General features: G+C 58.2%; 54 protein-coding genes and 1 riboswitch (1 of these 55 cut by a window edge). Of the genes, 22 read left to right on the top strand and 32 right to left on the bottom strand.

What is annotated here, in order from left to right:
• Positions 1-359 carry the 5' portion of an Lrp/AsnC family transcriptional regulator gene (locus tag GOW16_RS06620; protein ID WP_170412154.1) on the bottom strand. Its footprint begins 100 nt before the window's first position, so only the first 359 of its 459 coding nucleotides appear in the window; it begins with the start codon at positions 357-359; its stop codon lies beyond the left edge, outside the window.
• Positions 356-811 (bottom strand): Lrp/AsnC family transcriptional regulator, encoded by a 456-nt coding sequence (locus tag GOW16_RS06615; RefSeq protein WP_170412151.1) that lies wholly within the window; start codon positions 809-811, stop codon positions 356-358. The genes GOW16_RS06620 and GOW16_RS06615 overlap by 4 nt, the downstream gene beginning before the upstream one ends.
• Positions 812-943: 132 nt before the next feature.
• Between GOW16_RS06615 and ilvC the strand changes: the two genes are divergently transcribed.
• Together ilvC and GOW16_RS06605 are read left to right on the top strand one after the other, a co-directional pair.
• A complete protein-coding gene (gene ilvC, locus GOW16_RS06610) occupies positions 944-1,966 on the top strand; it encodes a ketol-acid reductoisomerase (RefSeq protein WP_170412147.1) in 1,023 nt (340 codons plus the stop codon).
• Positions 1,967-2,039: 73 nt separating this feature from the next.
• Positions 2,040-2,942: a DMT family transporter gene (locus GOW16_RS06605; RefSeq protein WP_170412144.1), complete on the top strand. Its 903-nt coding sequence runs from the start codon at positions 2,040-2,042 to the stop codon at positions 2,940-2,942.
• Here GOW16_RS06605 and glmM read toward each other — a convergent pair.
• From glmM to GOW16_RS06560, 9 genes are all read right to left on the bottom strand, one after another.
• Positions 2,939-4,282 (bottom strand): phosphoglucosamine mutase, encoded by a 1,344-nt coding sequence (gene glmM, locus GOW16_RS06600; protein ID WP_170412142.1) that lies wholly within the window; start codon positions 4,280-4,282, stop codon positions 2,939-2,941. The genes GOW16_RS06605 and glmM overlap by 4 nt on opposite strands.
• A 34-nt stretch (positions 4,283-4,316) precedes the next feature.
• Positions 4,317-5,315 (bottom strand): dihydropteroate synthase, encoded by a 999-nt coding sequence (folP, locus tag GOW16_RS06595; protein WP_170412139.1) that lies wholly within the window; start codon positions 5,313-5,315, stop codon positions 4,317-4,319.
• Positions 5,312-6,232: a dihydroneopterin aldolase gene (locus GOW16_RS06590; protein WP_170412136.1), complete on the bottom strand. Its 921-nt coding sequence runs from the start codon at positions 6,230-6,232 to the stop codon at positions 5,312-5,314. The genes folP and GOW16_RS06590 overlap by 4 nt, the downstream gene beginning before the upstream one ends.
• Positions 6,233-6,335: 103 nt before the next feature.
• Positions 6,336-7,706, bottom strand: a complete 1,371-nt coding sequence (locus GOW16_RS06585) for a multicopper oxidase family protein (protein WP_170412133.1) — start codon at positions 7,704-7,706, stop codon at positions 6,336-6,338.
• A 73-nt stretch (positions 7,707-7,779) separates the two neighbouring features.
• A complete protein-coding gene (locus GOW16_RS06580; RefSeq protein WP_170412130.1) occupies positions 7,780-8,421 on the bottom strand; it encodes a cell wall hydrolase in 642 nt (213 codons plus the stop codon).
• 186 nt (positions 8,422-8,607) lie between these two features.
• Positions 8,608-11,148 (bottom strand): putative PEP-binding protein, encoded by a 2,541-nt coding sequence (locus GOW16_RS06575; RefSeq protein ID WP_170412127.1) that lies wholly within the window; start codon positions 11,146-11,148, stop codon positions 8,608-8,610.
• Between the two features lie 64 nt (positions 11,149-11,212).
• A complete protein-coding gene (gene glyS, locus GOW16_RS06570) occupies positions 11,213-13,519 on the bottom strand; it encodes a glycine--tRNA ligase subunit beta (RefSeq protein ID WP_170412124.1) in 2,307 nt (768 codons plus the stop codon).
• A 9-nt stretch (positions 13,520-13,528) separates the two neighbouring features.
• A complete protein-coding gene (gene gltS / locus GOW16_RS06565; RefSeq protein WP_170412120.1) occupies positions 13,529-14,740 on the bottom strand; it encodes a sodium/glutamate symporter in 1,212 nt (403 codons plus the stop codon).
• A 10-nt stretch (positions 14,741-14,750) separates the two neighbouring features.
• Entirely contained in the window at positions 14,751-15,275 is a 525-nt protein-coding gene (locus GOW16_RS06560) for a DUF6446 family protein (protein ID WP_170412117.1), read from the bottom strand.
• 91 nt (positions 15,276-15,366) lie between these two features.
• Between GOW16_RS06560 and GOW16_RS06555 the strand changes: the two genes are divergently transcribed.
• Entirely contained in the window at positions 15,367-15,999 is a 633-nt protein-coding gene (locus tag GOW16_RS06555) for a MarC family protein (protein ID WP_170412114.1), read from the top strand.
• A gap of 8 nt (positions 16,000-16,007) precedes the next feature.
• Here the strand turns inward: GOW16_RS06555 and GOW16_RS06550 are convergent, their stop codons facing one another.
• Positions 16,008-16,937: a glycine--tRNA ligase subunit alpha gene (locus GOW16_RS06550; protein ID WP_170412111.1), complete on the bottom strand. Its 930-nt coding sequence runs from the start codon at positions 16,935-16,937 to the stop codon at positions 16,008-16,010.
• Between the two features lie 205 nt (positions 16,938-17,142).
• Here GOW16_RS06550 and GOW16_RS06545 point away from each other — a divergent pair, with 205 nt between their 5' ends.
• A complete protein-coding gene (locus GOW16_RS06545; protein ID WP_170412108.1) occupies positions 17,143-18,876 on the top strand; it encodes a serine protease in 1,734 nt (577 codons plus the stop codon).
• A 55-nt stretch (positions 18,877-18,931) separates the two neighbouring features.
• Here GOW16_RS06545 and GOW16_RS06540 read toward each other — a convergent pair whose 3' ends face one another.
• Both GOW16_RS06540 and GOW16_RS06535 read right to left on the bottom strand, forming a co-directional pair.
• Positions 18,932-20,506: a thiamine pyrophosphate-binding protein gene (locus GOW16_RS06540; RefSeq protein ID WP_170412105.1), complete on the bottom strand. Its 1,575-nt coding sequence runs from the start codon at positions 20,504-20,506 to the stop codon at positions 18,932-18,934.
• On the bottom strand, positions 20,506-21,954 hold the full coding sequence (locus tag GOW16_RS06535) for a TrkH family potassium uptake protein (protein WP_170412102.1): 1,449 nt from the start codon (positions 21,952-21,954) through the stop codon (positions 20,506-20,508). Before GOW16_RS06535 ends, GOW16_RS06540 begins: the two co-directional genes overlap by 1 nt.
• Between GOW16_RS06535 and GOW16_RS06530 the strand changes: the two genes are divergently transcribed.
• On the top strand, positions 21,953-22,603 hold the full coding sequence (locus GOW16_RS06530; protein ID WP_170412099.1) for a hypothetical protein: 651 nt from the start codon (positions 21,953-21,955) through the stop codon (positions 22,601-22,603). The two genes, GOW16_RS06535 and GOW16_RS06530, sit on opposite strands and share 2 nt — an antisense overlap.
• 334 nt (positions 22,604-22,937) lie before the next feature.
• Here the strand turns inward: GOW16_RS06530 and folE2 are convergent, their stop codons facing one another.
• Both folE2 and metZ read right to left on the bottom strand, forming a co-directional pair.
• Positions 22,938-24,041, bottom strand: coding sequence for a GTP cyclohydrolase FolE2 (folE2, locus tag GOW16_RS06525; RefSeq protein ID WP_170412096.1), 1,104 nt, complete (start codon positions 24,039-24,041; stop codon positions 22,938-22,940).
• A 169-nt stretch (positions 24,042-24,210) separates the two neighbouring features.
• Positions 24,211-25,401, bottom strand: coding sequence for an O-succinylhomoserine sulfhydrylase (gene metZ, locus GOW16_RS06520; RefSeq protein WP_170412094.1), 1,191 nt, complete (start codon positions 25,399-25,401; stop codon positions 24,211-24,213).
• 65 nt (positions 25,402-25,466) lie between these two features.
• A riboswitch (SAM riboswitch) is annotated at positions 25,467-25,544 on the bottom strand.
• Between the two features lie 121 nt (positions 25,545-25,665).
• On the opposite strand from metZ, the gene GOW16_RS06515 reads away from it, so the two are divergent.
• Positions 25,666-26,355, top strand: a complete 690-nt coding sequence (locus GOW16_RS06515) for a glutathione S-transferase N-terminal domain-containing protein (RefSeq protein WP_170412091.1) — start codon at positions 25,666-25,668, stop codon at positions 26,353-26,355.
• Between the two features lie 132 nt (positions 26,356-26,487).
• Here the strand turns inward: GOW16_RS06515 and GOW16_RS06510 are convergent, their stop codons facing one another.
• Together GOW16_RS06510 and GOW16_RS06505 are read right to left on the bottom strand one after the other, a co-directional pair.
• Positions 26,488-27,264, bottom strand: coding sequence for a class I SAM-dependent methyltransferase (locus GOW16_RS06510; RefSeq protein ID WP_170412087.1), 777 nt, complete (start codon positions 27,262-27,264; stop codon positions 26,488-26,490).
• Positions 27,265-27,529: 265 nt separating this feature from the next.
• Positions 27,530-27,895, bottom strand: coding sequence for an OB-fold nucleic acid binding domain-containing protein (locus GOW16_RS06505; RefSeq protein WP_170412084.1), 366 nt, complete (start codon positions 27,893-27,895; stop codon positions 27,530-27,532).
• Positions 27,896-28,022: 127 nt separating this feature from the next.
• On the opposite strand from GOW16_RS06505, the gene GOW16_RS06500 reads away from it, so the two are divergent.
• Together GOW16_RS06500 and GOW16_RS06495 are read left to right on the top strand one after the other, a co-directional pair.
• Entirely contained in the window at positions 28,023-28,346 is a 324-nt protein-coding gene (locus GOW16_RS06500) for a 2Fe-2S iron-sulfur cluster-binding protein (RefSeq protein ID WP_170412082.1), read from the top strand.
• 194 nt (positions 28,347-28,540) lie between these two features.
• On the top strand, positions 28,541-29,134 hold the full coding sequence (locus GOW16_RS06495; protein WP_368039874.1) for an FG-GAP repeat domain-containing protein: 594 nt from the start codon (positions 28,541-28,543) through the stop codon (positions 29,132-29,134).
• Positions 29,135-29,215: 81 nt separating this feature from the next.
• Here GOW16_RS06495 and purD read toward each other — a convergent pair whose 3' ends face one another.
• Complete coding sequence (purD, locus tag GOW16_RS06490) at positions 29,216-30,478, bottom strand: phosphoribosylamine--glycine ligase (protein ID WP_170412079.1); 1,263 nt, start codon at positions 30,476-30,478, stop codon at positions 29,216-29,218.
• A 74-nt stretch (positions 30,479-30,552) separates the two neighbouring features.
• Here purD and xseA point away from each other — a divergent pair, with 74 nt between their 5' ends.
• Entirely contained in the window at positions 30,553-32,046 is a 1,494-nt protein-coding gene (xseA, locus tag GOW16_RS06485) for an exodeoxyribonuclease VII large subunit (protein WP_170412076.1), read from the top strand.
• A 7-nt stretch (positions 32,047-32,053) separates the two neighbouring features.
• On the opposite strand, the gene GOW16_RS06480 is transcribed toward xseA, so the two are convergent.
• The gene (locus GOW16_RS06480) at positions 32,054-32,449 is read right to left on the bottom strand and encodes a hypothetical protein (RefSeq protein WP_170412073.1); all 396 of its coding nucleotides are present in this window, start codon (positions 32,447-32,449) and stop codon (positions 32,054-32,056) included.
• Between the two features lie 133 nt (positions 32,450-32,582).
• On the opposite strand from GOW16_RS06480, the gene GOW16_RS06475 reads away from it, so the two are divergent.
• The 5 genes from GOW16_RS06475 (at position 32,583) to GOW16_RS06455 (ending at position 36,884) form a co-directional block, all read left to right on the top strand.
• Positions 32,583-33,221 carry a lysoplasmalogenase gene (locus GOW16_RS06475; RefSeq protein WP_170412069.1) on the top strand — a complete coding sequence of 213 codons (639 nt, stop codon included), beginning with the start codon at positions 32,583-32,585 and terminating at the stop codon, positions 33,219-33,221.
• 58 nt (positions 33,222-33,279) lie between these two features.
• Positions 33,280-34,443: a signal recognition particle-docking protein FtsY gene (gene ftsY, locus GOW16_RS06470; RefSeq protein WP_170412066.1), complete on the top strand. Its 1,164-nt coding sequence runs from the start codon at positions 33,280-33,282 to the stop codon at positions 34,441-34,443.
• An 87-nt stretch (positions 34,444-34,530) separates the two neighbouring features.
• The gene (locus GOW16_RS06465; RefSeq protein ID WP_170412063.1) at positions 34,531-35,433 is read left to right on the top strand and encodes an EamA family transporter; all 903 of its coding nucleotides are present in this window, start codon (positions 34,531-34,533) and stop codon (positions 35,431-35,433) included.
• Positions 35,434-35,449: 16 nt separating this feature from the next.
• Positions 35,450-36,055, top strand: coding sequence for an inner membrane-spanning protein YciB (locus tag GOW16_RS06460; RefSeq protein WP_170412060.1), 606 nt, complete (start codon positions 35,450-35,452; stop codon positions 36,053-36,055).
• Between the two features lie 160 nt (positions 36,056-36,215).
• Positions 36,216-36,884, top strand: a complete 669-nt coding sequence (locus tag GOW16_RS06455; protein WP_170412057.1) for a Crp/Fnr family transcriptional regulator — start codon at positions 36,216-36,218, stop codon at positions 36,882-36,884.
• A gap of 222 nt (positions 36,885-37,106) precedes the next feature.
• Here the strand turns inward: GOW16_RS06455 and GOW16_RS06450 are convergent, their stop codons facing one another.
• The 6 genes from GOW16_RS06450 to rpiA all read right to left on the bottom strand — a co-directional run bounded on the left by GOW16_RS06450 (position 37,107) and on the right by rpiA (position 43,436).
• Positions 37,107-38,543: a Do family serine endopeptidase gene (locus tag GOW16_RS06450; RefSeq protein WP_217354548.1), complete on the bottom strand. Its 1,437-nt coding sequence runs from the start codon at positions 38,541-38,543 to the stop codon at positions 37,107-37,109.
• Between the two features lie 186 nt (positions 38,544-38,729).
• Positions 38,730-38,924 (bottom strand): DUF2065 domain-containing protein, encoded by a 195-nt coding sequence (locus GOW16_RS06445; protein ID WP_170324515.1) that lies wholly within the window; start codon positions 38,922-38,924, stop codon positions 38,730-38,732.
• Complete coding sequence (gene hflC, locus GOW16_RS06440) at positions 38,924-39,817, bottom strand: protease modulator HflC (RefSeq protein WP_170412050.1); 894 nt, start codon at positions 39,815-39,817, stop codon at positions 38,924-38,926. Before hflC ends, GOW16_RS06445 begins: the two co-directional genes overlap by 1 nt.
• Positions 39,817-40,959: an FtsH protease activity modulator HflK gene (hflK, locus tag GOW16_RS06435; RefSeq protein WP_170412047.1), complete on the bottom strand. Its 1,143-nt coding sequence runs from the start codon at positions 40,957-40,959 to the stop codon at positions 39,817-39,819. Before hflK ends, hflC begins: the two co-directional genes overlap by 1 nt.
• A gap of 72 nt (positions 40,960-41,031) precedes the next feature.
• Positions 41,032-42,390 carry a glutathione-disulfide reductase gene (gor, locus tag GOW16_RS06430; protein WP_170412044.1) on the bottom strand — a complete coding sequence of 453 codons (1,359 nt, stop codon included), beginning with the start codon at positions 42,388-42,390 and terminating at the stop codon, positions 41,032-41,034.
• Between the two features lie 260 nt (positions 42,391-42,650).
• Positions 42,651-43,436: a ribose-5-phosphate isomerase RpiA gene (gene rpiA, locus GOW16_RS06425; RefSeq protein ID WP_170412041.1), complete on the bottom strand. Its 786-nt coding sequence runs from the start codon at positions 43,434-43,436 to the stop codon at positions 42,651-42,653.
• Between the two features lie 167 nt (positions 43,437-43,603).
• Here rpiA and GOW16_RS06420 point away from each other — a divergent pair, with 167 nt between their 5' ends.
• The 4 genes from GOW16_RS06420 to GOW16_RS06405 are packed head-to-tail and all read left to right on the top strand — an operon-like array spanning position 43,604 to position 47,069.
• Positions 43,604-44,305 carry a glutathione S-transferase family protein gene (locus tag GOW16_RS06420; RefSeq protein ID WP_170412038.1) on the top strand — a complete coding sequence of 234 codons (702 nt, stop codon included), beginning with the start codon at positions 43,604-43,606 and terminating at the stop codon, positions 44,303-44,305.
• 1 nt (position 44,306) lies between these two features.
• Positions 44,307-45,680, top strand: a complete 1,374-nt coding sequence (locus GOW16_RS06415) for an L-serine ammonia-lyase (RefSeq protein ID WP_170412035.1) — start codon at positions 44,307-44,309, stop codon at positions 45,678-45,680.
• Positions 45,681-45,704: 24 nt separating this feature from the next.
• A complete protein-coding gene (locus GOW16_RS06410) occupies positions 45,705-46,115 on the top strand; it encodes a GFA family protein (RefSeq protein ID WP_170412032.1) in 411 nt (136 codons plus the stop codon).
• A 39-nt stretch (positions 46,116-46,154) separates the two neighbouring features.
• On the top strand, positions 46,155-47,069 hold the full coding sequence (locus GOW16_RS06405; protein WP_170412029.1) for a DMT family transporter: 915 nt from the start codon (positions 46,155-46,157) through the stop codon (positions 47,067-47,069).
• Here the strand turns inward: GOW16_RS06405 and GOW16_RS06400 are convergent.
• A complete protein-coding gene (locus GOW16_RS06400; RefSeq protein ID WP_170412026.1) occupies positions 47,014-47,721 on the bottom strand; it encodes a thiamine diphosphokinase in 708 nt (235 codons plus the stop codon). The genes GOW16_RS06405 and GOW16_RS06400 overlap by 56 nt on opposite strands.
• Before the next feature lie 122 nt (positions 47,722-47,843).
• On the opposite strand from GOW16_RS06400, the gene GOW16_RS06395 reads away from it, so the two are divergent.
• Entirely contained in the window at positions 47,844-49,454 is a 1,611-nt protein-coding gene (locus tag GOW16_RS06395; protein WP_170412023.1) for a hypothetical protein, read from the top strand.
• A 77-nt stretch (positions 49,455-49,531) separates the two neighbouring features.
• On the opposite strand, the gene GOW16_RS06390 is transcribed toward GOW16_RS06395, so the two are convergent.
• The 5 genes from GOW16_RS06390 to nthA form a co-directional block, all read right to left on the bottom strand.
• Positions 49,532-49,774, bottom strand: coding sequence for a DUF2842 domain-containing protein (locus GOW16_RS06390; RefSeq protein WP_170412020.1), 243 nt, complete (start codon positions 49,772-49,774; stop codon positions 49,532-49,534).
• Entirely contained in the window at positions 49,774-51,066 is a 1,293-nt protein-coding gene (locus GOW16_RS06385) for an adenylosuccinate synthase (RefSeq protein WP_170412017.1), read from the bottom strand. The genes GOW16_RS06390 and GOW16_RS06385 overlap by 1 nt, the downstream gene beginning before the upstream one ends.
• Before the next feature lie 210 nt (positions 51,067-51,276).
• Positions 51,277-51,612: a nitrile hydratase accessory protein gene (locus tag GOW16_RS06380; RefSeq protein WP_170412013.1), complete on the bottom strand. Its 336-nt coding sequence runs from the start codon at positions 51,610-51,612 to the stop codon at positions 51,277-51,279.
• Positions 51,609-52,286: a nitrile hydratase subunit beta gene (gene nthB / locus GOW16_RS06375; protein WP_170412010.1), complete on the bottom strand. Its 678-nt coding sequence runs from the start codon at positions 52,284-52,286 to the stop codon at positions 51,609-51,611. The genes GOW16_RS06380 and nthB overlap by 4 nt, the downstream gene beginning before the upstream one ends.
• Positions 52,283-52,897 carry a nitrile hydratase subunit alpha gene (gene nthA / locus GOW16_RS06370; protein WP_170412008.1) on the bottom strand — a complete coding sequence of 205 codons (615 nt, stop codon included), beginning with the start codon at positions 52,895-52,897 and terminating at the stop codon, positions 52,283-52,285. The genes nthB and nthA overlap by 4 nt, the downstream gene beginning before the upstream one ends.
• 150 nt (positions 52,898-53,047) lie before the next feature.
• Between nthA and secG the strand changes: the two genes are divergently transcribed.
• From secG to GOW16_RS06355, 3 genes are all read left to right on the top strand, one after another.
• The gene (secG, locus tag GOW16_RS06365; protein WP_170412006.1) at positions 53,048-53,413 is read left to right on the top strand and encodes a preprotein translocase subunit SecG; all 366 of its coding nucleotides are present in this window, start codon (positions 53,048-53,050) and stop codon (positions 53,411-53,413) included.
• 159 nt (positions 53,414-53,572) lie between these two features.
• On the top strand, positions 53,573-55,216 hold the full coding sequence (locus tag GOW16_RS06360) for a CTP synthase (RefSeq protein WP_170412003.1): 1,644 nt from the start codon (positions 53,573-53,575) through the stop codon (positions 55,214-55,216).
• Positions 55,217-55,319: 103 nt separating this feature from the next.
• Positions 55,320-56,111, top strand: a complete 792-nt coding sequence (locus GOW16_RS06355; protein WP_170412000.1) for an isocitrate lyase/PEP mutase family protein — start codon at positions 55,320-55,322, stop codon at positions 56,109-56,111.
• Positions 56,112-56,170: the final 59 nt, after the last annotated feature.

Genomic DNA, 56,170 nt, shown 5'->3' with positions numbered 1-56,170 from the left:
TCAAAGTCTGGAAGGTCGCGGGCCACCACCCGCAGGCGATAGTCATACAGTCCCAGCACATGCTCAACAGTCTGGACTTCGGGAATGGCACTTACGGCGCGCTCGAAGTCCTCCAGACTGACCTGTCCCTTGCGGGCCAGTTTGACACCAAGAAACACGGTCACGCCGAATCCCAGCGCCTCGGCATTCAGGCGCAGCCGTCGACCCTTGATAATGCCCGAGGTTTCCAGCCGGCGGATTCGCCGCCAGGTTGCCGGTTGTGACAATCCCAACTTACGCCCCAATGCCCCGGCGCTCTGCGATGCATCCTGCGCCAGCGCGCACAGAATTTTTCTGTCCAGCTCATCCAAATCGGTCATACCGGCAGAACCTCTTCGCTTTTGACCCTCGCGATATGCATCAGGGCCTCGATATCCGCGATATGCGGCAGGGTCAGGATGCGGTCGCGGTAGAGTTGCTGGTAGTGAGACATATCCCTGGCAATCACTGACAGGCGCACATCCACCCTGCCCAGAAATGTCTGCAATTCGATCACCTCGGGCACCTGTCGGGCGGCCGCAGTGAATTCGTCAAATGCGCGGGACTGCGTCTTGTCCAGCGTGACCCGCAGCGAAACCTCGACTGCATAACCAAGCGCCGCCCAGTCGATCACTGCCTCCTGCCCCTGGATAATGCCAGCAGCCTGCATCTTTTCGACGCGGCGCCAACAGACGCCTTGGCTGATGCGACACCGCTCGGCCAGTTCCGCCGCTGACAGGCTTGGGTCAGCCTGAAAGTGACGCAGGATTCGACGGTCAATGTCATCAAGCATGAATTTCTCGAATTTTAGTTATTTGGCGAATTATTCTTCACCCTTTTGACAAAAATTCAAGCGAAACTCTATCGCCAATACAGTAATAGACAGGTAGAACGCTCGGCAATCAAACCAGAAAGGACCGGCGACATGCGCGTCTATTACGATCGCGATTGCGACATCAACCTGATCAAAGACAAAAAAGTAGCGATCCTGGGCTATGGCTCGCAAGGCCACGCCCATGCGCTGAACCTGCGCGACTCGGGTGCGAAGAACCTTGTCGTCGCTCTGCGTGAAGGATCCGCCTCGGCCAAAAAAGCCGAAGCCGAAGGTTTGGAAGTCATGGGCATCGCCGAAGCGGCAGCCTGGTGCGACGTCATCATGTTCACCATGCCCGACGAACTGCAGGCCGAAACCTACAAGAAATACGTACATGACAACATCAAGCCTGGCTCGGCGATTGCTTTCGCCCACGGCCTGAACGTCCACTTTGGCCTGATCGAGCCGAAAGAAGGCGTCGACGTCATCATGATGGCCCCCAAAGGCCCCGGCCACACTGTGCGCGGCGAGTATGTCAAAGGCGGCGGCGTACCTTGCCTGGTCGCAGTTGACAGCGACGCAACCGGCAAGGCGCTGGAAATCGGCCTGTCCTACTGCTCGGCCATCGGTGGCGGCCGTTCGGGCATCATCGAAACCAACTTCCGCGAAGAATGCGAAACTGACCTGTTCGGCGAGCAGGCCGTTCTGTGCGGCGGCATCGTTGAGCTGATCCGTTGCGGCTTTGAGACACTGGTCGAGGCAGGCTATGCGCCTGAAATGGCTTACTTCGAATGTCTGCACGAAACCAAGCTGATCGTTGATCTGATCTATGAAGGCGGTATCGCGAACATGGATTACTCGATCTCAAACACTGCGGAATATGGCCAGTACGTCACCGGCCCGCGCATTCTGCCTTATGAGCAGACCAAGAAGGCGATGAAAGAGACCCTGTCGGACATCCAAACCGGCAAGTTCGTGCGTGACTTCATGCTGGAAAACGCAGTTGGTCAACCGACCATCAAAGCGGCCCGTCGTCACAATGATGAGCATCAGATCGAACAGGTTGGTAAGAAACTGCGCGACATGATGCCGTGGATCTCCGCCGGTAAGCTGGTCGATCAGGAAAAGAACTGATCCCACCAAGCGAATGCGAAGGGGCGGCCCATCAGGCCGCCCTTTTTTGTCCATGCCCCAAGCCGAGACGCAGATGGTCCAGCAACCCACATCCCGCGATTGGAGCGGCGTTATCACCCTTGGTCTGATCTGGGGCGGGACCTTCATGGTCGTCGCAATGGCGCTGGAAGGGTACGGGCCAATCACCGTCGCCACTGCAAGAACAACGCTAGGCGCGGTGATGTTGCTGGGCCTGATGGCGGTCACGAACCGCAAGCTTCCCTCCGGGTCGATTGCTCTTTGGACCTCGGTCATCGTGATCGGCATCTTGTCCTCGGCCCTACCCTTTGTTCTGCTAAGCTGGGGACAGCAATACGTATCATCGGCCTTTGCTGGCTTGTCCATGGCCGCGATTCCTTTGATGGTATTGCCGCTGGCGCATTTCTTTTCGGACGAACCGCTGAACCTCAGGAAATTGGTTGGCGTGACGCTTGGTTTCTGCGGTGCCTTGGTACTGATCGGCCCCGGCCTGGCTCAATTGGGCCAAGGATCAGAACCACTAGCGCAACTGGCCTGCATCGGGGCCGCTCTGTGCTATTCCTGTGCGTCGATATTCACCCGACAATGCCCACCCATTGATCCGGTGGTACTAGCAGCTCTGACCCTGCTGGTCGGTGCAGTAATCCTGTTGCCAATCATGGTCGTAACCGAGGGCATTCCAACGTGGGAAGGCACCCGCCCAAGCATAGCCATTATCGTGTTGGGGTTGGTGCCCACGGCATTTGCCACACTGCTGCGCGTATCCGTCATTCGCAGTGCGGGATCAGTCTTTATGACGCTGGTGAATTACCAGGTTCCCATCTGGTCGATGGTTTTCGGCGCGTGGGTGCTGTCCGAGGCGTTACCGCTGCGGTTTTACATAGCACTTGCCATGATCCTGACAGGGCTGGCCATCAGCCAGTGGTTCAGCCTGCGAAAGATGCTGACTGGCCGCTAGCCGGCCACAGCTTCGACCTCGGCGACGATACCGTCGACCACTTTGGTCAGCAGCGCATCATCTTCGCATTCCGCCATGACGCGGATCAGAGGTTCCGTACCTGACTTGCGGATCAACAGGCGCCCCTGCCCGTTCAATCGTGTTTCGGCGTCGGAAATTGCGGCCTGCACACTGGCGGCCTCAAGCGGGGCTTGTCCTTTGCCATAGCGCACGTTCTTAAGCAATTGAGGTACGGTTTCGAACTGCACAGAAAGCTCCGAGGCTTTACGACCCGTATGGACCATCTCAGCCAGGAAATGGAGGCCTGCCATCAGGCCGTCACCCGTGGTGGCATAGTCGCTCATGACGATGTGGCCAGATTGCTCTCCGCCCAGATTGAACCCGCCTTCGCGCATACGTTCAACGACATAGCGGTCTCCGACACTGGTGCGTTCCAGCCGCAGACCATGGCTTTCCAGATGCCGTTCCAGACCAAGGTTCGACATGACTGTTGCGACCAGCGCACCGCCTTTCAGGCGGTCTGCCGCGGCCCAACTGGTCGCCAAAAGCGCCATTAGCTGATCGCCATCTGCAACCTGCCCGTGTTCATCAACCATGACCACACGGTCGGCATCACCGTCCAGGCAAATTCCGACGTCCGCCCCATGAGCGACAACCGTTTCCGCGGCCAATTGCGGCTTGGTCGAACCGCAATTTAGGTTGATGTTCTTACCGTTGGGTGCAATCCCCACCGGGATCACGTCGGCACCCAATTCCCACAAAACCTCAGGCGCAGTGCGGTGCGCGGCTCCATTGGCACAATCGACGACAACTTTCAGCCCATCCAGACGCAGATCGCGAGACAATGAGGATTTGACCCGCTCACCGTACCGAAAACGGGCATCATCCACGCGCCGGGCACGGCCGATATTCTGCGCCTGCGCAGGGCTGACACCCTCTTCGATCAGACGCTCGATCTCGGCTTCGGCCTGATCGGACAGCTTGTATCCATCCGGGCCAAAGAACTTGATGCCATTGTCTTCGGCCGGGTTGTGGCTGGCCGAGATCATCACGCCGACATCCGCACGCATCGAACGCGTCATCAATCCGACGGCGGGCGTAGGTACCGGACCTAACAGCAAGACGTTCATACCGGTCGAGGTCAATCCGGCTGTCAGGGCGTTTTCCACCATATAACCGGACAGGCGTGTATCCTTGCCAATCACCACCCGGTGTACGTCAGATTGATCGCGGCGGAAGTAACGGCCAGCGGCAGCCCCAATGCGCAATGCCATTTCGGCCGTGATTGGATGGGTGTTAGCGGTCCCCCGCACTCCATCTGTTCCGAACAGCTTGCGCATAATGTCACTCCGTCATTTCTTGCCTGCCTCCGCCTTACCGGACAGCAGCCCAAAGGCGCAAGGCCTGAGCGGTTTCTGCAACATCGTGTACGCGCAGAATCTGAACGCCTTGTGACAATCCGGCTAACCCGACTGCGATTGATCCTGGCGCGCGGGCGTCTTTGCGCGGCTCTTTGCCAATCTGTCCGATAATCTCTTTTCGGGACACGCCCAGCAGAATCGGGCAACCCAGGCCATGAAACAGGCTGATCCCCTGCAGTAGGGCGAGGTTATGTGCTTCGGTCTTGCCGAAACCTATGCCCGGATCAACGACGATCTGATCCCGCTCCAACCCGAGTTTTTCAAGGTTGGCCACCTGCTCGTCGAGGAAATCATAGACGTCCAGCAGTACATCATCATAGGTCGGATCATCCTGCATCGTTGCCGGATCGCCCTGCATGTGCATCACGCAGACCGGAGCACCAACTTTTGCACAAAACGGTGCCAATTGCGGATCAAAGGTAAAGCCGGTTACATCGTTGATCAGCCCCGCTCCGGCCTCCCACGCTGCTTCAGCAACGGCGGATTTACGCGTATCTATGGATATCAAAGCATCAGTGCGGGATTTGATGGCTTCGATCAGGGGGCGGGTTCGGGCGATTTCTTCATCTTCGGGTACGAAGGTCGCTCCGGGCCGGGTCGATTCCCCACCGATATCCAGAATGGTTGCATCGTGTGATACCATCTGTTCAGCCGCGGTTTGGGCCGCACTGACCGAATTGTGCACCCCACCATCCGAGAAACTGTCCGGTGTAGCATTCAGGATGCCCATAATATGCGGGCGATCCATGGCAAGACCGGCAATATTGGCGCGCGGTCGCGTCAGACGGTCCAGAGCGCCGTCGGGCACATCCTTCACGGCAATGACCTCTGGAGGCTCATGTCGAGTTAACTGTTCAACATGCGTAAACCACAGGGATTGGCCCGCAATCGACACAGCGCCTGACGGACGGTTCGGTTCATGTTGAACCAAAGGTCGATAGTACGCAGTCACAGTTGTGCCTGATCCACCGAGACCGAGCGAAGAGGTGTTTTAGGGGCATCGGGCAGCGCACCACCGATAACCAACATCTCGCTCGCCTCAAAAGTAGCCGCAAACCATGCGGCCAAAGCGACGGCGTCCGATGGTGCCGCAGACGGGCCATCAACAGCATCCAGAACGATTTTCGAGGGCGCCCAGACACAGATCTGGCCGTTTTTCATAGCCCAATCCAGCTCGGTCCGTGTTGAGACGACAACGCAACGGTGATCGCGTGCGGCCAGAACCCAAGCGTTCTGCTCGATCGCCAGCAAGTCAATTCGGCGCTGCGTCATCGCGTGGCCCGTCTGCGAAACCGGCATATCCGCCGCACCAACGCACAGGATCAGCGGGCGTTCACGGTTTTCCAACTGGTCGATCCAGCCAGTCAGATCGGGTGAGGCAATGGCTTCGTTCGACAGGAAGGCCAGGCGCGGATGCGGGCGTTCTTCTTCGACAACGTCGTGGTGAACCTTATCTTTGCCCCGTACGATCTCAACACCCAAAGCACCGGGGCCACGGTCCAGTTTTTCTATTCTGACAAAGGCTCTTACAGCTTGAGGCTCAAGCAGAATACGCTCCGCCACCCGGTCCGCGAGGGTTTCCAGCAGGTTGAGGCGTTCCGCTGCAAGCTCATAGGCGATGGCTTCGGTCACCCGGTCATAAGACAGGATGCGATCCACGTCATCGTCGATGGGATCGGTCAGGGGGCGAACCTCGACCACGATATTGAAGCAGATACGCTGGGTTGTACCCCGCTCGGCCTGAAACGCGCCAATCTCGACCTCGACGATATGGTCGCGCAGGGAAATACGATCCAGCGGCCCCCGGGTGGCGGTCGCCTCGGACCGCTCGGACGGGTGCGCAAAGGCAAGACGGATTTCAGAGCTCATACAGGCGAACCTCTTCGGGCGTTGTGGACGTGTTTGCGCAAATTAAACGATGCGCGGGCATATAACACCGCAACATGCGTCTTTCCAGCCACCGAATGCGGCGTCAGCTTACCCGGAACCAGCTCATCATGCCCGAGGCCGCGTGCCCCAGCATGTGACAATGCAGCAGCCAGTCGCCCGGATTATCCGCAACCAGCGCGATTTGTCGGGTCTCGCCCCTGTCCACCAGCACAGTATCGCGCCATGGTCCCAAACTGCCATCCGGCAGGATCAGACGGAAGTGGTGACCGTGCAGGTGCATGGCATGAGGGAAGGCAGTCTCGTTCACAAATTCGATCCGATGTATCTGCCCCAACTGCGCATCCAGAAACGGATCTTTGGGCCGTTCCGCGTATCCGTTCAACGCCCAGAACCGGCCCAGTTGCGCCAGTTCGCGGCCTGTGAGGTCCTGATCGCCAAGCTTCGCCCCCTCAAGCCATCGCATCGCACCGCCCTGCAGCGACATGCGATGCAGAGGTGCCTCTTCATACTGAAATTCAGGCATATTGTTCGAGGGCAATGGCGCAATTCCCCGCCTACGTGTGTGGGCGGTTTCGAAAACTGGAAAGCGCACCACGCCATAGCCGCCATCCCGTTCGATACTGGCGAGACCCGCGACTTCTCCGGACGAAGAGGTCACATCCACGATAAGGTCCGCCCGCTGCGCTGGCGCAAGCGGAAAGCTGTCCTCAACAGGCAGCGGTACGGCAAGCGGCATGCCATCCAAAGCCACGATCCAACCGGCCAGCCCGTCCAAAGCCAAATCAAAAATACGCGCGTTCGAAGCGTTTATCAGGCGCAGTCGCAACCGTTCTCCCGACCCAACCGAGTAAGACGGATCAAAGCCACCGTTGACGGACACGAGATTACCCAACCTTCCCGCGTGGCTCAGGTCGTGCCCATTATCGAAATCATCCACGATATGCGCCGTTTCAGGATCCAACCGCCAATCGTCCAACATCAGCGTCAGATCCTGATCAACGTCCGGCGGGCTGGCTTCTTCGACGATCAAAGGTCCGTAGAGACCCCGAGCGACCTGTTCCACAGATCTGTTGTGTGAGTGATACCAATATGTTCCGGCATCCGGCGCAACAAAGTCATAGACGAAGGATTGGCCCGGTTCGACCGCGTCCTGTGTCAATCCAGGCACGCCATCCATTGCGTTATCGATCCTTATTCCGTGCCAGTGCACGGCCGTAGGCTGAGACAGGTTGTTGACCAGATTGCGCCGAACACGCCCGCCTTGCGGCACCCGGATCTCGATCCCGGGAACGCTGCCGCCATAGGTCCAAACCGGTGTTGTTGGATAACCTTCAGGCGCAATCTGCTGCTCTGAATCCAGAGCGATCAGATCAGAACTGACCGCATGCGCCGCCCTTGGCAGCAACATCAGTGCAGTCGACGTTTGCAGAAACCGTCTGCGGGATAATATCATGGCGGACCTCCTGGCCCGCTACATAAGCCAGAAAAAGACCCGCGCCAGCAAGGTTCCAGCGCGGGTGCGTCAATCAGTTGCTCGCGGTCCGATAGTTGTGGCGGTAGAAAATGTGAACGCCGATCCGAGCGGTCTCTTTGTAGACTCGCGACCATGACGGGCGTACCGCCTTGGTGTGATAATGTGTCGCCCCTTCGGTAAGACCGACGCCAACGCCGTCGATTGCCGCGCGGGCAACCTTGGACACACGCTCATAGGCTCTTTTCTCGCGGATCACTTCCTTCTGACCGTCACAGGTATAAGTGAACTGGCATTGGTATTTCTTGCCGGTTCCCTGCTTGATCACCCCACACAGCGAATTCGGAAAGCGGCTGCTTTTGACCCGGTTCAGGATGACCTCGGCCACGGCAAACTGACCGCGAACGCTTTCGCCGCGCGCTTCAAAGTACAGCGCCTCAGCGAGGCATTTGAAGTTTTCGTCCCCAGTGGCGGATGGCAGTTGATCCAGCCAATCCTTCGAATACGAAACCTTTTGCAGCACAGGCTCTTTGCGTGGCTTGAACAAACCTAAGTAATCACGAAACTTTTGGCCGGGCAGTTCGCTCCGGGTTACAAGTTCGCGTTCAGCAGAATCGGTAGCTTCCCTCTCGGCGACGGAAACACTTGGCAGCACGGTTGCCGCCACTGTGGCAACAGCCAGAATATATCGTAGCATCAGATAACCTCGCACAGGCACATTCAGCGCCAGACCCTCCCCCGGCGGGCGCGACGAGGCTCTTACCGAATTCAAACGGCTACGTCCAGATCTCACGAAAAAGCAAGTGGAAAATCGCCGTTTCGTCAACAATATTTGACGACGGCGCTTTCTGTTCCCTACTAATTCTTGAGTGCCGCCCTCCTGTCAACCCCCAAGTTTGGACGAAATCGCCAGTTGAGCGGCAGCCAGCCGAGCGACGGGGACTCGGAAGGGGGAACAGGACACATAGTCAAACCCCAAATCCCGGCAAATGGCGATTGATTCGGGGTTACCACCATGCTCACCGCAAACCGAAAGGGTCACATCCGGTTGTGCCTGTCGGCCACGTTCAGCCCCAAGTTTAAGAAGCTCACCTACTCCATCCGGGTCCAGCACATGAAACGGATCTTCGACAAAGACACCCTGCCGCACATAGGCCGACATGAACCGGCCAGCGTCATCACGGGACAGGCCATAGGTCATCTGTGTCAGGTCGTTGGTTCCGAAACTCAGGAATGCTGTCTGCGGCGCGATCTCGTCCGCCCGTAAACAGGCCCGCGGGGTTTCGACCATCACACCCAACCGGTACTCGAACTCTTGCCCATGCTCTGCCGCAACGGACGCTGCAACCGAATCGATGCGCGCCTTGACCAGTTCAACCTCGCGCTTGGCAGATACCAGAGGAATCATCACCTCGGGCACGACCGGTGCGCCATCTTTGCTAGCCTCAAGCGTTGCTTCGAAAATCGCACGCGCCTGCATGTCATAGATTTCAGGAACCGTTACACCCAACCGGACACCTCGCAGGCCCAGCATTGGGTTATACTCGGTCATCGCCTCGACACGTCGTTCGACGTCAGAAACCGGTAGGTCCAATGCCTCGGCCAGTTCGCGCTGACCACTGCGCGTCGTCGGAAGGAACTCGTGCAGCGGTGGGTCGAACAGACGAATACAAACAGGCTGACCTTCCATAATCCGGAACAGCTGAGCAAAATCGTCACGCTGCATCGGCAACAGACGTTCCAGCACAGCAGCGCGACCGGAGGAGGTCTGCGCAAAAATCATCTCGCGCATCACGATAAGGCGGCCGGGATCAAAGAACATATGCTCGGTCCGGCACAGCCCGATTCCCTGCGCCATGAAATTCCGAGCGGTTTGTGCATCTGCGGGTGTGTCCGCATTGGCGCGGATTGCAATGTCGCGCTCATCATCGGCCCAGCCCATCAGGGTCTGGAAGCAGTCATCCAGCGCGGCCTCAAGCATGGTCGGCTGTCCAGCCAGCACCTGACCTGAGCTGCCGTCGATGGTCAACGTGTCGCCCGTTTTGAATACCCGCCCGTCCGGAGCGGACAACTGCTTTTTCTTGGTCTGAAACCGCATCTCGGACGCCCCGACGATACATGGCAGACCCAAGCCGCGACCGATCACCGCCGCGTGGCTGGTCATACCACCCTTTTCCGTCAGCACCGCCACGGCGGCATGCATGCCGCGGACATCTTCCGGAGAGGTTTCGCGTCGCACAAGGATACAGGGTTCCCCGCGCGCAGCACTGGCCTGAGCCTCGGCCGAGGTGAACACGATCTTACCGGTCGCGGCACCTGGGCTGGCAGCAATGCCGGTGGTCAAGGTGTCCCGTTCCGCATCAGGATGAACCTGACGGTGTAACAGCTCGTTCAGCGAATGCGGATCGACCCGCATCACCGCTTCTTGTGGCGGAATGATGCCATCCTCGGCCAGTCGCACGGCAATACGCATCGCGGCCCGCGCGCTGCGCTGTACGCGCACGCCGTCCAGAATATGCACGTGGCCATTTTCGATCACGAATTCGACCTGCATTTCCTCGCGCAGCTTTGTCCGCATCAAGGCCGCGTGCGCCTTGAGGTCCGCAAAAGCCTTGGGCGCGACCTCTTCCAGAGACTTTCCGCGCGGGTCCTTTTCCAGATAGAGCGCCGCGACGCCCTCCCCCAGCGCATCGCGTCCCTGGCTCTGGCTCAGATACCGACCAGTGATCTGAGGCAACCCGGTCGTCGGATCAATCAGTTGCAGTACGCCCGATCCGCATTCCCCCTGGCCGACGCCGGGGATCATCTCTTGGATCACAAGGCCCAGACCGGCATCCGCTGGCGCGCCCTTGGCCTGCCGGAGCAACCGGGCCGAGGTGCCATCCCACGCCCGCGCCATCGAACGTAGAACAGCGATCAACTGCTCGCCACGATCCTGCGGAAAGGCTTCGTCGGTTTCGTCCTCATACGCGCGTAGAGATTCCTGCAGGCCCTCGCGACCATCTGCATCAATCTCGTCAAACACATCCGGGTCCAACCGTGCAACGTGAACCGCATAGCTTTGCACAAAGCGCAGATACAGCGCAGCCGCAGCTTCAACCCCCATTGAATCCGACAGGTCGACATAACGCGCGTCATTCATGCCGATGTTCAGGATGGCTCCCGGACCGCCCCAATCGGGGTCTTCGGAACTGGGCCGAACACACAACAGCGCGGTCTGGTCGAACTGCTCCAGAACGGCCGCAATATCAGGCACCTGCCCGTCCGAGATCTGATGCACCGCATCAAAGGACAACGCGACCGTTCGGGGAACAGGCAGCTCAAGTCGTACCAGACGCTGCAAGCATTTGGCCCGGCCGCCATGGGTGTTAGCGGCAACGGGCGCTTCGGACGTGATGAGTGTGGTATGCGGATTATTCTGCACTGCGGCACCTTTTGGTTTGCACGCAGCATAAGCCCCTGCTCCAATGGCGCAAGGGCGTTCTGGGTCAGCCCTCGATGCGGCTCAGATCGGCAACACTGGAGCAGACCTGACGGATCTGGCTGAGCAGGTTCAGACGGTTACGGCGCAGGATGTCGTTGTCAGTATTGACCTGAACATCCTCAAAAAATGCATCCACCGGACCGCGCAACGCGGCCATAGCCGACATGGCGGCGGGGAAGTCCTCGGCCTTCAGGGCCAGGTCGATCTTGGCCTGCGCGGCCTCCAGCGCTCCGAACAGAGCCTTTTCGCTGTCAGTTTCCGCAAACTTGATATCGGCACCGTAGGAGTATTCGACCCCATCCTTTTCCTCGGCCTGCGTGAGGATATTGTTGGCGCGCTTGAACCCCTGCACAAGGTTTTCGCCATCCTCAGTCGCGATCACCGCGTTCAGCGCGCGGGCGCGTTTGACCAGAAGGTTGAGGTCATCACTGCCCTCCATCGCGATGCAGGCGTCGATGATGTCGTGGCGGATACCCTCATTGCGGAGGAAGGTTTTGAGGCGATCGTGGAAGAAGGAGAGGAGGTCAGTCAAACCGAAAACGTCGTACATAAACTGCTGAATAGGTACGATACGCCTGAACTGGGACAACTCTTCGCCGGTCAATCCGGTTTCTGCGAAAAGTGACTCCACTTTTGCCCGTGCGCCTGGTTCATCCAAACGGCACATCTCTGTCAGTTCAGCCCTAATTTGATCAACACGCTTCGCATCTATCTTTAGCGCTTCTGCAATATGCCGATCTTGTTCCAGCCTGTCCTTAATTTCCAATGTCGTGTTGCGATAACAGTGTGCCGCAAACCCCAGCCGAATAACTTGCTCTAACTTCAAGTCGAGGCCGTTCTCCAACACCAACCGAATGGCCCCCAACGCCGCCCGACGCAGGGCAAACGGATCTTTCGACCCGGTCGGTTTCTCATCAATGGCCCAGAAACCGGTCAGCGTGTCCAGCTTGTCGGCTAGCGCCACGGTCACTGACAAAGGCGCGGTGGGCACATCATCGGACGGGCCCAGCGGCGAGTAATGGTCCTCCGCTACGGCCGCCACGGCGGCGTCTTCACCTGCGGCTTCGATGTAGTACCGGCCCATAAGCCCCTGAAGTTCCGGGAATTCATAGACCATCTCGGAACTCAGATCGGCCTTGGCCAGACGTGCGGCTTTCTCGGCCTGGTCTGCATCTGCGCCAGTAACCGAGGCCAGTTCCCGGGCTAGCGCGGCAATACGGTCAATCCGTTCCGCCTGCGTTCCCAGCTTGTTGTGGAACGTCACATTCTCCAGCGCGCGGGTCCATTGGGCGATGTCCGATTTGGCGACGCGCAGGTCGTTCTCCCAGAAGAATTTCGCATCCGCCAGACGCGCCGACAGAACCTTTTGGTTCCCGGCCAGAATGGTCGCGCCGTTGTCCGTGGTTTCACGGTTCGCAACGGTGATGAAGCGTTCAATCCGGCCCGTTTTGGGGTTCTTCACGGAAAAGAACTTCTGATGCTCTTTCATCGAGGTTTGCAACACCTCGGGCGGCAGTTCCAGAAACTCGTCGTCGATCTGCCCCATCAGGACCACGGGCCATTCGACCAGCCCTGCAACCTCGGCCAGCAAACCTTTGTCGTCAACGACTTCCAAACCTGCTGCAAAGGCGAGGTTCTGGGCATCGTTCCAGATATGCTCAGCTCGTTCTGCGGGCGACAGGACAACGAAAGCGCGCTTCAGTTTCGCGGCGTAATCCTCGAAGGAGGAAACGGCAAAGCGACCCGGCGCCATGAAACGGTGGCCTTCGGTGGTGTCCCCGGTTTTGATGCCGTCGATTTCCATCGGCACAACTTGCGCGCCAGCCTCATCAGTTAGGATGCACAGGATCGAATGCAGAGGACGCACCCAACGCAGACCGCCACTGCCCCAGCGCATGGATTTGGGCCAAGGGAAGTTGCGGATCGTCGCCTCAAGCACTTCGGCAACGATCTCAGCCGCCGGGCGGCCAGCCTTTTCGATGGTGGCGAAATAGACCGCACCTTTGGGTGTCTCGCGCTCTTCCAACTGATCGCGGGTCAGACCTGCGCCGCGCAGGAAGCCTTCGATGGCTTTGTCGGGAGCGCCAACTTTCGGACCTTTGCGTTCTTCGCGGGTTGTGGGGCTTTCGGCCAGCAGCCCTTCGACCGCCAGTGTCAGGCGGCGAGGCGTCGTCAATGCTGCAGCAGAGGCATAAGTCAGACCGGCCTCGACCAAACCATCGGTGATCCGCTTTTTCAGGTCTTCGCCAGCGCGGGTCTGCATACGCGCGGGGATTTCCTCGGAAAACAATTCGATCAGCAGGTCGGGCATATTCGGTCCTTAGAAATTGACGATCGTCTGAATGACGATGGCATTAGCGATATCCACAAAGAATGCGGATACAAGGGGCAGTACGATAAAAGCAATAGGCGATGGGCCATATCGCTTGGTGACGGCGGTCATATTTGCGATTGCGGTCGGGGTGGCCCCCAGGGCAAACCCACCAAAACCGGCGGCAAGCACGGCAGCGCGATAATTGCTGCCCATGACCGGGAACAGAACCCAGATCACGAAAGCGATGGCGAACAGGGTTTGCGCGGACATGATGACCACGATTGCCAGGCCCAGTTCCGCGATGGTCCAAAGCTGCAAGCTCATCAGCGACATCGCCAGAAACGCGCCCAGCGAAAACTCGGAGATCAGTGCCAGCGAAGGCGTGCGGGCCACCGGCTTTGCATTTGGGGCCAGAAAATCTCGCAAATTGGCAACGACGATACCCATGATAAGGCAGGGCACGAATAGAGGCAGCTTCAGACCTGAATCGTCGATCACCTGCCACAGAATGTAACCGAACAACATGGCGATGTTCAGATACAACAGCACGCGCATGATCGTCAGGTGATCGATCTGTGTGGCCGTCTCATCGCCGTAATCCGGCAGTCCAACCGTGTGTTCTTCGTCCGGGCGTGCAGGCGACAAGCCGCGCCCTTCGATCAGATACCGGGCCACCGGTCCACCAACCAGCGCAGCCAACACCAGACCCAGCGTGGCAACTGCGACACCCAGCTCTGTCGCGCCGATCAGGCCAGTGACCTCGGCCACTTCGGGTGCCCAGGCAATCGCGGTTCCATGCCCGCCGATCAGAGAGGCGGAACCGAACAGAACTCCAGATTGCGCGGGGAATCCAAACAGCGATGCCCCGAATGCGCCAACGACGTTTTGAACCACAATAGTCGTCAATGTCAGGATCAGAAGTAAGAACAATGGCTTACCGCCGGAAATCAAATCAGAAAACCGCGCATTCAGGCCAATACCCGCAAAGAACACCACAAGCAGAAAGTCCCGTGCGTTCAGGCCGAAAGACAACTCCAGATCGAACACCAGATACAGAAGCAACACCACTATCGAGGCGAGCAAACCTCCGGTCACAGGCTCGGGGATGTTGAACTGCCGGAGCGTGGGGACCCGAGCGTTGATCTCGGCCCCAGCCAGATAGACGGCAAACCCAAGCGTCACGGTCAGAAAGTCATCGATCTGAACGATATTGGCCAAGTCTGGCTCCTCAGCTCTCGGGGCGCGGCGGGCATTCCTCGCCGATCACCGTGCCGTCATAAGCTTTTTCGCCGCAATTGTTCAGCGCATGCCAGACATAGCCTTTGCCGTCCTTGGTCACGGCAACAATACGATCAACGCCAAAGTGGATGTTCTTTGCACCCAGAAACGCCTTGGCCTCACCCGATTTCAGGGCGTCTGCCACCGCCACGGCATCAAAGCAATCGAACCATCCGGGCGCGGTCAGTGGCTCTGCGTTCTCAACCATGACATAGGTTTGCTCAATTTTCTCAAGCGTCAGATCCGTTTCAAAACAGGCCCGATAGCGGATGGGTGAGCTGTCGGCGTCAATCGCCTGAAACGCCGTGTAGGAAATCGGTGCGGGTGCCTCAGCCCCATCTGTCATCAACAAGACGTCCTGCCCGGGCTTGGCCTCAACGTCATAGTAAAAGCCGTAGATTTGCAGGTAGTACATCCCGATACCGGCCGCCGCGGCTGAGATCAGCAATACGATCGCAAGCACTTTTCCCGTCATCATCTTTTCCTTCTGCTCACGACGCCTCTTTCACGAACGGTGAAAATAGGACAAGTTCCAATTGATTACAGGCCGCAAAGAGACGTTTTAAATGGATAGCACCCTTGCCGTAGGATTCTTCGGAGCGCTTTTCGCTATTATGAATCCGATCACGAACCTGCCGGTGTTCCTCAGCGTCACGGATGGTCTGGCCCCGGCCGAGCAACGCAAGGTGGCGACAAAGACGGCGCTCTATTGCCTGATCCTCGGTGCATCCTTTGCGGCTGTGGGAAACCAGGCGCTCAGCCTGTTCGGCATCAGCGTCGATGACCTGCGTGTGGCGGGCGGTCTCGTCGTTCTGATGATCGGCCTGAACATGCTGAACGGAAAGCCCAGCACGTCGCATCACGGAACCGAGGGCGAGCGACAAGCCTACCCTGAACCCGACACGGTCGCATTTTATCCGCTGGCCTTCCCGATCCTTGTCGGACCAGGCACCATCACAACGCTGATCCTGTATGCTCACCATATCAAAAACACCGTCGATGCTGCTGTTTACGCAGGTGTTTTTCTGATCGTTCTGCTGTTGCTTTTTGTGACCTTCTGGAACGCTTCGGCGATTGCAAAGCGCCTGTCCGAGAACGCCCGCGTGATTATGAGCCGGTTCATGGGCATGATCCTGTCGGCCATCGCAATCGGTATGATCGCGGCTGGCCTCAAAGTGTTGTTGCCTGGACTGGCCTGAGCGGCGCATTAAGCCTCGAACCCGGCGGCCTCGGTCAACAGAAATGCGTCCGCGCATTGTTTCGCCAATGCTCGCACCCGCCCGATATAGGCCTGACGTTCTGTCACCGAGATCACTCCGCGCGCATCCAGCAAGTTGAACACATGGCTGGCCTTGATGCATTGATCATAAGCCGGGTGCGCCATGATGATGCGCTTGCCGGTCTTCGGGTCGTCATGCTCTTGCGCCAGAATGGTTGCGCATTCGGCCTCGGCCTCTTCGAAGTGACGCAGCAGAACTTCGGTGTTGGCCACGTCAAAGTTCCAACGGGCATATTCCTCTTCGGTTTGCTTGAAGATGTCGCCATATGTCAGAGGGCTGGGAGATTGCGGATCGTTGAAGGGCATGTCCATCACATGGTCAATGCCCAGCACATACATCGCCAGACGCTCTAACCCATACGTCAATTCGCCCGACACGGGCGCGCAATCGTGGCCGCCGACCTGCTGGAAATAGGTGAACTGGCTGACTTCCATGCCGTCACACCAGACTTCCCAACCCAATCCCCAGGCACCCAGAGTGGGGCTTTCCCAGTCATCTTCGACAAACCGGATATCATGCAGGTTCATGTCGATGCCAATCGCCTCCAGCGAACCCAAATACAGTTCTTGCAGATCTGGCGGGCTAGGTTTGATCAGGACCTGATACTGGTAGTAGTGCTGCAAACGGTTCGGGTTTTCACCATAACGCCCGTCGGTCGGACGGCGCGACGGCTGCACATAAGCCGCGGCCCAGGCTTTCGCGCCCAAAGCACGCAAGGTAGTCGCCGGGTGGAACGTACCTGCCCCAACCTCCATGTCATAGGGCTGTAGGATGGCGCAGCCTTTCGAGGCCCAATAGGTCTGAAGCCGCAAGATTATCTCTTGAAAAGAACGTGGTGCGCTGGACTGTTCGGTCATGACATTCCCTTTGGACGCCACTGCGCCCGGTTCCGTTGGGTTTTGTCCTTCCTATGCAAGGGGCCGTTGGGCGTCAACGGGCCGCAAAGCCTATGCTGTCACTGCGCGGCCACACTGGAAATTCCCCGTATTCCGGGCATGGCTTTCGGTACGTTAGTTCGCGTAGTGTCCGGCAAAGATAGAACACCGCGGACACGGGCAGACAATGACTCGCATATTCACGACAATTTTGTTTCTTTTTCTCTTCGGCGCGCGCGCTGTTTTCGCACAGCAGGACGCTGGCGTCTGGGTGCAGGTCGAAGCGCAACCATCGCTGCGCGAGGCGCAGGAACGTGCGCAGGCCTATGCCAGCACCCTGCCCGACGTAAACGGGTTTCGTTTGAACTCTGGCTGGTATGCCATTGTTATCGGGCCTTATTTGCGCAACGACGCGGAACAGGTTCTGAGTGTGTACCGGGCCGAGGGGCAGATTCCCGCGGACAGTTACATCGCGTTCTCCAGCTCATTGGGTCAGCAATTCTGGCCGGTCGGAGCAAATATTCTGGATCGTGGCGTAGTGACACCACCGGTCGAGCCACAGCCGGAGCAGCCGGTTGTGGAGCTGACCCCGCAGGCTTCGGACGAAACACGCTCTGAGGCACTACAAAACGAACGCGTACTGAGCAGACAACAACGTATGGATTTGCAGTCCGCCCTACAGGCTGCAGGATTTTACAATTCGACAATCGACGGCGCATTCGGCCAAGGCACCCGCCGGTCCATGGGCGAATGGCAACGATTCAATGGCTTTGAGGCAACCGGCGTTCTGACGACTGCGCAGCGCAAGGTGTTGATGGACGATTTTAATGCCCCGCTTCTGAGCGTGGGCTTGGAGCGTTATTCCGACCCACAGGCCGGTATCGACATGGACCTGCCGCTGGGTGTCGTCGCGTTCGACCGGTATGAGGCCCCGTTTGTTCATTTCAAAGGGACCACAGATCTGGGCGCGAAAGCCCTTTTGATCAGTCAAAATGGCGACAAGGCCACGCTGCGCGCACTTTATGAAGTTATGCAGTCGTTGGAAATCGTTCCGCTGGACGGTCCGCGTCAACTGCGTAGTGATAGCTTCATGCTGGAGGGACGCGGCAATGGGATCGTATCCCATAGTGAAGCGCGGCTGGATGACGGCCAGATCAAAGGCTTTACACTTGTCTGGCCCGAAGGTGACGACGCACGCCTTGCCAGAGTACTGGCTGCCATGCGGTCCAGTTTTGCCGCAACTGGCCCGGTGCTGGACGCGGCGGCCGGTGCCGGTGCGGAACAGCGGATTGATCTGGTGTCCGGGCTGCAGGTGCGCACACCGCGCCTGTCCCGTTCGGGCTTCTTCGCTGATGTAAGCGGCACAGTTCTGACGGTATTCGAGGCCGCTGACAGCTGTACACGCATCACATTGGATGACGACCAGGAGTTCCAGGTCGCATTGTCCGATGCCGATCTGGGTGTCGCGGTTCTGCGCCCCAAGAAGAATTTGGTGCCGGTCAACGTGGCAGAGTTCAACGTTGATGCCCCGCGTATTCAATCTGAGGTCGCGGTGTCCGGGTTCTCGTATCAGGGCGCATTGGGCGCACCCACGCTTACCTTTGGCCAAGTCGCCGATGTGCGCGGCCTGAACGGAGAAGACGGTGTGAAACGTCTGGCATTGGCAGCCCAGCCCGGCGACGCAGGCGGGCCAGTGTTTGACGGCAATGGTCAGGTTGTTGGCATGTTGCTGCCAACCCCGACCGAGGGGCGCACCCTGCCCGCGTCCGTCAGCCTTGCCGCCACGGCAAACAGCCTTAACGAAGTTCTGACCAAAGCCGGTGTATCCGGTCAGTCGGGTCAGCCCACGGCGCAGATCTCGCCCAATGAACTCAGCCGCCGCGCAAACGGAATGACCGTTCTGGTTCATTGCTGGGACTGATCCCGTTGCCAAATCGTTCAAAGCGCCGCTCATACGAGCGGCGCTTTTTCGTTGGCTAAAGGATATCCGGTGTAACCCGGATCAGCGTCGGAATCGGAGCGGCAAAAGCCGACCGAACCGCCTCCTGCATCTCGGGTAAGTTGGAGGGCGCAGACGACAACGCACCGAACGCCTCGGCAAGTTTGCAGAAATCCGGGTTCCGCGCGACAACCGCTTTTGGGGCGATCTGACTCCGAACCATACTGTCCTCAATTTCTTTGAGCTTCCCATTGTCCCAAAGGATGATCGGCAGTGACAGGCCCAACTCTACGGCTGCCCCAAGCTCTTGCATCGTATAGTGAAAACCGTAATCTCCGGCGATCACTGCTGTTGGCTTACCACGGCGCGCCACGGCCCCGCCAATTCCGGCCGGCAGCGCATAGCCAAGCGTTCCGAACCCGGTCGGGTGATGCCAATGATAGGGATAGGCCATATCCCAGACTTCTTTGGCGACATATGCGAACTGGGTCATGTCAGAATAGATCATGGTGTCGCCGGGCATGGCTTCGCGCAGTGCATCCATCACCGGTACGATGCCCGGTCGTTCCGCATCCACTTCGGCGCGCCAACGGCTGCGGGCACCGGTGACTTCTCCTGATTTCCAGCCAGTTGCAGGTTTGACATGATCAATGGCTGCCCAAAGTGCATGGGCAAAGCTTTCCCCGTCAGCCTGCAACTTGACCGCTGCGCGATGCTGATCCGACAGCACCTTCGGGTCCAGATCTATACGCACCAGATTGGCCGTGTGGCCCAATGTGTTTCGCCACAAGTCGACCTCGCCCAATTCCGCGCCCACAACAACCACAAGATCGGCCGAGGCGATGACATCGGCGCTGCCCGGTCGTGGCAACGTGGCCCCAAAGTCCAAGGCATAGCCCAACCCCGCCATTCCGCGCCCGGCATAGGTGGTGAAACATGCCGCGCCCAGTTGTGTCAGGATCTGCCGCCACAGATTCGACCGGGCGCCGCCACCCAGAACAAACAACGGGCGCTGCGCGATGTTCAGCATGGACAACACCGGCGCAACGTCCTGCGGTAGCACCTTTGTTCGCAAACCAGGCTGGTTGGGAAAGGGTGCGGGGTCCGCTTCGGCCTCAAGCTGTGCAATCGGCACCTGAATGTGCTTCGGACGTGGACGGCTAAGTTCAAATTCCTCAAAAGCACGCTCGACCAGACCGTAGGCGGCCTGCGCCGTGTTTGCCTGATGCGACCAGTCGGTTACGGTTTCAGCCGCGGCTCGCTGGTCTTTCATCTGGTGCAATTGGCCGTGCACCGCCTGCGTTTCATCCAGACAGGAGGACATCACAAGCATTGGCACAGAGTCGGTATAGGCCTGGCCCATCGGCGTCATGATGTTGCACAGTCCTGGCCCGGTGATGACATAAGCAACGCCCGGCTTACCGGTCGCACGGGCATAGCCGTCAGCCATAAACCCCGCGCCCTGCTCGTGCCGGGCCAGCACATGGGTTATTCCGGCCTCTTCGATCCCACGATACATTTCCTGATTGTGCACGCCCGGAATGCCAAAGATCACATCCACTCCGCGATCTCGCAGCATATGCGAAATCTGCGCGCCAAGGGGTCTTTTCATCAATTCCTCCAGAACTGGACAGTGAACAGAGCGTAGACGGCCAAAAGTTCAAGCCGCCCCACCAGCATACCGATCGATAGTAGCCATTTCGCGGTATCGCTGAGCCCCGCAAAGTTGCCGGCCGGCCCGATCTGATCCCCCAGCCCCGGCCCTACATTGGCCAGCGCAGTCGCCGCTCCGGACACGGCTGTTATGAAATCCAAACCTGTCAGTGCCAGCGCCCAGGCTAAAACACCCAGCGAGACTACGAAAAACATGAAAAAGCTCATGACCGAGGTCAAAACGTCCGGGCCGATCGAGCGGCCATCATATTGCGGCATAAAGACCCCATGAGGGGAGCGGATACGACGGATCTGGGTCTTGATCGACGCAAACAGCAGTTGATACCGGAAGATCTTGATGGAACAGGCGGTCGAGCCCGCGCAACCACCGATCAAACCAATCAGAAAGAACATCATGATCGCGAAACTGCCCCACCCCATGTAGTCCACGCTGGCATAACCAGTGCCCGAAATGATCGAGGTGATGTTGAACAGAGATTCCCGGACCGCCTGTTCCCAATGGTGCGGGAACACGGATGTCAGAAAGACCGCCATGATGACAACCAACACCAGAATAGTCGCCAGAAATGTCCGTATCTGGCTGTCCCGGAAAATGGACGTGGTATTGCCATTGGCAAACTGGACGTAGCGCACGAACGGCAACGCGGCGAGGATCATGAAGACCGAGGCCGCATATTCCGCCGGACCCGAAAACGTGCCGAACGACGCGTCATAATTCGAAAATCCGCCGGTTGAGATCGTCGTCAGCGCGTGCACCACCGCATCAAAAAAACCCATGCCGAGACCGGCGTAGACCAACGCGCAGACAATGGTCAGAAAGACATAGATCAGAGAAATCTGCCCAGCAATCTCTTGCGCACGCGGCAGGATTTTTCCCATGGTTTCAAATCCTTCCGAGCGGAAGATCTGCATACCCCCGACCCGAAGCTCGGGCAGGAAGACCATGGCGACGACGATGATACCGATGCCGCCCAGCCATTGCAGCAACCCGCGCCACAGCAACAAACCCTGCGGCAGGTTATCAAGACCGGAAATCACGGTCGAACCGGTCGTTGTCAGGCCCGACATCGCCTCGAAATAGGCGTCGACAAAGCGCAGCTCGGTCTCGCCGAACAGAAACGGGATGGCGCCGAAAAACGGCAACGCGACCCAGACACCTGTGGTCAGCAAAAAGGTCTGACGGATCGTCAGACCTTCGCCAACACCGTTCGAACAGCTCATCGCCAGAATGACACCGGTCAGAATCGTGATGACGCCGCTTTCCAGAAAAACGTGCCATTCACCCCGGCCTTCTATGAAGTCCGCAAGCATAGGCAGCAGCATGGTCGCCCCAAGAATGGCGACCAACAGGCCAATCACATATCCAACCGGGCGCATATCCGTCATGAGGCGCAGCGTTGGCGCGCCTGCACGACTGTGTCAAGCCGGTGTCGGGTATTACTCCTCCGTTTTACTCGCTGATACCGGCATCGCGGGTGGTTTGGACGGTGCACGTGTCCGGCGCGCCGCTGTTGTCGCTGCCTCTGCTTTTGCAGGCGCTGGTTTCTCTGTGACTGGTTTGGCGGCTGGTTTGGCGGTCGCCGGTTTCACAGCGGGTTTAACCGCCACTTTCGGTGCCTCTGCCCTGGCGGCGAACTGCGGTTTCGCCGTTGGCGCGGCTTGTGCCTTGGATGCAGCAGTTTTTGCCGCCACTGGCTTTGGTTTCGGCGCTGACGTCTTATTGACAACAGCTGGTTTGGCGGCCGTTCTTTCCGAAGCCTTGGCTGCCACCGAAGCGGTTTTGGTCGCGGTCTGCTTAGGTGATTCGACCTTGGGTTTTGCAATCGCTTTCTTACGAGCCACGGGCTTGGGCTTGGTTGCTGCGGCGGGTTTAACCCTGGCAACCGGTTTGGTCTTGGGCGCGACTTTTGCCGAAGATGCCACCGGGTTCGGAGCCGAAGCTGACGCGTGCAGGGCACTAACCGACACAAACGGCAGCTCCATCGCCGAACGGGTCAAAATCTGCATAATTTTCATCTGGTTTCTAACCGCATAGCCGGCCATTCGGATGGCTGCGGCCTGAAACTCCAGCGGTTGGGAAATTGGATTCATACGTTAGTTCTCCTCTGAAAGCGATGCAGCCTGCAAAAGAGTAAAAAGACCTGCCCGTCCCGATTGCTCGGGCGGATCAGGCAGTCACGAAGTCCTGAGCGTCGCACGTCCCAGCTTCCTTTCAGGGCGGCAGACGCACGAACAGAAGTTCGCCTGCCCCGGCTGCATTCCGCACCAGTTTAGCGTGAAAAACCATGCAAGCGCAGCACGAATTGCCGCAGTGCGGCGGAAAACCGCTTTTAGTCTAAAATTGATACTTTATTGATCCACCCTGCCCGTCACCCGACGTGGAAAAGAGTGGTGAATAGCCGTGGGTCCAGGCTGGGTGACACAAAGGTCGGACCTTCGGTCAAAACCGAAACCGCATCGTGGCTGTGAAGGCTTTCCTGATGGCTTGCGACAACACGGAAATCGCCGATATGGTGATCGGCCAGCAATTCGGCACAGAACAGGCGGGCCGCATCTTCGACAAAGATCGGATTGGCTGCATTTAGCTCAGCAAAGGCTTGTTCGTCCTCGCGTTTGACCATTACCTGCGTCTCGGTCGGAACGGCGCGGCGGCAGATGGCAATCAGATCCTCGAACCACAAACAATCCGTATCGCAATCAACCACGACAGAAATCCGCGCCACCGAGCGCTGGGAATGCGGCGTTGCCAGTTGTCCGCGGGTCGAGCGCGCGTGTTCGCTGAGCTCCAACGAACAGGGGCACGTCGAAGAATAGACGTAATCCAGATGCATGATCTTCTGGCGCACGCCGCCCTGTTCGACCAACTCCAACGCGATGTCGTAATACTGGTACCCCTCCAACCCGGATCGCAGGCTTTGCACGCGGTCGGGATAGGAGAACCGCATCTGGATGCGCGCATCAAAGCTGTCCAGATCGGTCATATAATCATTCAGCGCGGCCTCTATGACCTCAAAGCTGAACGTACGCTCGGCATGCTTGTAGAAAGACCGCATGATCCGGGACATGTTGATGCCCTTCTTTTCGGCCTCAAGACTGACGGTGCCTGTGACCGAGGTTTCAAGCGTCAGATCATCGCCGTGCTTGCGATGAAACCGGATCGGCAGGCGGAAATTCGAGATACCAACATGTTGAATCTGCTGCTTGGCACCCCGGATCAGACTGGACGGGCCATTCTGCAAATCCGGCAAGGTCGCGCGATACGCGCTATCGACTGCGAACCCTTCGGGGTATTCGCGCGACAGGGACGGATAGTTCACAGGAACAAGACCAGGAACAAGACGCGCAATTGCCGGGTCAAGCTGGCTAATCTCGGCCTCGGTCGCAGACTCGGCCCATTTGCGCAACGTTTTCAGTGCGGCTGCGGCTTGGTCGTTGTCGGGCATATCCTCAATGTCGCGGGGGTGCACGTTCATCGATCGGGTTCCTCGGTTGGTCGCCGGGCTGTATTCCTGTTCGGCTTGCTTTCCAGTGTAGCTTTATACGCTGAAAAGCACAGCCCGGATCGAAATTCGGCGAAAATCGCATGGCTTACGTCATTTTCACCTAGTTTCGCCCCGGCACGCAGTAAACAGCTTCCGCAATTTAACGTTGCGACATGTCCAGTGCCTGCTTGATGTCTGCAAGCAAATCACCGGCGTCCTCCAACCCTACGGAAAAGCGGACAAGGCCAGGTGTGATGCCCAGTTCATCCTTCTGATCATCGGTCAGACGCTGATGCGTCGTTGTAGCCGGATGTGTCGCAATCGACTTAGCGTCGCCCAGATTGTTCGAGATGACAGGGATCGTCAGCGCGTTAAGGAAGGCAAACGCCGCGTCCTTGCCGCCCTTGATATCCAGCGACAGGACCGTTCCGCCTTTACCGCCCAATTGGGTCTGCACCAACGCATTCTGCGCATGGGTTTTCAGACCCGGGTAAAGCGTCCGTTCAAGCGCCCCGTGCCCCTCAAGCGCTTCGGCAATGGTCTGTGCCGTCTCTGCCTGAGCGTTAACGCGCAACGCCATCGTTTCCAGGCCCTTCAGCATGATCCACGCGTTGAACGGGCTCAGCGCGCCGCCGGTATGTTTCAGGTAAGGCTCAACCGTTCCGCGAATGAAATCCTTGGTGCCAATGATGACACCACCCAGGGCACGCCCCTGCCCGTCGATATGCTTGGTCGCCGAATAGACGACCACATCCGCACCTTGTTCGATCGCGCGCGAGAAGACAGGCGTAGAAAAGACGTTGTCCACGATCACCACCGCACCCACCGCATGGGCCAGTTCAGCAACCGCCGAGATATCAATGACCTCAAGCGTCGGGTTCGACATGGACTCGAAGAATACCGCTTTGGTTTCAGGACGTATCGCAGCTTTCCAGGCATTCAAATCGGTGCCGTCGACAAAGGTGACATCCACGCCAAAACGGGTGAGGATATTCTCGAGAATATACAGACAGGACCCGAACAATGCCTTGGCGGAGACCACATGATCGCCTGCCTGAAGCATCGAAGTCAGCGCCGCATTCACCGCCGCCATGCCTGACGCGGTCGCGAATGCGTCTTCGCCACCTTCCAACGCGGCTATGCGCTGTTCGAACATCGAAACGGTCGGGTTGCCGTAGCGGGCATAGATGAATTCATCCGGGCCAGTCTCAATAAACCGTGCCTCGGCCTGTTCGGCCGTCTCATAGACAAAGCCCTGTGTCAGAAAGATCGCTTCGCTGACTTCGTTGTATTGGCTGCGACGGGTGCCGCCATGGACGGCTTGGGTGCGTTTGTTCCAGCTCTCGCTCATCTCATTCCTCTCGACCCTTGTCTGGCAAGGGCATCAAAAAAACCCCAGACGCGGTCAAGCGAAAGGGGCCTTTCATCCTGACCTTTTAGCGGTGTTGTTTAGCGTGGCCCGCAATCCGGTAACAAATCGCCACGTAGCTTCTGCGACGCAAATACGCCGCGCGTCCCTAGCCGTCAAGCCTGCTTGCTCCGTGTCACGCTTTCGTAACCACCTCTTGCCGATCGCGCAGAATACCGCATGATCTGGTCAACCTGAGGAGGCACCATGATCGATCTGTATTTCTGGCCCACGCCGAATGGCTGGAAGGCATCCATCGCTTTGGAAGAGATGGAGCTGCCCTTCACCACGTACCTGATCAATATCGGCAAGGGTGATCAGTTCGACCCCGAGTTTCTGAAGATCGCCCCCAACAACCGCATGCCCGCAATCGTCGACCCCGACGGCCCCGACGGCGCGCCGATCTCGGTTTTTGAGAGCGGCGCGATCCTGATGTACCTGGCCCGCAAGACTGGACGCTTTTACGGCAGCACCGAGCGTGACCGGATCGCCGTCGAGGAATGGCTGATGTGGCAGATGGGCGGCGTCGGACCTATGGCGGGTCAGGCGCATCACTTCCTGAAATACGCCCCTCAACTGGATCCGCCACAAGACCTTCCCTATCCCAAAGACCGCTACCGCACCGAAGTCGGGCGACTTTATGGCGTGCTGGATCGACGTCTGGCCGAAAACGAATACGTCGCGGGCGATTTCTATTCGATCGCAGACATGTCGATCTGGGGCTGGGCCAGCCTGTGGGAAGGCCAGCAGCAGGTGCTAGAGGATAAGCCGCACTTCACCCGATGGCTTGAAACGGTGAGCGCACGCCCGGGGGTTCAAGCCGGACGGGCGCTGCATGCAGAGTTACGTGGGGATCACCGGGATAAACAGGCGCAGGGGGTGTTGTTTAAGCAATAACAATCTACAGAACTGTCAGCGTCAACGACGTACTCCGAACCTGGCTTTATCTGGATTTCCGTTGATTTAGGATACCTAGAACCCTGACCGGACAAGGGCGTGCTGTCGGTGGAGTTAATTTTTCTTGCTGTCTCAAACTTTTTGCAACAGCCCTAAACCACACCCATCGCGGTAAACCAAATCGTCAGGCGGCGAATTCTCAACGAACCCGTTCATAGTAAAACATTGAACTCCGTTTTTCTCTGCCCATTCGTTGAGTGCTTTTTTTACGCCGCCTTCGCCGCTTGCGTCGAAGGATCTCGCAAACTCGCTTACGTCATGCAAGACGCATAGCCCTCCAACTGGCAAGACATCATACCACAGGTCTAGTTCTCTGAACGTGTGGGCATATTGATGCGACGAATCAATGAACACCAGTTGCGGCTTTCCCGTCAGGAACTGCTCGGCTTTCTCCGGTATGGCTGGGTCGGCAGAGTCTGACACCTCCAAGTGAACAAAATCGCTCAGTCCGGCTTTCTCTACCCAGCTTCGCGTGTATTCGGTCACATCAGGATCGATATCAATACTAAACAAACTATGCGGCTTGCCCATGCGCCGAAGCATGAAGCCCAACAATAGTGTTGAGTAGCCGGCATAGTGGCCGCACTGAACAATTCTTGAAACTCCGTTGCCACCAATCAATCCAAGCAGCATCGATATTCCGGGAACCGTAATCTCACCTGGGTTTTCAAATTGCTCACCACTATCGGTGTGCCATTGGTCAATTATCGACCACTCTTCGTCAGTTAAATATCCATATACTGGAGGAATATAATCTGTGTCGGCCAGTTTGTACCACCAATAGCGGTTGTGCGGCCTCTGCCGGAATTTTCGAGTCCTGGCGTCCTCCGGGTATATCTCGCTTTGCATAGTTTTCCTTCTCTAGCTTTTGGACAGTCGAAAGTGGCGTCCGCCGTTAGTCTCAACCACTCTAGGCAGGTTCAATTTGTTTGACTTTCACCGATCTAACTTTAGTTCAGGCATTGTCACAAGAGTGGGTCGGCGAAACAGGCGTTTTATTTCTTACCCTGGGTTAGGAATGATTTTTTTGCTAGAGTGTTAGGCCTGTTTTTGACACCAGATGGGTTTTGATCTTTTTGATCAAATTCGGCAGACGGAGATAATCTCATTCAGGTCAGCCCCGTACCAGCACATCCAGTAGCCCTGAGATATCCTCGACCTCTTCCGCGATCACATGGGTCACCGAATGCGCCCGCTGCATCCGGCCCGTCACCCGCAACAATCGTCCCGAGATCACTGCGCGGCGAAACTGTTCGTAGATCTTGCGCCAGACCACCACGTTCACGATGCCGGTCTCATCCTCGAGCGTGACAAAGATCACCCCCTTGGCCGTACTCGGCCTTTGTCGCAGGATCACCAGCCCCGCAACCGCCACCAGCGCGCCTTCGGGCGGATCGTCCAACCGGTTGGCGGGCAGACACGCGGGCGGCCGCGGCCAGTTCCGGTTCGTAGATACAGGGCGGGCAGGCAACACAATCATGAGAACAAAAAAAGAACATACGCAAGGAAAGTCCAGAGGCGGCGTGACAAGTCGCAAATGAGACTGGAAAGACCTAAATGCCTTCACTAAGGAAGAAATCGACAAGCGAAAGAGGAAGACGCACGCAATGGCAAAGATCACCTATGTCGAGCACGGCGGTACCGAACATACAGTCGAAGTCGCCAACGGCCTGACCGTCATGGAAGGTGCCCGTGACAACAATATCCCCGGCATCGAGGCCGATTGCGGCGGCGCCTGCGCCTGTTCGACCTGCCATGTCTACATCCACCCCGACTGGGTCGAGAAAGTTCCGGCCAAGGATGACATGGAAGAAGACATGCTGGATTTCGCTTATGAGCCCGACCCGGCCCGTTCCCGCCTGACCTGCCAGATCAAGGTCACCGACGAACTGGATGGTCTGGTCGTTCAAATGCCGGAAAAACAGATCTGATGCATCGCAAAGCGCCGCGCCTGCCCGTCCCCCTGTGGCAACAACGGGCTCGCGGCGCACTGGCAACGTTGTGTCTGTGGCTAGCAGGGATGGGCCCTGTCATAGCCAAAGAGACTGTAACAGCTGCCCGATTTACCGATCCGACCACTCGTTATGCGCATGGAGTTCTGGGGGACAACATCGAATACGGTGCGATGGAAATCGACACGTCAAACTTAACGCGCCAGACGCTCTTTGTTCAGCCGGTTTACAAGCGCTCAGTATTGACAGTACGCCTCCCTCTGGATCGCGTCTTCGAAGACCTCGCGCCCCGTCTGGCCGATGTTGACCTTGATGGAGCAAACGAAGTCATCGTCGTCGAATCCAGCGTTCTCGAAGGCGCGCAGCTGGCGATTTATAACGCTCGCGGCGAAAAGATCGCCGCCACGCCGCATATCGGCACCCGTTTCCGCTGGCTTGCTCCGGTCGGAGCCGCCGACTTGGATGGAGATGGCAATGTCGAGATCGCCTATATCGATCGCCCGCATTTGGCCAAAACCTTGCGCATCTGGCGCTTCGAACACGGCAAACTGGCTGAAATCGCCTCGCTGCCGAACCTCACAAATCATCGCATAGGCGAGGATTTCATATCTGGCGGCCTGCGTGATTGTGGCGAAAGTCCGGAATTGATCGTCGTCAACGACAACTGGACACGCATCATCAGCGTTTCATTCAAAACCGAATGGACCATCACCGATATCGGCCCGTTCACAGGAAATAAAAGCCTGAGCCGTGCCTTGCAATGCTGATCCGCACCTTCATCTGGCCAAAAATATCTTGGGGGTGAGGCCGCAGGCCGAGGGGGCAAAGCCCCCTGACCCGTCTACATTTCAAAGTGCCCGCCAGCCGATATCGCGGCGATAAAAACCTTCGGGCCAACCCACGCCTTCCACCATTTCATAGACCCGGTCGCGCGCCTCTTGCAGAGTATCCCCGCGCGCGGTCACATTCAGCACGCGCCCGCCCGCCGCTTGCACTTGCCCATCAACAGCCTTGGTTCCAGCGTGAAAGACCATGTTGCTGCTATCTTCGGGAAGCGCATCCAAACCTTTGATCGCAGTTCCCTTTTCGTAAGAACCGGGGTAGCCCTTTGCCGCCATCACAACCGTCATCGCATGGTCGTTGGCCCAGTTCACCTGCGTCTCGCTCAAACGGCCTTCGGCGGCGGCATGCAGCAGATCCAGCACCTGCGCACCAAGCCGCATCATCAATACCTGGCATTCCGGGTCGCCAAAGCGGACATTGTATTCGACCAACCTAGGCTGACCATCCTTGATCATAAGGCCCGCGTACAAAACGCCCTGAAACGGCATACCCCGACGTTTCATCTCGGCCATGGTCGGACGCACGATCTCTTCCATTGCGCGCGCCTCGATTTCAGTGCTCAGAACCGGTGCAGGCGAATACGCCCCCATGCCGCCGGTGTTCAGGCCCGTATCGCCCTCTCCAACGCGTTTGTGGTCCTGCGCGGTGCCGATGGACAGGATATCGTCGCCATCGCACAGCACAAACAAGGACGCTTCTTCGCCCTCCATGAATTCCTCGATGACCACTTCGGCCCCCGCCCCCCCGAACGCTCCGCCAAACATGTCGTCGATGGCCTCCAACGCCGTCTGGTCATCCATCGCCACGATAACGCCCTTGCCCGCCGCCAGACCATCGGCCTTAACCACAATCGGCGCGCCCTGCTCACGAATGTAGGCCTTGGCAGGCTCAGCCTCTGTGAACCGGGCATAGGCGGCTGTGGGCGCGTTCGACGCGTCACAGATTTCTTTGGTGAAACTCTTCGAGGCCTCCAACTGTGCCGAATCGGCAGACGGGCCAAATACCAGCACACCCGCTTCACGCAGCCGATCTGCGACACCAGCGGCCAGCGGGGCCTCGGGGCCAACAATCACGAAATCAATCGCGTTCTCCTCGGCAAAACTGACAACCGCGCCGCCGTTCTCGATATCCAGTGCAGCACACTCGGCGATCTGCGCAATCCCGGCATTTCCCGGCGCCACGATCAGGCGATCACATTTGGGGTTTTGCATCACCGCCCAGGCGAGACTGTGTTCGCGCCCGCCGCTGCCGAGAATAAGGATGTTCATGAAGGTCTCCGATCTGCTTGGCCTCGCCTTCCGGGCGTTCTAAGCTGGCCGGGCATTTGACACAAGGCGCTGAAATGTCCGACCTGCTTGATGACCCGATCCCGGGCCAAAACACCCCTGAATACACCGTTTCGGACATCTCGGGCGAGGTGAAACGCACACTTGAAGGCGCATTCGGGCGAATCCGTGTACGCGGCGAGGTTGGCCGCGTGTTCAAGGCGCGCTCGGGTCATCTGTATTACGATATCAAGGACGACCGGAACGTGCTGGCCTGCACCACGTGGAAAGGTCAGATCTCCGGCCTGTCCGTCGTGCCGGAAGAAGGGCTTGAGGTTGTTGTCACCGGTCGCCTGACCGCATTTGGTGCTCAGTCCAAATATAACCTGAACGTGGATGAGGTCGCGGTCGCGGGGCAAGGCGCGCTGATGGCCTTGCTGGAAAAGCGCAAGAAACAGCTTGAGGCTGAAGGTTTGTTCGCGCCCGAACGCAAAAAGCCACTGCCCTACTTGCCCCAGATCATTGGCGTGGTGACCTCTCCATCCGGCGCCGTTATCCGCGACATTCTGCACCGCCTGCGGGATCGCTTCCCGCGCAAGGTGCTGATCTGGCCCGTGGCTGTACAGGGTTCCAACTGCGCACCCGAGGTCGCGCGAGCCATCGATGGCTTCAACAAGCTGACACCGGGCGGCTCACTGCCCCGCCCCGACCTGATCATCGTTGCCCGTGGCGGCGGCTCGATCGAAGACCTTTGGGGTTTCAACGAAGAAATCGTCGCGCGTGCGACGGCTGCGTCGGACATCCCTTTGATTTCAGCCGTCGGTCACGAAACGGATACAACACTGATCGACTTCGTCTCGGACCGGCGCGCCCCGACGCCGACAGCCGCGGCCGAACTTGCCGTTCCGGTTCGCATGGAACTACTGGCCTGGACCGGCGAGCAAGGCGCACGTCTGTCACGTGCAGCGACGGACGCGGTTCAAAGGCGCTCTCAACGGCTTCGTGACCTATCCCGCGCTTTGCCGCGCCCGGACAGCCTGTTGAACACTCCACGCCAACGGCTTGATTTGATTGCAGATCGCCTGGCGCCCGCCCTGAACCGCGGCGTTCAGAACCGGCGTTTGCAAGTTGTTGAACTGTCCGCACATCTACGTCCGTCGACACTGCGCAACCTCGTGTCGGCAAGAAACGAAGCTTTGCGCAACCTGTCATCCCGTCTTTCCCTGCGCCCAATCCAGAAAGAGATCGAGCAACAGCGGCAGAATACCAATAGGTTGGCAGAACGAATGAATACGGCGCAGGCGACGCGTCTGGATCGGATGCGGCAACAGTTAGACGCTGCCGACCGCCTGCGTGAAACACTTAGCTACAAAGCGACTCTGCAACGCGGCTACGCTGTGGTCCGGGCCGAGGGAGAGGTTCTGACAACCAAGAAACTGGCCTCAAAATACAGTACGTTCGAAATTGAGTTCGCGGATGGCCTTCTGAACACCGGTCAGCCCGCAGCTTCACGGGCGACATCAAAGAAACCGCCCAAGAAAGATGCACCAGATCAGGGCTCGCTGTTCTAGCGACCCCTTAGACCCCAACCTCGGGGCCGAGGCAGACCATCTCTTCATTGATGTCTTCGGCCTCGTACAGCTCAGTGGCGTCCGAATTACCTTCGAACAAGGCGATCAGGCCCCTATCGGTTTTGGAAAAGACCCAGCATTGCGGGTCAATCCGGTCTTCATAAATAAAGCAGATTTGGCCACCCTTTTCGTACCAGACGCCTTCTTTGCAATTGCCATCCAGAAACGACCAAATCACGCGTTTATTGGGCAAATAGCGTTCAACACCGTACACCGTTCCCTGAAAACCGTAGAACAGGGTTTTCCCACGCGTGTAGCGGTCAAACTCAGACCCAGACAAGGTCGGCTGGGCCACAGCCACCTGCGCAGTGATCGTCAGAAGAATCGCAATACGAGTCAACATAAGACCATTCTGGCAGATGCTGATCAGCAGCGCCAACAGGCAATTCCCCGCAGATGGCTGCCTTCACGTCACCGCTTGAGTTATTCATGCGATCCCGGTGATGCTGCTGAAAAATCCTATCGGGGGACAAACTATGACAACCGCTCTTTTTTGGATCGCTGCTGCAAGTGCTCTGGCCTATCTGCCGATTTCACCACGCCCCGCCAGTGCCCTTCGTTCATTGTTCAAGACGGCCTCTGTCGCACTACTGGCCGTGACGGCTGTTCTTAGCGGTGCTCCGGCGCTCCTGACGCTTGCCCTGGTTCTATGTGCCTTGGGGGATGCGCTGCTGTCGCGAGAGACAGACACGACCTTCATGGCAGGGATAGGTGCATTTGCAGCTGGTCATCTGGCTTACATCGTCCTGTTCCTGAGCCACGTATCCAGTGACACCACTCTGATCTTCGACAGGCCCGGGATATTCTGGTCATTGATTATCCTTGGCATCGTCGCCGCAACCCTGATCGTCCCCCGCGCCGGGGACCTCAAGGTCCCTGTTCTGGTCTATATCCCGATCATTCTTGGCATGGGCATCACGGTCCTCGCCCTGCCGGAAGCAGGCGCGCTACGTTGGGCCTTACCAGCCGCGCTGGCATTCATTGCATCGGACCTGATCCTGGCGACCGAGAAGTTTTTGCTGCCTGACGATCATCCGGCGTTTCGCTTCACGCCCTACATGATCTGGATCTTGTACTGGGGTGCGCAAGCCGGTTTTTTGATTGCGCTTTCCTGACCCTTTGCAACTGCCGCAATTCCGCATTAGGTGAGAGGAACACCTGCGGAGACCAAAAATGGCGTTTTTCTCAAAGCTAAAGGACAAGCTGTTCAAATCCTCGTCCCGCCTCGAACAGGGGCTGGATGCCATCGTCGAAGACGGTGGCGAGGAAACTGCCGCCCCCGATCCCATTATCCCCGAGCCTGAGCCGCAGCCTGAACCGGTTCCCGAAGTTCCTCAGCCCGTACCGGAAGCACCGGAACCTGCACCCGTCCCACAGCCGGTGGAAACGCCCGAACCCGCACCGGTCGATCCAACACCGGCCCCGCCTCCGCCCGAAGCCACACCCAACAAGGGCGTATTGGGACGTCTCTTCGGTCGCGGCGAAGCGAAAACCGTCGTGCGCCGCACGCTGGATGACGACATGCTCGAACAGCTCGAAGAGCTGCTGATCGCCTCGGATATGGGTGTGGACACGGCCTTGCGCGTCACCTCGAACATGGCTGAAGGGCGGTTGGGTCGAAAGCTGTCCACGCAAGAAATCAAGCAGTTGCTGGCCCAGGAAGTGGCCCGTGTGATGGAGCCCGTTGCCAAGCCCCTACCCATCTACCCCAAGCGCCCGCAGGTCGTGCTGGTCGTCGGCGTGAATGGATCCGGCAAAACCACAACCATCGGCAAGCTGGCCAGCCAGTTCAAAGCTGCCGGCAAAAAAGTCGTCATCGCCGCCGGAGACACCTTCCGAGCGGCTGCCGTAGAACAGCTACAGGTCTGGGGCGACCGCGCCGGGGTGCCGGTTCTGACCGCCCCCGAAGGGTCCGACCCGGCCTCGCTGGCCTTTGACGCCTTGTCGAGCGCCCAGCAAGACGGCGCAGACCTGCTGATGATCGACACGGCCGGCCGCCTGCAAAACCGGTCGGACCTGATGGAAGAGCTGGCCAAGATCGTCCGCGTGATCCGCAAAATCGACGATACCGCCCCGCACAACACACTGCTTGTGCTGGACGCCACTACCGGCCAGAACGCGCTGAGCCAGGTCCAGACGTTCCGTGACCTCGCTGATGTGTCAGGCCTTGTCATGACCAAACTCGACGGCACCGCCAAAGGTGGCGTGCTGGTCGCGCTGGCCGACAAATTCGGCCTGCCGATCCATGCCATCGGCGTCGGGGAACAGATCGACGACCTCGCCCCCTTCGACCCCGAGGAATTCGCCGCCGCCCTCACCGGTCTGGGCCAAACCTGATCCAGACCTTCATCTGGCCCCAAATACCTTCCGGGGGTCTGGGGGTGGAAAACCCCCAGCCTCTCCATCCAGCGAAAAGACTGACATTTGAGCGACTGGCTGATTTCTCTCGAAGGCACTGAAGCCGGCCACCAGCTGGCCCTTGGCCTCGCCCTGATGGCCGCCTTCCTGCACGCGGTTTTCGGCGCGCTGCAGAAAGGCCGCCATGATCCCTGGCTGTCCCGGGGCGCAATCGACGCCAGCTATTGCCTGATGGCCGCCCCATTCGCCTTCTTCGTAGTGCCCTGGCCGGAACCCTACATGTGGCCCATCTTCGCCGTCGTCTGGCTGATCCACATTGCCTACAAAACCCTCCAGGCAATGGCCTATACCAAGGGCTCATACACGGTAGTCTACCCGGTGGTGCGAGGCACTGGCCCGTTATTTACGGTCATCGGTGCCTACCTGCTGTTCGGCGAGACCTTTACCGGGGTGCAATGGTTCGGCGTTCTAGTACTGCTTACGGGCATATTCGGGCTGGCGGCCTACAACCTCAGATTTCTGGAAACCAACCGGGAAACATTGGGTATCGCGCTGGTTCTGGCCATCGCAACCGGCCTGTTCGTCGCGCTCTACACCACCTACGATGCCTATGGCATACGCGCCACCGCCGACCCGTTCACCTTTCTGGCTTGGTTTTTCATGATCGACGGATTCGCGATGCCGATTTATGCGTTCCTAAGGTGGCGTGCCATGATCACCCCTCCTGCTGTCGGCCCGCTAATGATAAGGGGGTTGGTCGGAGGTGTCATCGCCCCTATGTCCTTCGGAGCGATCATGCTGGCCACCCGGCTCGACAAGGTAGGCGAAGCAGCCGTTCTGCGGGAAACCTCGACCGTCTTTGCCGCTCTGATCGGGTGGCTGGTGTTAAAAGAAACCGTAGGACCGAGACGGGTCGCTCTGATGGCTTTGATTGCATTGGGCGCAGTAATAGTTGAAATGGGAGGGTAAAAAGCAGGAAACCGACATGTCAGGCAAAAAAGAAATCAATCCGTTTCTGAAGCAGGCGCTGGAGCTTGGTCCTCCGCTGGCCTTCTTCTTCATCTATTTGCGCTTGCGCGACGACAGTTTCCTGTTCGGCGGCATTGAGTATTCTGGTTTCATCGTTGCGACGATCATCTTCGTACCGCTGATGCTGGCTGCTATGGGCATCCTTTGGTATCTGACGGGCAAACTCAGCCGGATGCAGATTTTCACCGCATTCATGGTCATTTTCTTCGGTGGACTAACGGCTTGGTTCAATGACGAGCGGTTCTTCAAGATGAAAACCACGTTGGTTTACGGGTTCTTCTCGATCGTCTTGGGAATTGGCCTGCTGCAAGGGAAATCCTATCTGGCCTATGTCCTGGAAGAGATGCTGCCAATGCGTCATGAGGGTTGGATGATCCTGACCCGCCGGCTGTGCGGCTGTTTTGCGGTTCTCGCCCTTGCCAATGAATTTGTCTGGCGCACCATGTCGACGGACCTGTGGGTCAAGATCGAGACTTTTGCTTTCCCAATTGCGCTGATGGCGTTTCTGATGCTCCAGTTTAGCCTGCTACAACGCTACATGGATGACCCGGACCACCAATAGGCGAACACTGATCTTTGGCGCGCAGCTTTAGCGTTTGCTTTTATTCGTGCCTTTACACCGCGCGCCAATCAGGAAAACCAATAAAAACCTTGGAATAAAAGCCCGGCTGTGGAACATTGGGGCACCACTCAACACCAGCAGCCGGAGACCACTTAACCATATGATGGCCCTCCCAAACAGCGGATTTCTGTCCGAGGCATCAGACCGTCTCAGGGCTATGCTCTCAGCACTTGCAACAGAGATTTCCCTGGATCAGGGGCAGGTGTTGTTTGAGCAAGGGGATGAAGGCGATGCGCTTTATGCAGTGTCAGAGGGCACGCTTGAGGTTTCCTTCCTTGCAATGAGCGGGCGCAAGTTGTCTTTGACCCTTATGAGGCCGGGCGAAGTGTTTGGCGAAATCGCGTTGTTCGACAGTGGACCGCGCACAGCAACAATCGCAGCGGCCGAGCCATCGCGTGTCCTGCGTGTACGCCGCAAAGACGTCATGGACCAGATCCGTCAACATCCTGATCTTGCCGTCGATATAATCCGTCTGGCTGGCCTGCGTATGCGCTGGATGGGGTCACAGTTGAACGAACAGGTGTTCTTGCCGATGCCCATTCGTCTGGCGCGCAAATTACTGCATCTGTCTGCCCTTCAGGACGATCCGGCCACGCGCATCACCCTGTCTCAGAGCGAATTGGCCGAATTCGTTGGCGCCACGCGCGAGGCAGTATCCAAAACGATTTCCACATGGAAACGGGACAAGGTGGTTGAGGCATCACGCGGCGGGCTGATGATCCAGGACTTCAACGCCCTGAAAGAATTGGCCGAATCCGACTTAATCTAACCCTGTGACCTCCTTCACATACGATTGATTCCGAAAAAGCTATCGTCGTAGTTGTTACCGTAGGAGGTCAGAGAATCATCCCCGATATCTGTCCACTGACCTCTCCCTGTACCAGAGCCATACGCCTTCCCCGGCGTGTGGCTCACTTTCTTTCAGAACCACGCAGAACAAAAAAAGGCCGGAGCATCGCCCCGGCCTTGTCATCGAATTTGAAGCGGCGCGTTACTCGTTCAGGCTCAGCGCCACAAAGCGAGGGTCGCCGCCACGGCGCACCAGCAGCAGCAGTGACTTGCGACCAGCTTCACGCGCTTCTTCCATGCGCGCTTCAAGGTCTTCAATTGACGTCACCTTCTGCTGACCGGCCTCGGTGATCAGATCACCGGCCCGCAAGCCCTTGGAGAACGCTTCGGACGCCTCATCGACTTCGGTCACAACCAGGCCCTCGGCATCCTCTTCCAAACCTAGATCTGTCCGTAAGGTTTCCGTCAAAGGCGAAATGGTCAGGCCAAGGATATCCGCATTTTCTTCGGTCGGAGCCTCAGAGGTTTCTTCGTCGCCCTGTTCGGCCCGCTCGGCATCTTCACGGCGGCCCAGAGTGACCAGGACAGTCTGCGTGCCACCATCCCGGTGCACAACGACGCGCACTGCTTTACCAACGGTCGTCTCACCAACCTGACGTACAAGGCCGCGTGTATCTTCGACCTCAACCCCATCAAAGCTAAGGATCACGTCACCGGCCAGCAGACCAGCATCCTTGGCCGGTCCATCCGGGACGTCACTGATCAGCGCGCCGCCCGGTTTGTCCAGCCCCATCGCTTCGGCCATGTCCTCGGTCACGTCCTGGATGCGAACGCCCAGCCAACCACGGCGGGTCTCGCCAAATTCGCGCAGTTGATCGACCACCTTGACCACGACGTTGGATGCCATGGAAAAACCAATCCCGATAGAGCCGCCATTGGGTGACAGAATCGCAGTGTTCACACCGATCACCTCGCCATCCATGTTGAACAACGGACCGCCCGAGTTACCCCGGTTGATCGCGGCGTCGGTCTGGATGTAGTCGTCATAAGACCCGCTGAGCGCCCTGTTTCGGGCTGAAACGATCCCAGCAGAAACCGAGAACCCCTGCCCCAGCGGGTTGCCCATGGCAATGACCCAATCTCCGACACGCGCGACATCGCTGTCGCCGAACTGCACGTATTGCAGCGGGCCCGAAGCCTCGACCTTAAGGAGCGCGATATCGGTTTTCTCATCCGTGCCAATTACTTTGGCAGGCAGTTCTTCTGGGGGCTGCCCGTCACCGGGGAAAAATTCTACAAGGATTTCGTCCGCCTCGGCGATCACGTGATTGTTGGTCACGATGTAACCGTCCTCAGAGATCACAAACCCCGATCCCAGCGCGTTGCTGCGGCGTGGGCGATTGCCCTCATCGCCGTTGCGATCCTGGAATTCACGAAAGAAATCCTCGAACGGGGATCCTTCTGGCACGATACCCTGTGGACCTGTCTGGCCTTCGATAAGTGTCGAGGTCGTAATATTGACCACAGCCGGGCTGATCTTCTCGGCAAGTGGCGCAAGACTTTCGCTTCGCGCCTGCGCCGAGACAGTTTGCGCCAGAACCAGCGTCATTCCCACCAGAACCAGCCACATCAGCCGCATGAAACCAACACCCTCGTCCTGCCGGACCGAAATACTGCGTGCTTGTGCCTGCACTTGGGAACTCCTTGTCAACAAGTCTTGCAAAAACTGCCCTTGGGCAAATCTTCTCAGGAACCAATGTAGTCGGTTTGTCCCTGCCCGCAACTCGGGATCGCGGGGAAATCACCTGCAAGTGAGGTCACCACGTCAAAACCCGACCTGATATGCGCCCCATAGAAGGACAAGACCACTGACCACGCACAACAAACCGGCCAGCCGCCGGGCCTGTTCAGGTAGTGACCGCAACGCCTCTAACATGCGCTCAATAAGCGAAGGGGCCAGCGCATAGGCCAGCCCCTCGACAATCAGAACCAGCCCAAAGGCCAGAAGGATCAAGCCCATTACTGAGGGGCCGCAGCTGGTGCCTGCCGTCCGGTTGGCGAGGCGAGATAGTTGAAGAACTCGGAATCCGGGCTCAGGATCAACGAACTGTTGCTGCCTTGAAGAGCGTTCTCGTACGCGGTCAACGAGCGGTAGAATTCAAAGAACTCCGGGTCCGCGCCATAGGCTTCGGCAAAGATCGCGTTGCGTTCGGCATCTGCCTCACCGCGAATGATCTCGGCCTCGCGACGGGCATCCGACACCAGTTCTACCACGGTCCGGTCGGCCTGCGCACGCACACGCTGCGCCGCCTCGTTACCGCGGGCACGTTCGTCCGTCGCCTCGCGTTCCCGCTCGGCTTTCATCCGGTCGAACGTCGCTTCGAGGTTGGCCTGAGGCAGATCGGTTGCTTTCAGACGCACGTCGATCACGTTTACGCCCAGCGCCTGTGCCTCGGCAATCGCGCTGTTCCGGATGCGCAACATCAGGGCCGCACGGTCCGAGCTGAGAATATCGCGGGACGAAACCGAACCCAGTACTTCGCGGGTTTCAGCGCGCAGGATGCGATCCAGACGGTCCTCGGCAACCGGAATACCGCCGACACCAACAGCCTGACGGAACTGGTTCAGATCAGAAATCCGGTACCGCGCGAAAGCGTCGACAACCAGACGACGATCATCCAAAGGTGTGACTTCCAGCGGCTGAACATCGATGGACAGGATGCGGTCGTCGTAGCGCACAACTTCCTGAATTAGCGGAATTTTAAACGCGAGGCCGGGTTCTTCCTTAACATCCACAACACGACCGAACTGCAGAACCAGCGCGCGTTCGCGTTCATCCACGATGAAAATCGAAGACAACCCAACAACGCCCAGAATCACAACCAGAATGAGGATAATAGGTGACTTACGCATCAGTTGCTCTCCCCTGCAGGGCTGCGACGCAGTTCGTTGAGCGGCAGATACGGCACAACGCCCTGCCCCGACCCTGTCGAGTTCTCATCAAGAATGATCTTGTCCACGTCACCCAGAACCTGCTCCATCCGTTCCAGATACAGGCGTTTGCGGGTCACGTCCGGCGCTTTTGAGTATTCTTCCAGTACCGCGCTGAAACGGCTGGCTTCACCCTGTGCGCTGTTGATCTGCTGTGCGCGGTAGGCTTCGGATTCTTCCAGAATCTGCGCCGCTTCACCCCGAGCCTCGGCCAGCACACGGTTGGCATAGGCATCGGCCACGTTCTGCAGCCGGTCACGCTCTTGCGCGGCGGCCTGAACATCGCGGAAGGCCGCAATCACGTCTTGCGGTGGGTCGGCCTTGTCAAAGTTGACGCGGACAATGTTAATGCCCGAGTCATAGCTGTCCATTGTCGCCTGAATCAGTTCCTGAAGGCGATCCGCGATGATACCACGATCCCGGTTCAGAATCGGTGCAAGTTCGCTTTGCGCAATGATCTCGCGCATCGCTGATTCTGATACTGCCCGGATCGTTTGGCGAGGATCGCGCAGATTGAACAAGAACTTAGCAGGGTCGTTGATGTTCCAGACAACCTGATAGTCGATATCGACGACGTTTTCATCGCCAGTCAGCATTAGGCCATCGTCGCTGCCACGCGCGCCGCCCATGTCTTCGTTCTGTTCGCGGGTCACCGGGATGACCTCAGCGGTTACGAAAGGCCACGGGGCAAAGTTCAGACCCGGATTGCCAACAGCCGAGAACTCACCCAGAAACAGCTCAACAGACTGTTCTTCGGGCTTGACCGTATAAAAGCTGGCCGCACCCCACAAAACCGCCGCCACGACGACACCGATAAGAACCGTACCCTTAGTGAAAATCGGACCGCCGCCGCCGCCCTGACCGCTGCCGCCACGGCCACCACCGCCGCGACCGCCCATCAGGACACGCAGTTGCTCCTGACCTTTTTTCATCAGCTCGTCGATCTCTGGGATTTGCGGGCTATCGCCTTCGGGAGGCTTGCGCCCGTCCCCGTTGTTACCCCGATTTCCTCCGCCTCCGGATGAGCCTCCGCCCCCCCAGGGGCCGCCGCTGTTGCCCGCCATGTGTATCTATTCCCTTGTGTTGGACCGTGTGATCACGGGTTCCCTTGTAACTTGTGTGCGCGCGGTTGCAAATCAAGCAGTGCGCACAGGTTGCCGCATTGTCACCAGTTCTTCGGCCATAACCGGGTGAACGGCAACGGTGCGGTCGAAATCTTCCTTGGTCGCGCCCATTTTGACGGCAATGCCAGCCAACTGAATCATCTCGCCAGCGCCCGGCGCAACGATGTGGCAGCCCAGTACTTTGCGACTGGCCTGACTGACGATCAGTTTCATCAGCACGCGCTGTGTTCCACCGGCAAACGCCTTTTGCATTGGCTTGAACGATGTCGCATAAACCTCGATCGGTTCCTGTGCTGCCGCCTCTTCCTCGCTCAGGCCGACGGTGCCGAATTCCGGCTGTGTAAAGATCGCCGTCGGGATCAGTTCGTGGTCTACCGGCGTCGGGTTGCCTTTGAATACGGTTTCGACAAAGGCCATGCCTTCACGGATTGCGACGGGCGTCAGGTTCACGCGGTCGGTCACGTCGCCGATGGCATAGATCGAAGGCACGCCGGTCTGGCTGTACTCATCCACCACGATCTCACCCTTGCGGCCACGTTCCACGCCCAGCGCCTCAAGGCCCAGATTGTCGGCATTCGGCACGCGTCCGGTTGCGTACATAACGACGTCAAACTGATCCTCAGTTCCGTCGGTGGCCTTGACGCGGATCTTGTCGCCCTCTTTGGTCATCTCCAGCACATTGGTGCCCAGGCGGACATCAATGCCGTTCTGGCGCATCTCTTCGCAGATCAAACCGCGTGCCTCTTCGTCAAAGCCACGCAGGATTTGCGCACCGCGATAGAACTGAGTTGTCTTGACGCCCATTCCATTCATGATCCCGGCAAACTCACTGGCGATATAGCCGCCGCCGACGATCAGGATGCTTTCGGGCAGTTTTTCCAGATGGAAAATCTCGTTCGAGGTAATTGCCAGATCCGAGCCCGGAAACTCAGGTACAACCGGGCGGCCGCCTGTGGCGATCAGAATATGTTTGGCGGTTTTGCGCGTTCCATCGGCCAGCTCGACCGTATGAGGGTCCACAACGGTCGCCCGCTGATCAAAGCTCTCAACACCGTTGTTTTTCAGGATATTGCGATAGATACCTTCCAGACGGTCCAGTTCGGTCACCAGCTTGCCATGGAAGGTGTTCCAATCCAAGGCACCGGCCTGAATATCCCATCCATAGGCTTGCGCGTCACCAACCATGCCCGAGAATTCGCTGGCAAAGACCATCAGCTTTTTGGGCACGCAGCCTCGGATGACGCAGGTGCCGCCGTAACGGTCTTCTTCGGCCAGCGCTACTTTGGCTCCGTTCTCGCCAGCTGCCACACGCGCGGCCCGGACCCCGCCCGAGCCCCCGCCAATGACGAAAAGATCATAGTCAAAGCTCATTTGTCCTGCCTCTTCCAAACTTCAGCAATCGCCACACCGGCGTCGCAAGGGGTGTACTTGATCTTGCGCTGCTGTCCAGAGTGATCACCGGGCTCCAGCCTCTCGGACATCTCGAACTTGCACGTGGAATCGCTACAGCGTTGTGATCAAACGCCCAGATATGGTTGAATTCAATTTATTCAACGGCGGCCATTGCGTCCTAGGCTGCCATGCCGAACGCCAAAACAAAACGCACCCAAAACGTTATGAAACTGCCTCGCTCAATCCACCAGATCGGAAAACAGGTTCTCGCCGCTGTCCACCGTCTGGTCAAGTTCGATGGTGCCCTCGTTTACATCGCGCAGCTCGGTCCGGCCGTCGCCATGGCCGATCACAACTTTGTCACAGATGTCGATGAAGAGACCATTCTCGACCACACCCGGCACCTGATTAAGCACCAACGCCAATTGGCGAGGATTCCCGATCCGCTGAAGATGCAGGTCCAGTATGTGATTGCCCTCATCAGTGACAAACGGTGCTTCTCCGTTCATGCGTAACGCGGCAGAGGTGCCAAGAACGTCCATCGTATCCAGCGTCTCTTGGATCAGGGTTCGGGTGGTCTGCCAGCCAAACGGAATCACCTCGACCGGCAAGGGAAACGCGCCCAGCGTTTCGACTTCTTTCCCGGCGTCTGCAATGACGATCATCTGATCACTGGCCGTCGCGACAATCTTTTCCTGCAGATGCGCACCGCCTCCGCCCTTGATCAGGTTCAGGTCGCCATCGAATTCATCGGCCCCGTCAATGGTCATATCCAACCACCCCGCCTGATCCAGCGAGACGACCTCGATCCCCAACTCACGCGCCAGCTGCGCGGTGCGGGTCGAGGTCGGAACACCTTTAATGCGCAAGCCTTCCTGCTGCACTCGCTCCCCCAGCCGGCGGACCATCCAGGCCGCCGTTGATCCGGTGCCCAATCCAACTCTCATTCCGTCCTGAACCATGTCAGCCGCCCGGCGCGCCGCTGCGTATTTGGCCTTGTCTATGGGTGACAAATCTCCGGTCATTGTTGCATTCCCCCTTGGTATTACAGAATTTATAGGGACTCTCGGCTTCAACTGCGAGCGCCAAATCACCAATCCGGCATGCCAACTTGTCGCGAAACTACGCGTTTCCTATTGGAAACGTCGCAATCGGGACGTTTGGCAACGCGGTCGGTGTATACATACAGCCCATGAACGCGCCCTACAGACTGCACTATGCCCCCGATAACGCCTCTCTGGTGATCAGACTGGTGTTGGAAGAGATGGGACTGCCGTATGAGACGGCGCTGGTGGATCGTCGGCAAAACGCGCAGGACGCACCGACCTACCGGGCGTTGAACCCGAATGGACTGATCCCTGTTCTGGAAACACCGCAAGGCCCGATCTTTGAAACGGCGGCCATCCTGCTGTGGCTCGCAGACACGCACGCGCAACTGGCGCCAGCGCCGAAAAGCCCGGACCGGGCCGCATTCCTAAAATGGTTGTTCTTTGCGTCCAACACCTTGCACGCCGATCTGCGCATACTGTTCTATGCGAGAAAATACATCGACACGAAGCATGCCGACGCACTTAGACACGGTATCCGCCCCCGCCTGCGTCAGCACCTCAGAGTTCTTGATGATGTCGCCAAAACCGCGCCCACTTGGTTGCACGCCGATCAGCCCTCGGTCCTGACCTACTATATTGCCTGCCAAATGCGATGGATGGCCCTTTATCCGGCCAGTACCGATCGCAGTTGGTTTCAACTGGCGGATACGCCTCATCTGCAAACCATTCTGATGAACCTAGAACGCCGCCCCGCAACCCGGGCTGCCATCTCGGCAGAAGGGTTGGGGGTTACCCCCTTCACCAGTCCAGCTTATGCTAAACCTCCAGAAGGCTCTGCTACCTGATATGTTCCTGTCTGTCTTCGATATGTTCAAAGTGGGCATCGGCCCGTCCTCGTCACACACAATGGGGCCGATGGTTGCCGCCGCGCGGTTTCTGGACCTGATGCGCGAGTCGCCCTTCGAATTCGCCGGTCTCAAAGGATCTTTGCACGGGTCGCTGGCCTTTACCGGGGTTGGTCACGCAACTGACCGGGCCACGATCCTTGGGTTAGCCGGTTTTGTTCCCGACACCTATGACAATGACAAGGCCGAGGCCGCACTGGCAGCTATCGCCGAGACGCATTCGGTCACGCCCGAGGGGTTGCCTACGCTAACGTTCGATCCAAAGACCGACTTGATCTTTGACTATGACAACAACCTGCCTGGCCATGCCAACGGCATGATCCTGATGGCCACTGATGCGCAAGGCGACGTGATCCTGCGGCAGGTCTATTACTCGGTCGGCGGCGGGTTTGTCCTGACCGAGGAAGAACTGGCCGAGGGTAAAGCCACCAATGACGGCCCACCAGTGCCCTTCCCATTCCATTCGGCCGCCGAGATGTTGGAGATGGCCAAGTCCAGCGGCAAAAGCATTGCCCAGATGAAGCGCGAAAACGAAATCGCGCGCGGCTGCGCCGACAGTTTCGCCAAGGGCACCGCCCGCCTATGGGAGGTCATGAACAACTGCATCGAACGTGGACTGAAAACCGATGGTATCCTGCCTGGCGGTCTGAAAGTGCGGCGCCGCGCTAAGGGCATTCACGACGCGCTGCTGGCCGAGCGCGGCATGAACCTGAACGCGCCGCACACCATCAATGACTGGATGAGCGTCTATGCGATGGCGATAAACGAGGAAAACGCGGCTGGCGGACAAGTTGTCACCGCCCCCACCAATGGGGCAGCGGGCACGATGCCTGCGGTACTGCGCTATTACCTCGATCACGTTCCGGGTGCATCAGAAAGCCATATCGAGGACTTCCTGCTGACAGCAGCAGCCATTGGTGGTTTGGTCAAATACAACGCTTCGATCTCGGGTGCGGAAGCTGGTTGTCAGGCCGAAGTCGGCAGCGCGTCAGCCATGGCGGCTGCGGGTCTGTGCGCCGTAATGGGGGGCACACCTGAACAAGTGGAAAACGCCGCGGAAATCGCGCTGGAGCATCATCTGGGCATGACCTGCGACCCCGTTGCCGGGTTGGTGCAAGTGCCTTGTATCGAACGCAACGGGTTGGCGGCGATCAAGGCCGTCTCGGCAGCGTCGCTGGCGCTGCGCGGCGATGGGAAACACTTTGTGCCGCTGGATTCAGTGATCGAAACCATGCGGCAGACCGGACATGATATGCATGAGAAGTATAAGGAAACGTCTCTGGGCGGGTTGGCGGTGAACGTGCCAAACTGCTGACAAGGACAGCAACGGAGGACAACGATGCGAGGACACTGTCTGTGCGGAACTATCCGGTATGAGGTCGATCCACCGGTCCTGTCCTGCGTGAGCTGCCGTTGCGATAGTTGCCGCCGGCAGTGCGCCGCTCCGATGACGACCTATTTCGGCGTTCGGGACGGGCAATGGCGCTGGACCGGAGACCCGCCGAAGACTTTCAATTCCTCCCCTGGCGTCGAACGAAGTTTTTGCCCGAACTGCGGCACACCAATTTCATTCCGGTCGCAATCCATGTCGGACGTGCTGCATTTGTATGTCGCTACGCTGGACGATCCCAACCAATTGCAGCCCACGCTTCACGTGGCGCATGAAGAACGGCTTGATTGGTTGAAACTGGACGACGACCTGCCAGTCTGCATCGGGCCGGATTACACAAAGGTCCAGCCGATTTCATAGACGCTTTCAACCCGGCGTCAAAACCCGTAGCGTCGCCTCATGACCCAGGATCGCCCCGTTTTCGGCATCTTCTTGATGCTAGGCTTTTGCGTGCTTGCGCCACTGGGCGATTCTATCGCCAAGCTGCTGGGTGAGACGACTCCGCTGGGCATGCTGGTTTTTGTTCGGTTTACAATTCAGGCGCTGGTCCTGATCCCGCTGGTTGTGATTACTGGCCGCCACTGGCGCATGCGCGGTCGTGTCCTGCGACTGGTGATCGTCCGGACGGTTTTGCACATCATCGGAATCGCGGCGATGTTCAGTGCGCTGCAATACCTACCGCTGGCGGACGCCGTCGCCATCGCCTTTGTGATGCCCTTCATCATGCTGTTGCTGGGCAAATATGTGTTGGGTGAAGAGGTCGGCATGCGCCGCCTGATCGCCTGTGCTGTTGGATTCGCGGGTACTCTGCTGGTCATACAGCCAAGTTTTGCTCAGGTCGGCGCTGCAGCGCTGTTGCCTTTGGTCGTTGCTGTCGTCTTTTCCCTTTTCATGCTGGTAACGCGACAGATCGCCAAGGAAACCGACCCAGTCTCACTTCAGGCCGTTTCCGGAGTGATGGCGACGGTCCTGCTGATACCCGTTCTAGCATTGGGAACACTCGGCAACGTTTGGGAGCTGTCCCTCACTGTCCCCGCCAGCGAGAGTCACTTGTTGTTGATCGGAATCGGTATCCTGGGCACCATCGCGCATCTGTTCATGACCTGGTCGCTGCGCTATGCGCCGTCAGCAACTCTGGCCCCGATGCAATACCTTGAGATCCCGGTGGCGACACTCTTTGGCTGGTTGATTTTCCATGACCTTCCGGACGGTGTGGCCGCGATCGGCATCGGCATCACCATCGCGGCGGGTCTTTATGTCATTCTGCGCGAGCGGGCCAGCGCCCGGTCTCTTCCGACAGAAACGCCTGCATAACCTGATCCAGAACGTATCGCGGCACCATCACCAGCAATCCTGGCCCGTCCACCATCAGTTCGACATCCGCCAGCGCGCGATTGGATGTGCCAACCTGACCGCCGGGCTCCATCACCAGATCGTCGATGGGCCACTCCAGACCTTTGCTGGTGCCGCGCACGCGTTGAAACGGAAACAATGAAACGACGTCACCGGGCGTGATGCTGAGGGAAATCTGCGGCGGCGCATGAAAGACAACCTCGGTCTCGCCCAACAGAACACAAGGACGATCCTGCCTCTGAACCAATGTGTTAAGCACCGCAAGCTGGTGATCCAGCCGCCCGCCCAGAAACCCGGCCCCCAAGACAACTGGCGCTTCGATACTGCGTAGCGCCTTGTCAAAATCCGTGCTGTTCTGTTCGCGAATGGGATACAAACGGTCTGCCGGAATCTTGTCTTTATGTCGGCTGTGCAGCGAATCGAAATCGCCAATCACCGCATCCGGGATACGGCCCGATTCCACCAAAGGGGCGGCCCCGCCATCGGCCGCCACCACCGTATTGGCGCGAATCAGCATCACATTCAGGTCGTCAGGGCCGATTTCCCCGCCTCCGACCAGTGCAATTGGCTCAAATGACCGCACAATTGGGCGATTTTTACTTAGATTGATCATTTTTCCCGGATTTGGACACATTGAGACCACAAAATGATAGGTTCATGCAGAGAGTTCCGAGCCAATAGGTGTGCCTGCACAAGGCTGGTTGGCTCTCGTAGTTTGTAGAGGACGTGTGTCTGATGGTACAGAACAACAAGGTATTGACCGTTTCTTATGGAACCTTCTCCTGCACTTTGGAAGGGTTTGACGATTCATTCGAAACGATGAAAGCAATCGCTGAGTATTTCCGTGATCTTTCTGCCGATGATCGATACTTCGGTTCTGAACCCCCACAGCCTGACGCAGAAATGCTGACCCGGATCGCCCAACGCGACGCCGCAAAACACGTGGAAGCCAGCCAGAGTGAATCAGGCCTGTTGCTGCGTGCAACCCAGCAGGCCGCAACGCCGCCCCCTACTGCGGTACCCACTCCTGCGCAGCCAGAACCTCAAATGACCAGCCCCAACGCCACACCGCCCGCGCAAGGCGCCGAGTCGTTCTTTGCGGATGCTGAGCCTGTTGAAAGCGCGCCTGCTCCGGCTGCGGACAGCATCGCCGCTAAGCTGCAGCGCATTCGCGCCGTCGTTTCGCATTCCGAAGAAAACTCGGTGATCTATTCCGAGGACGAAGACACAAGCCTAGTCAATCAGTCGACCGGCCCAATGGACGCGGTCGCTGCCGCGTTTGAAGCTGGCTCGCTCGACTCGTCCGACCTTGCCGAAGCAGGAAATCCCGAAGCGACGGTTGAACCAACGGCACCGGCCTTTGAGTCGGAAGAAGTCGATGAACACCCCGCTATGACCGAGCCCGTCGCAGAGGCTGCGACAACCGAGGAACCGGCAGAAGCTGTTCAGCCGTTCTCGTTGCAACAAGACGATGAATACGAAGACGAGGAAGAGGCCCCCGCTGCCTCGGCGCTGTTCGCTGATCTAGAGGAAACGGCTGAAACTGATGAGCCCGGCAATATCCTGAGCGAAGAAGCCGAAGAGGATCAGAACGACGACGCCGAAGAAACCAAAGAGGGATATCTGACCGCCGAGGATGAGGCCAATGTTCTGAGCGAGATCTCGAAAGTCGAGGCCGCAATGTCAGGTGAAACGGCTCTGGATCATGATATGTCGCGCTTGATGGACAAGGCAGACAGTCAGATGGATGACCCGGCCACCAGTTCGCAGCGAGAAACCTATTCACACCTGCGCACGGCAGTGGCCGCGACCGAAGCTGAACGCGAGGACCGGTCAAAGGATGACGCGTCGGAGGAAAGCGGATATCGCGGCGATCTGACCTCGGTCGTCAGCCCGCGCCGTCCCGAGATTCAAGTCACCAGCATGCGCCCGCAATCCGATACCGCGTCTCCGCTGAAACTGGTTGCCGAACAGCGTGTCGACACAAAGGAACAGGACGCCGGACCAGTAACCCCGCGCCGCGTTACGTCGAATGCTGAAGACGAATCCGAAGAAGAAGGTGGCTTTGCCCTCTTTGCGCAAGAGCAAGGCGCGCAATCTCTGCCAGACCTTTTGGAAGCGGCTGCGGCCTACCTGTCGTTCATCGAAGGTCAGGAACAATTCTCGCGTCCGCAACTGATGAACAAGATTCGCTCTCTCAAACAGGACGACTTCAACCGTGAAGAAAGCCTGCGCTCGTTCGGTCAACTGCTTCGGGATGGCAAGATCGAAAAAGCCGGTGGCGGTCGTTTTGCCGCCTCAACACAGATCGGGTTCCGCCCCGATGATGAGCGCGCCGCAGGCTGAACTCGCAAATAATCAAAAGATTAAGGGGCCGATTCAAGTGATCGGCCCCTTTTCTGTTTAGGAAATGAAGTACCTTGTCAGTCTTGCGACTGATCCGGGTCCGCTTGTCCGACGCCCTTGAACACGAACTTGAAGGGCAAGGCCCAGACGATGCCGAGGCCGATATAGACCAGCAGCTCAAGCCAGAGCGGTGGGCGGTCAAGCCAATTCACAACCGTCACCACCGCCACAATGTACAGAGGCAACCCAATCAGCAACAGCACCAGAGACCAGCGACGGCGTGCCTTATAGCTGAGGCCTTGTTTCTGCTCTTCCGCCATCAGTCTGCAAACGGATCTGTCACCAGAATGGTGTCATCCCGCTCCGGGCTGGTGGACAAAAGGGCAACGGGGCAATCGATCAGCTCCTCGACCCGGCGCACGTACTTGATTGCATTAGCCGGCAGGTCTGCCCAGCTGCGGGCCCCTTCGGTGGACTCGCTCCAACCCGGCATTTCTTCGTAGATCGGCTTGCAACGGGCCTGCTGATCCGCCGCAGTTGGAAGATAATCCAGACGTTCGCCATCCAGATCATAGCCAACGCAGATTTTCAGGGTCTCGAAACCGTCCAGAACGTCCAGCTTGGTCAGCGAGATACCGTTCACGCCGCTGGTCGCGCAGGTCTGGCGCACAAGGCAGGCATCAAACCAACCACAGCGCCGCTTACGGCCTGTGGTGGTTCCAAACTCGTGTCCACGCTCACCAAGACGCTGACCATCGTCGTCATCCAGCTCTGTCGGGAACGGCCCCTCGCCCACGCGTGTTGTATAGGCCTTGACGATTCCCAGAACAAAATCGATGGATCCCGGGCCGATGCCGACACCCGTTGATGCCTGCCCAGCGATGACGTTGGACGATGTGACAAATGGATACGTACCGAAGTCGATATCCAGCAGCGCCCCTTGCGCGCCCTCGAACAGGATGCGTTTGCCGGCCTTGCGCTTTTCATTCAGCACTTTCCAAACCGGCGCGGCAAACGGCAGAATTTTAGGTGCAATCTCTTGCAGCTGGGCGATCAGTGCATTTCGGTCAATTGGCTCCAGCCCAAGCCCGTTTCGCAGCGCGTTGTGGTGAACCAGGGCGCGATCGACCCGCAATTCCAGGGTTGCATTGTCAGCAAGATCAGCCACACGGATCACGCGGCGGCCAACCTTATCCTCGTAACAAGGACCAATTCCGCGGCCGGTCGTCCCGATTTTCGCAACCGAGTTTTGACTTTCACGTGCCCGATCCAGTTCTCCGTGGAAGGGCAGGATCAACGGTGTGTTTTCGGCAATCATCAGGTTTTCAGGGGTGATTTCAACGCCCTGCGCCTGGATGGTTCCGATTTCTTTGATCAGGTGCCACGGGTCTAACACGACGCCGTTGCCGATAACGCTCAACTTGCCGCCGCGCACAACGCCAGACGGAAGCGCATGCAACTTGTAGACCTCACCATCGATGACCAGCGTATGACCGGCATTATGTCCGCCCTGAAAGCGTGCGATCACGTCTGCCCGCTCGCTGAGCCAGTCGACGATCTTGCCTTTTCCTTCGTCACCCCACTGGGCGCCGACAACAACCACATTGGCCATATCCGGTCCTTTTGCGCTGAGTTATCAAACTCGGCTCGTATAACGGCGGGAAAGCGACAGGGAAACCGGTAATTCGACGCATGCAGCAATCGTGCTGCGCCCGATGCCTCCGGCGGAGGTATTTTGGGCCAGATGAAGCCCGGATCCCTTGTTCATCTGGCTGAAAGTACCTCGGGGGAGCCGCCCGCAAGGGCGGCGGGGCAGAGCCCCCTAAGCGTTGGCCAACCGCACCGGCTGCCCGTGTGGCGTGGTCAGATAAGCCTCTTCCCATCTGTCGCGTAGTTGGCTGACATCATCGGAGACTGCAGCCCCCTGCTCGGCCAACAGCGCCTCGAGGGTCTCAAGCCACGCAATAAAGTAGTCGTCCCCACCATTCAGTTCACGATCCAAACCGTTCCGTTTCAGGGTGGCCGAGAAGCGCGCGGCCCAATCCGGCCAATCGAAACGTCCGGCCTCGTTCAGTGCCACAGTTACGGCAAAGACCTGTGCGTGCCAGGGCTCTGCAAAGACAGGCTCAGGAGCATTATAGGAATTGCACTTGCTCATGCGGGTTCCAGATAGCTTTGCCATAGATCGAGAACCACTTCGTCCTTTGGATGTTCAGGATTTGACCAAAGCTCGGATGCCGGGAAGACCACAGCATAAAGCGGTTCGGGGGCTTCGCCCAGTCTGTGGGCATTAGAGTCGGGCAGCACATGTGTACCGTGCATCATCAGGATACGTCCCCTCGCTCCTGCAGCATATCGGGGCAAACGTGTATGCCCGCCGTCGACAAGGCGGTTCGCAGATTGACGGGCGGTCACAACTTTTTGCCCCGGTTCAAATTTCACCCGCACATTTGAAGGGCGATCCGCAGGCCCGCCGCTGGCCAGCACTTTTGCAACGGCGTCAGACTTCAGCACGCGGCTTGCCAGTGGGTGTTTGTCGCCGTCCGTCTCGCCGCGCAGATCCTCATCTGTCAGCACGCCTGTTTCGACGAGAAGGTCCGCAAGCCCCGAAATCCACTTTTCGTAATAGGAAAATCGGGCGTAATCCTTGGGCGACAGCCTTTCGCGCGCATGTCGGGATACATCGATGTTCCACTTGCCAAGCGACCCCGCAGCCAGCGTTACAGCCAACGCCCTTCCGTGCCAGTCTTCGGCAAAGACCGGGGCATCTTCGGGTTCAGGGTGCACAGGTCCATCGCCAAAGCGCCCGCCCATATCGTGAACTCGGGTCATGATGGCACCTTAGGCAATCCGGTTCCGATCATGCTGTCGCGCGTGACCAGCGCCGCCAATTCGTCTTCGGTCAGGCCATCAGTGCCCGCAGGTCTCAATGGAAGTACGAGGTATCGCACCTCGGCCGTTGAATCCCACACGCGAACCGATGAACTATCGGGTAAGGTCACCCCAAAATCCGCGAGTACCTTACGCGGTTCACGCACAGCCCGTGCGCGATAGGCATCGGATTTGTACCAGCCTGGCGGAATACCCAGAAGCGGCCAAGGATAGCAACTGCACAAGGTGCACACGACCATGTTGTGCTGTTCGGGCGTATTTTCGACGACAACCATGTGTTCGCCCTGACGGCCATAGTAGCCCAATTCAGCGACAACCGCCGTCGCATCTTTCATCAATGCAGATTTGAATTCCGGGTCCGTCCAGGCCTTGGCAACAACCCGCGCGCCGTTCTGCGGCCCGATCTTGTTCTGGTAGGTATCGATGATCTCATCCAGAGCCGCAGGATCAATCAAACCCTTGCGAGTCAGAATCGTTTCTAGCGCCTTGACGCGGAGTGCGGGATCAGGTGGCAAAAGGGCGTGCGGGTGGTCGTGATCGTCATGTGGCATGGCCGTAGCCTGCGCGAGGTGCGACCACGCTGTCCAGTCCCTTTGCTGTGATCTCAGCTATCATCAATCTTGATACCAACTCCTCCCTTGCCCCCGCTGGCAAACTTGCATAAGTACCTCGCGATACACGTCACGCCGCACAGGAAGACCATGGAAAACGTCGTTCTCATCATCCACCTCCTCTTGGCCCTTGGCCTGATTGCCGTTGTCCTGATGCAGCGGTCCGAAGGCGGTGGCCTTGGCATGGGTGGCGGTGGTGGCGGAGCCATGACCGGACGCGCAGCAGCGACCGCTTTGGGCAAGGTGACCTGGATTCTGGCTGCATGCTTCATCGTGACATCAATCACACTGACCATTTTGGCCGCACAGAAATCCTCGGGCAGCTCGGTGATCGACCGTTTGGGCGTTCCCGCGCCCGCACCGACCGAGGAAAGCACACCGGCGGTTCCGTCGGCTGACGATCTGTTACCTCCGGCAGAGGGCGACAATGCGCCGCTGATCCCGCAGGCCAACTGATCCACAAAACCTAGAAACCTGAAAGAGAACTGCAACAGCATCTTGCGGTTCTCTTGCGCTATTGGCGCGAATCCTTTATACGTGAAGTCCCGTGATGCAGCGGTTTTTCGGAACCGTCGGGCAGCTGATTTTGACGTCTCACGGGAGCAGCCGAAAAACATGGCGCGTTTTATTTTCATCACTGGTGGTGTAGTTTCGTCCTTGGGTAAAGGACTGGCTTCGGCGGCGTTGGGCGCGCTGTTACAGGCCCGAGGGTATTCGGTGCGTCTGCGCAAGCTGGACCCCTATCTGAACGTCGATCCGGGCACGATGTCGCCGTTCGAACATGGCGAAGTGTTCGTGACGGACGACGGCGCGGAAACCGATCTGGACCTTGGGCACTACGAGCGTTTCACAGGCGTGGCGGCGCGCAAAACCGACTCGGTCAGCTCGGGCCGGATTTATTCGAATGTGCTCGAGAAAGAGCGCCGCGGTGATTACCTCGGCAAGACCATTCAGGTGATCCCGCACGTTACCAACGAGATCAAGGATTTCATCGCCATCGGCGAGGATGAAGTTGATTTCATGCTCTGTGAGATCGGTGGCACCGTGGGCGACATCGAAGGCCTGCCCTTTTTCGAGGCCATCCGCCAGTTCAGTCAGGACAAGCCGCGCGGTCAGTGCCTGTTCATGCATCTGACGCTGCTGCCTTACATCAAGGCCTCGGGCGAGCTGAAAACCAAACCGACCCAGCACTCGGTAAAAGAACTGCGCTCGATCGGTCTGGCACCGGATATTCTGGTGTGCCGGTCCGAGGGTCCGATCCCGACCAAGGAACGCGAAAAGCTGGCGCTGTTCTGTAACGTGCGCCCAGACAGCGTGATCGCGGCACAGGACCTCAGCACCATCTACGACGCCCCTCTGGCCTATCACCGCGAAGGTCTGGATCAGGCGGTACTGGACGCCTTCCAGATCAGCCCTGCCCCAAAGCCCGATCTGACCAAATGGGAAGACGTCAGCGACCGCATCCACAACGCCGAAGGCGAAGTGAAGGTCGCCATCGTTGGCAAGTACACACAGCTTGAGGATGCCTATAAGTCGATTGCCGAGGCCCTGACTCACGGCGGCATGGCAAACCGCGTCAAGGTCAAGGTCGAATGGGTCGACGCGGAAATCTTCGACACCGAAGACGCCGCGCCGCATCTGGAAGGTTACCATGCCATCCTCGTCCCCGGCGGGTTCGGCGAACGTGGTACAGAAGGCAAAATCAAAGCCGCGCAATACGCGCGGGAACACAAAGTGCCCTATTTGGGCATCTGCCTCGGCATGCAGATGGCCGTCATCGAAGCCGCCCGGAATGCTGCGGGCATCTCCGGGGCAGGTTCGGAAGAGTTCGATCACGAAGCCGGTAAAAAGCGTTTTGAACCGGTTGTTTACCACCTCAAAGAATGGGTGCAAGGCAACCACAAGGTCGAACGCAAAGTGGGTGACGACAAAGGCGGCACCATGCGTTTGGGCGCGTATGACGCCGTGCTGACCGAAGGTTCGAAAGTGGCCGAGGTTTACGGCGGCACCAATATCGAGGAGCGTCACCGCCACCGCTATGAGGTGGACATCAAGTATCGCGACAAGCTGGAAAAGGCCGGCCTGAACTTCTCGGGCATGTCACCGGATGGCCGTCTGCCTGAAATCGTCGAATGGTCCGACCACCCATGGTTCATCGGTGTGCAGTACCATCCAGAACTGAAATCCAAACCGTTTGATCCGCATCCGCTGTTCCGCGACTTTGTGCGCGCGGCGAAAGACACGTCTCGCTTGGTCTGACACCAGACCGGTCACCGCATTGTGACGGCCCGCGCGAAAAAACCTGTACGCGCGGGCCGTTTCCACGGTTAACTGTGCTCAACCATGAGACAGGAGACCGGACATGACCAATCAGATCACCAACGCGGAAACCTTTGCGGCCCTGCACAAAAAGGGCGATCCGGTCATTATCTACAACATCTGGGACGCAGGCAGCGCCGGTGCCGTACGGGATGCGGGTGCCAAGGCCGTGGCAACAGGCAGCGCACCTGTCGCAATGGCGCAGGGGTTTGGCGACGGCCAGAACATCCCGCTGGATGTTGCCCTGGACAACGCCCGTCGAATCGTCGGGGCCGTTGATCTTCCTGTCTCATTGGATTTCGAAGGGGCCTATGCCGAGGACGCGGCCGGAATCATCGCCAATGTCCAAAGAGCGCTTGAGACGGGTGTTGTCGGATTCAACTTCGAAGACCAGATTGTCGGCACTAAAGACCTGTACGACATCGAAACCCAGGCCGCCCGCGTGAGCGCAATGCGCGAAGGCTGCGATGTCGCCGGTGTTCCCGCCTTTATCAATGCAAGAACGGATATCTTCCTCAAGGCCGCGCCGGAGACGCATGACGAAGCGATGCTGGACGATGCCATGGCGCGAGCCAAAGCCTATGCCGACGCTGGTGCCAGCGGTTTTTTCGCACCCGGCCTGAAGGATGAGGGCATGATCGCCCAGCTTTGCGATTCGACTGATTTGCCTGTGAACATCATCGCCCTGCCCGGCACCCCGGATACTGCAACGCTTGCGTCGCTGGGTGTTGCCCGAGTCAGCTATGGCCCGGTGCCGTACCGGCAGATGCTGGGCTGGTTGCAACAACAGGCAAAACAAGCGCTGCAGTCAGGCACCGAACCAGACAACGGGTGAATTCCTTAACAGATGGGGTGGTTGCCGCCCTCATCAAACGGCATCGCAATGTGCCATAA

Origin of the sequence: Ruegeria atlantica (assembly GCF_013033965.1) — a bacterium.
In the GTDB taxonomy this organism is placed as follows: Bacteria; Pseudomonadota; Alphaproteobacteria; order Rhodobacterales; family Rhodobacteraceae; genus Ruegeria; species Ruegeria atlantica_D.
The sequence above is the reverse complement of the archived record's forward strand: the minus strand, read 5'-3'. Positions and strand labels throughout refer to the sequence as shown.

What these genes read in the sequence shown, in the direction of transcription:
- ilvC (WP_170412147.1), top strand. Translation starts at nt 944, where the DNA reads ATGCGCGTCTATTACGATCGCGATTGCGACATCAACCTGATCAAAGAC.
- GOW16_RS06390 (WP_170412020.1), bottom strand. Translation starts at nt 49,774, where the DNA reads ATGGCGGAAGAGCAGAAACAAGGCCTCAGCTATAAGGCACGCCGTCGC.
- GOW16_RS06460 (WP_170412060.1), top strand. Translation starts at nt 35,450, where the DNA reads ATGTCAGGCAAAAAAGAAATCAATCCGTTTCTGAAGCAGGCGCTGGAG.
- nthA (WP_170412008.1), bottom strand. Translation starts at nt 52,897, where the DNA reads ATGCCACATGACGATCACGACCACCCGCACGCCCTTTTGCCACCTGAT.
- GOW16_RS06515 (WP_170412091.1), top strand. Translation starts at nt 25,666, where the DNA reads ATGATCGATCTGTATTTCTGGCCCACGCCGAATGGCTGGAAGGCATCC.
- GOW16_RS06585 (WP_170412133.1), bottom strand. Translation starts at nt 7,706, where the DNA reads ATGATATTATCCCGCAGACGGTTTCTGCAAACGTCGACTGCACTGATG.
- glyS (WP_170412124.1), bottom strand. Translation starts at nt 13,519, where the DNA reads ATGCCCGACCTGCTGATCGAATTGTTTTCCGAGGAAATCCCCGCGCGT.
- GOW16_RS06550 (WP_170412111.1), bottom strand. Translation starts at nt 16,937, where the DNA reads ATGACCGAACAGTCCAGCGCACCACGTTCTTTTCAAGAGATAATCTTG.
- GOW16_RS06415 (WP_170412035.1), top strand. Translation starts at nt 44,307, where the DNA reads ATGTTCCTGTCTGTCTTCGATATGTTCAAAGTGGGCATCGGCCCGTCC.
- GOW16_RS06405 (WP_170412029.1), top strand. Translation starts at nt 46,155, where the DNA reads ATGACCCAGGATCGCCCCGTTTTCGGCATCTTCTTGATGCTAGGCTTT.
- glmM (WP_170412142.1), bottom strand. Translation starts at nt 4,282, where the DNA reads ATGCGCAAGCTGTTCGGAACAGATGGAGTGCGGGGGACCGCTAACACC.
- metZ (WP_170412094.1), bottom strand. Translation starts at nt 25,401, where the DNA reads ATGAGCGAGAGCTGGAACAAACGCACCCAAGCCGTCCATGGCGGCACC.
- GOW16_RS06555 (WP_170412114.1), top strand. Translation starts at nt 15,367, where the DNA reads ATGGATAGCACCCTTGCCGTAGGATTCTTCGGAGCGCTTTTCGCTATT.
- hflK (WP_170412047.1), bottom strand. Translation starts at nt 40,959, where the DNA reads ATGGCGGGCAACAGCGGCGGCCCCTGGGGGGGCGGAGGCTCATCCGGA.
- xseA (WP_170412076.1), top strand. Translation starts at nt 30,553, where the DNA reads ATGTCCGACCTGCTTGATGACCCGATCCCGGGCCAAAACACCCCTGAA.
- GOW16_RS06580 (WP_170412130.1), bottom strand. Translation starts at nt 8,421, where the DNA reads ATGCTACGATATATTCTGGCTGTTGCCACAGTGGCGGCAACCGTGCTG.
- GOW16_RS06385 (WP_170412017.1), bottom strand. Translation starts at nt 51,066, where the DNA reads ATGGCCAATGTGGTTGTTGTCGGCGCCCAGTGGGGTGACGAAGGAAAA.
- GOW16_RS06495 (WP_368039874.1), top strand. Translation starts at nt 28,541, where the DNA reads ATGGAAATCGACACGTCAAACTTAACGCGCCAGACGCTCTTTGTTCAG.
- GOW16_RS06445 (WP_170324515.1), bottom strand. Translation starts at nt 38,924, where the DNA reads ATGGGCTTGATCCTTCTGGCCTTTGGGCTGGTTCTGATTGTCGAGGGG.
- GOW16_RS06590 (WP_170412136.1), bottom strand. Translation starts at nt 6,232, where the DNA reads ATGAGCTCTGAAATCCGTCTTGCCTTTGCGCACCCGTCCGAGCGGTCC.
- GOW16_RS06540 (WP_170412105.1), bottom strand. Translation starts at nt 20,506, where the DNA reads ATGAAAAGACCCCTTGGCGCGCAGATTTCGCATATGCTGCGAGATCGC.
- GOW16_RS06455 (WP_170412057.1), top strand. Translation starts at nt 36,216, where the DNA reads ATGATGGCCCTCCCAAACAGCGGATTTCTGTCCGAGGCATCAGACCGT.
- GOW16_RS06450 (WP_217354548.1), bottom strand. Translation starts at nt 38,543, where the DNA reads ATGCGGCTGATGTGGCTGGTTCTGGTGGGAATGACGCTGGTTCTGGCG.
- hflC (WP_170412050.1), bottom strand. Translation starts at nt 39,817, where the DNA reads ATGCGTAAGTCACCTATTATCCTCATTCTGGTTGTGATTCTGGGCGTT.
- GOW16_RS06500 (WP_170412082.1), top strand. Translation starts at nt 28,023, where the DNA reads ATGGCAAAGATCACCTATGTCGAGCACGGCGGTACCGAACATACAGTC.
- rpiA (WP_170412041.1), bottom strand. Translation starts at nt 43,436, where the DNA reads ATGACCGGAGATTTGTCACCCATAGACAAGGCCAAATACGCAGCGGCG.
- folE2 (WP_170412096.1), bottom strand. Translation starts at nt 24,041, where the DNA reads ATGAACGTGCACCCCCGCGACATTGAGGATATGCCCGACAACGACCAA.
- GOW16_RS06505 (WP_170412084.1), bottom strand. Translation starts at nt 27,895, where the DNA reads ATGATTGTGTTGCCTGCCCGCCCTGTATCTACGAACCGGAACTGGCCG.
- GOW16_RS06380 (WP_170412013.1), bottom strand. Translation starts at nt 51,612, where the DNA reads ATGAGCAAGTGCAATTCCTATAATGCTCCTGAGCCTGTCTTTGCAGAG.
- GOW16_RS06510 (WP_170412087.1), bottom strand. Translation starts at nt 27,264, where the DNA reads ATGCAAAGCGAGATATACCCGGAGGACGCCAGGACTCGAAAATTCCGG.
- GOW16_RS06545 (WP_170412108.1), top strand. Translation starts at nt 17,143, where the DNA reads ATGACTCGCATATTCACGACAATTTTGTTTCTTTTTCTCTTCGGCGCG.
- GOW16_RS06400 (WP_170412026.1), bottom strand. Translation starts at nt 47,721, where the DNA reads ATGATCAATCTAAGTAAAAATCGCCCAATTGTGCGGTCATTTGAGCCA.
- GOW16_RS06480 (WP_170412073.1), bottom strand. Translation starts at nt 32,449, where the DNA reads ATGTTGACTCGTATTGCGATTCTTCTGACGATCACTGCGCAGGTGGCT.
- GOW16_RS06535 (WP_170412102.1), bottom strand. Translation starts at nt 21,954, where the DNA reads ATGACGGATATGCGCCCGGTTGGATATGTGATTGGCCTGTTGGTCGCC.
- secG (WP_170412006.1), top strand. Translation starts at nt 53,048, where the DNA reads ATGGAAAACGTCGTTCTCATCATCCACCTCCTCTTGGCCCTTGGCCTG.
- nthB (WP_170412010.1), bottom strand. Translation starts at nt 52,286, where the DNA reads ATGACCCGAGTTCACGATATGGGCGGGCGCTTTGGCGATGGACCTGTG.
- ftsY (WP_170412066.1), top strand. Translation starts at nt 33,280, where the DNA reads ATGGCGTTTTTCTCAAAGCTAAAGGACAAGCTGTTCAAATCCTCGTCC.
- GOW16_RS06360 (WP_170412003.1), top strand. Translation starts at nt 53,573, where the DNA reads ATGGCGCGTTTTATTTTCATCACTGGTGGTGTAGTTTCGTCCTTGGGT.
- GOW16_RS06420 (WP_170412038.1), top strand. Translation starts at nt 43,604, where the DNA reads ATGAACGCGCCCTACAGACTGCACTATGCCCCCGATAACGCCTCTCTG.
- GOW16_RS06395 (WP_170412023.1), top strand. Translation starts at nt 47,844, where the DNA reads ATGGTACAGAACAACAAGGTATTGACCGTTTCTTATGGAACCTTCTCC.
- purD (WP_170412079.1), bottom strand. Translation starts at nt 30,478, where the DNA reads ATGAACATCCTTATTCTCGGCAGCGGCGGGCGCGAACACAGTCTCGCC.
- GOW16_RS06475 (WP_170412069.1), top strand. Translation starts at nt 32,583, where the DNA reads ATGACAACCGCTCTTTTTTGGATCGCTGCTGCAAGTGCTCTGGCCTAT.
- GOW16_RS06615 (WP_170412151.1), bottom strand. Translation starts at nt 811, where the DNA reads ATGCTTGATGACATTGACCGTCGAATCCTGCGTCACTTTCAGGCTGAC.
- GOW16_RS06560 (WP_170412117.1), bottom strand. Translation starts at nt 15,275, where the DNA reads ATGACGGGAAAAGTGCTTGCGATCGTATTGCTGATCTCAGCCGCGGCG.
- GOW16_RS06410 (WP_170412032.1), top strand. Translation starts at nt 45,705, where the DNA reads ATGCGAGGACACTGTCTGTGCGGAACTATCCGGTATGAGGTCGATCCA.
- GOW16_RS06530 (WP_170412099.1), top strand. Translation starts at nt 21,953, where the DNA reads ATGAGGCGCAGCGTTGGCGCGCCTGCACGACTGTGTCAAGCCGGTGTC.
- gor (WP_170412044.1), bottom strand. Translation starts at nt 42,390, where the DNA reads ATGAGCTTTGACTATGATCTTTTCGTCATTGGCGGGGGCTCGGGCGGG.
- GOW16_RS06355 (WP_170412000.1), top strand. Translation starts at nt 55,320, where the DNA reads ATGACCAATCAGATCACCAACGCGGAAACCTTTGCGGCCCTGCACAAA.
- GOW16_RS06605 (WP_170412144.1), top strand. Translation starts at nt 2,040, where the DNA reads ATGGTCCAGCAACCCACATCCCGCGATTGGAGCGGCGTTATCACCCTT.